The following is a 42,284-nucleotide window of genomic DNA, read 5'->3' as shown; positions in this document are numbered from 1 at the left end:
GGGCCAGATGGACCGCTGGAACATCGTCGTCGGCCTCAACTACCTGCCTGCCGCAACCGAAGAAGCGATCGTCGGCGCGAAAAGCGAGGGCGCCGATCCCAAGCTGGTTGCCGACATGGTCAAGGTTGCCGAACTGACCCGTCAGGGCTTCATCAATGGCGACATTTCCACTGTGATGAGCCCGCGGACGGTCATCACCTGGGCGCAGAACACGGCGATCTTCAAGGACGTCGGCTTCGCCTTCCGCCTGTCGTTTCTCAACAAGTGCGACGAGGAGGAGCGGGCGCTCGTTGCCGAATACTATCAGCGGGTGTTCGGCGAAGACCTGCCGGAAAGCATCGTGGCCAACGCATAGCCCTTCTAAATGCTGTGTTAATGCGATAGCACAGTAAGGGATGAACGTGTTCGACAGTTTCCGCAAACGCGATCCCCACACGATGGGGACGGGGCCGCATCGGGGCTATTACTCGCTCGACGATCGGTTCGATGAAGCGGACTTCTACGACGAATGGGAGGCCCGCCAGCTTGGTGGCGAACCGCGTTCTGAAGGGTTGGAGCGACCCCCGACCCGCTGGTGGCGGCGTTCGTTCTGGCTGGGCCGCCGGCGTCGCTGGTGGGCCGCCCGCATCGTTGCCGCGGTGCTGGCGCTGCTGCTGCTTCTCGTCGCCTGGCTGGCGATAACCGCGCCGCTCAACAAGTCTCTGCGTCCGATCGCGCCGCCCCAGATCACCTTGCTGGCATCGAACGGCACTCCGATCGCGCGCAACGGCGCCGTGACGGACGAGCCGGTGAGGGTGGCCGATTTGCCGCCGCACGTGATTGAGGCCTTCCTGGCGATCGAGGACCGGAGGTTCTATTCCCACTGGGGGATCGATCCGCGGGGCATCGCCCGCGCCGCCTTCACCGGCACCGGCGGCGGCAGCACGATTACCCAGCAGCTGGCGAAGTTCACCTTCCTGACGCCCGAACGCAGCCTGACGCGCAAGGCCCGCGAGGCCTTGATCGCGTTCTGGCTGGAAGGATGGCTGACCAAGGACGAAATCCTCGAACGCTACCTCTCGAACGCCTATTTCGGCGATAACGTCTACGGACTGCGCGCCGCCAGCATGCATTATTTCTACCGCAAGCCCGAAAACCTGCGCCCTGCCCAGGCGGCAATGCTGGCAGGCTTGCTGCAAGCCCCTTCGGCCTATGCGCCGACCCGGCACTACGAACGCGCGGTACGCCGCATGCGGCTGGTCGTGCAGGCGATGGTGGATGCCGGCTATGTGACCGAGGCGGAGGCCCGGGCGATGCGTCCCCCCGATCTCGACGTGCGCCTGAAGAGCGATCTTCCGACCGGCACCTATTTCGCCGATTGGGCGTTGCCCCAGGCCCGGGCGTTGACCGAAACGGGATATGCGCGCCAGACGCTGACCACGACCCTCGATGCGCGGTTGCAGGAGATCGCCCGCCGGGTGACGAACCGCGCGCCGCTCGGCAAGGCACAGGTCGCGCTGGTGGCGATGCGACGCAATGGCGAGGTGGTGGCGATGATCGGGGGGAAGGACTACGCCACCTCGCCGTTCAACCGCGCCACCCAGGCGCGCCGCCAGCCGGGATCGACCTTCAAGACCTTCGTCTATCTCGCTGCCCTGCGCGAAGGCTGGGAGCCGGATGACCGGATCGCCAATACCGAGATCACGCAGGGCGGCTATCGCCCCCGGAATGCGCGGGGCGTCTATTCCGACAGCCTGACGCTGAGGCAGGCCTTCGCCCAGTCGAGCAATGTCGCCGCCGTGCGCCTGCTGGGTGAGGTGGGCAGCGAAAACGTGATCGAGACAGCGCAGGATTTCGGCATCAGTGCGGCGATGACCAAGGGCGACCCGAGCCTGGCCCTCGGCACGTCGACGATGACGCTGCTCGAACTGACCGCGGCTTATGCCGGCGTCGCGGCAAACAGCTTTCCCGTCGAACCGCGCGGCTTCGTTCGGCCGGAGGCGTCCTGGTGGGAGCGGCTGACGGACGGCACATCGTCCCTTTCACGCTCGACGCACGGGGAGATGCTGGAAATGCTCCGCGCGGCGATCAACGACGGGACGGGACGCGCGGCGATGCTGAGCCAGCCGAATTTCGGCAAGACCGGGACGACGCAGGACAATCGCGATGCGTTGTTCGTGGGCTTTGCCGGCGATCTGGTCGTCGGCGTCTGGATCGGCAACGACGACAACTCTCCGCTGCCGGGCGGCATGTCCGGCGGCGGGCTTCCGGCGCGGATCTGGCGGGATTTCATGACGCAGGCGCTTGGCGTATCGGCGGCGCCGACCCGCCAGCCTCCGCGCAGCCAGCCCGACCCGGGCGGCCCGGTCGAACCGCTCGACCTGCCGGACGGGGCGGACATTCCGCTGGGCGACGGCGAATCGCGTCTGCGCATTCGCGATGGCGAGGCGGTCCTCTCGACCGCGATCGACGGGGTGCCGATCGACGTGCGGGTGGATGGAGAGGGTGTCTCGATCGACGAACAGGCGATCGAGGATGCCCGCCGCCGTGCCGAAGATCGTCAGCTGGAACTCGAACGGCAGTACGAAGAGGCGTGGCGACAGCGCGAAGGCGTTCCGGGTCCGGATTAGCCGGGAGGCTGCTTCTCCTCTGCCATCAGCACGTTCATGATCGCCGTGGCGATCGGGCGGGCCGGGTCGTCCTGCCATGCTTCGACGGTGATGTTCGCGCTGCGCCGGCCGAGCTTGGTAATCCGCCCGCTGGCGTAGCTGACCTGGTTCTTGCCCGCGGCCAGATACTGGACCGTGATGTTGATCGGCTTGAGCATCGCGCGTCGCCCGGCGCGATCGAGTTCCGCGCGCAGCACGCCATATCCGGCCGTTTCCAGCAGGCCGCCCGTCGCGCCGCCGTGGTAGTACTGTGGCCTGCCCTCGACGATCTCCGCGAACTCGACACTGTAGACGAGCGTGCCGTCGTCCCAGCGATTGAGCCGGATGCCCAGCGAGCGGGCATAGGGGGTCAGGACATGGTCGGCATTCAGGTCAGGCATCGGGCAGGCTCCGCGGGTCTTCGCCGATGTTCATGAAGACGCCCTGGATATGCGCCACCGGATCGGCGGCATCGCCATCGTGCGCCAGCCCGCGGACGAAGGCGGCACTGCGCGTAACGCGATAGCACTGCGAGCGTCCGAACACGCTGGACCCTTCGCGAGCCGGGCGGACGTAGTCGACCCGCAGATCGAGTGTCGCGATGGCCCGGAACGCATCCATCCGGCGCCAGATCGCCATGCCGCTGGCCATATCCATCAGGCTGAGGATCGGGCCGGAGGCAACGACGTGCTGCCCGTCGTCACCGATCAGGTCCGCCCGCCAGGGAAGCTCGAGTTCGACCCAGTCGGCGCCGTGGTCGGCGTATTTCAGCCCCAGCCAGCCAGGGTGGCCGCGGCTGCACAAAAACGGCGTTGCCGTCGCCGGATCGAATAACTGCTCGCTCATGCTGCCGCCAGTAGCGGGGTCGTCGTGCGGCTGACAATGGCGGGCGTGCCTTTGGGTCAGCGGGTAAGGGCGTCGATCGCCCCTTGCAGGATGACCGCCGCGGCATGGGCGTCGATCCGCTCGGCACGCTTGGCCCGGCTCATTCCCTGATCGATCAGCGAGGTCTCTGCGCTCACCGTCGACCAGCGCTCGTCCCACAGCAGGACCGGCAGGGACAGCCGCTCGGCAAGGTTGCGGGCATAGGCGCGGCTCGCCTGCGCGCGCGGACCTTCGCTGCCATCCATATTGCGCGGCAGTCCGATGACGATGCCGACCGCCCGGCGTGCCGTAACGAGTTCGCCGAGCGCCGCCGCATCGCGGGCGAACTTCCCCCGGGTCAGCGTGGTCCCCGCAGTGGCGAAACGCCAGCCTGCGTCGCAGGTGGCAAGGCCGATCGTCCGGGTGCCGAGGTCGACACCAACCAACACCCCGCCCTCCGGCAGGCGGTCGGCGAAGGTCAGCGCGCTTTCGGTTACGAGGCCCGCGAAGTCCATGCCGCCACTCGCTGCGCCACGTCGTCCTGAAGGTTCTGCCAGAACAGCGGGATGTCGTAGACGTGGTAATTTCCCCCCGGGAGGACCCCCTGGCTGAAGGCTGGCGGCTGACCGATCAGCAGCAGCCCCCGCGGGTCGCAGCGCGCCGGAATGAGCCCGGGGACGAGTTCGCCGGAGGTGAGATCGTCGCTCGGCATCAGGGTGCCGCGATTGGCGCTGGCCGGGGCGCTGCCGCCGCTGGTTCCGGTGAGCGGGTTGATGCACAGGATCGGCCCGTCGCCCCGCGGCTGACCGTCATAGCCGGGCGTCTTGCGATAGCGTTCCAGGATCAGTGACGGATCGCCGTCATCGGCAAAGCTGCTCCATGATACGATGCAGCCGGGCTGGCCCGGCGTCGCACAGGCGGGGAGGGGGAGGGCCGGCAGGTCGTGAGCGATCGAAATCGGCCAGCCGATCGCATAGACCCCCGCGATCCGCGAGGCGGGAATGCTGCTGTCGACCTTGTCTTGCAGCAATTGCAGGACATGAAGCGCGCCCTGGCTGTGCCCGGCAAGCACGATCGGCTTGTCGGCCGGAACCTTGGCCAGGAAGTACTCGAAGGCCTGAACGATATCGGCATAGGCAGCATCGATCGCGCGCCCGGCTTCGGGCTGTGCAGTCAGGAAGGCGCCTGCCGCCGCCTGGCGGTAGCGCGGCGCCCAGATCTCGTCCGCGCGGTTGAAGGGGGTGGCCAGCCCGCGCAGAAACAGGCGGGCACGTTGATCGGTTTCGGCATCGCCGAGGGGCGCGTTCCAGTCGCCCCCGGCACGGATGTAGCTGGTCGGCGGCACGAAGAACACGGCGAAGGACGGCACCGGCAGGCGGCCTTGCTGCCCGGCTCCGACTGTTTGGGCTGCCTGTCCGGGCAGGGCATCTTCGCTCGCAAGTGTCGGCGATGCGAGAGGCGGTTGGTAGCGCGCCGGATCGGCCGTGCCGATGCCGGGGCGCGAATACCACATCGCGGGATCCTGATAGGCATTATCGGCCAGCGGCGCCTGCTCGACGAATTCGCCGCGCGGTACGAAGGCGATCCTGGTCGCCTCGTTGGACCAGATGGCAAGCGCGAAGGCGCCGGCAATCACCAGGATGATGATGCCCGCGACGAGATAGAGAAACTTACGCGCCATGCCTGATCCCGACCGCGTCTTTCCCGCTCGCATCGTCCTCGACCGTGCGTGCCCGCCGTTCGAGTGCGACCTTGATCATCGCCAGCAGCGGGTCGGCGAACAGCAGGCCGACGATGCCGAACAGGATGCCCATCACCAGCTGCGCCGCAAGCACGAGTGCGGGGGCGAGATCGACCGTGGTCTTGGCGATCATCGGAATGACCACGTAGCCGTCGAAATTCTGGACCAGGAGGTAGACCACGATGGTGAAGATGCCCATCTCGACCCCGCCGGAAAAGCCCACCAGCACCATCAGCAGACCCGATACGATCGCGCCGAGGTTGGGGATGAAAGCGAGCAACCCTGTCAGGATGGCGAGCAGGGCGGCCATCGGCACCGGATCGATGCCGAATGGCAGGCCCCCGAAGCGCAGGAGAACATAGGTCAGCAGGCCTTCGAGCACCATGCCGGCGAGCCGTCCGGCCATCAGCCGCCGCATGGTTCGCGCCATTTCCGCGAGCGTCTCGTAAAGGCCCTCGCGCTTGCGTGAGGGCATCATCCAGGCGACACCGCGCTCGTATAGCTTGGGATCGACGGCAACATAGATACCGATCACGACAATCAGGATCAGGGTCGCAACTCCGCCGGCGATGCCGGAAAGCGCGGCGGTGAAGGTGGACAGCCCCGAACCGATGCTGCTGACGTAGTTCTGCAGCTGCGAGTATCTCACATCGAAGCCCTGTTGTCGCGCCCAGTCGAGGGTCTCGTCCAGCTGTTGCTCGATCAGGGTCGGAAACCGCGCAGCTTCCTGCGAGATGGTCGTCCCGGCGAAATAGCCGAGCCAGACGAAGAACAGCAGCGCGAACAACAGCACCAGCGTCACCCGCCAGCCCCGTCCGATGGGCAGCACGCGGCCAAGCAGGCGCGCCCCGCCGTCGATCATCGAGGCAAAGACCAGCGCCCCGAAGACCACCAGCAAGGGCTGCGCGATATAGACCAGCAGGACCGCCAGACCCACCACCGCGGTCCATACGAATGCCCGGCGGGCCTCGTTGCGGATGCGGGGATCCTCGATATGAGAAGGGCTGCGGCCCAGTTCGGCTGTTTCTTCCGCGTTCGGTTCCTCGGCCATGACTACCCCCTTCGTGCTGATACGGCGTCTAGGCCCCCGGCTGCGGCTCTAGCTTTGCGGGTCTTAACGTGCTCCACGCCCTTGCACCGCGCAGGCTGGTGAACCATGTCACCGGGTTGAGCGTCGTCGAACCGTCGAGCGAGAAGGTGATGAATTCGGCCCGCCCGCCAATGTTCTCGAGCGGAACCGGCCCCAGCAAACCGCGCGGGTCCAGCGTCTCGCGACTGTCGGCCGAATGGTCGCGGTTGTCACCCATAACGAAGACGCTGCCTTCCGGCACGACCTGCTCGGGCACATCATCGAGCGACTGCGCGATGTGATCGATGATCAGATAGGTGGCGCCGTTTGGCAGGGTTTCGCGATAGACCGGCACCCGGCAGACCGGATTGCCCGCCGCATCGCTGGCGAGAAAGGTCGGTTCGTTAAAGCCAAGGCAGGTCGAGTTGCCGTCGATCGGCAGGTCGAGCGGCGGCTCGGCCCGTTGCGGCACGGGATCGCCGTTGATGACGATCTGTCCGTTACGAACCGCAATCCTGTCCCCCGGCAAGGCGACCACGCGCTTGATGTAATCCTCGTCGCGCTGCGGATGCACCGGCACGACGATATCGCCATATTCCGGCGTGCGCCCGCCCACCCGCCAATCGTCCCGCGGGGCAAGGTGGAAGCTGATCGAAGACCAGTTCCAGCCATAGGGATACTTGCTCACCACCAGCCGATCCCCTTCCATCAGGTTGGGAAGCATCGATTCCGATGGAATGTAGAACGGTTTGGCGATGAAGCTGTGAAAGGCAAACACCGCCAGCAGCATCAGCGCCAGCCCCTTCAGTTCGGCCAGCCAGTCGGTCCGCTCGCGTCGCCTGTTGCTGCGCGAGGCGCCCCTGTCGCGGCGCAGGGAAAGGGCGGTGGACTTCATTGGCGATGCGCCTCGATGATGACGAAGGCCTGCGCCCATGGATGATCGTCGGTGAGGGTCAGATGAATATGCGCCGCGTGACCCTCCGGCAGCAATTCGGCCAGACGCGCCGCGGCGCCCCCCGTCAGCGCCAGGGTCGGCGCGCCCGACGCGGCATTGACGACGCCGATGTCCTTCATGAACACGCCGCGCCTGAACCCGGTGCCGACCGCCTTGGAGAAGGCCTCCTTGGCGGCGAAGCGCTTGGCATAGGTGCCGGCCATGGTAAAGGGGCGGCGCTGTGCCTTGGCGCGCTCGATATCGGTGAACACCCGCTCCTCGAACCGCGCCCCGAACCGGTCGAGCGAGTTCTGGATCCGTTCGATGTTGCACAGGTCCGAGCCAAGGCCGATGATCACGTGGCTCTCGCAAACAAGGTGACAACCAGGGCCATCATCATCCAGTGGAGCATGACCTGCGATTTGACCAGCGGATGATCGATCGCGCCGCCGGCAAAGCGGGCGGCACCGATATAGAAGCCGATCTGGATCAGCGGCCATCCGATACCGAAGGCAAGGAACGTCTGCCGGCCGATGGCGAACCCGGCCAGGAGCAGGCTGGCGAGGAACGGTATCGCCGCCGCCAGTGCCCACCGACGCTCGGCACGGGTCAGTTCGCGCGCGCTCATCGTGCGGCGTCCATCAGTTCGCGCATGTGGCGAACCGCCTCTTCCAGCCCGACGAACACAGCCTCGCCCACGAGGTAATGGCCGATGTTGAGTTCGGCGATCTGGGGGATGGCGGCGATCGGCTGGACGTTGTCGTAGGTAAGGCCGTGCCCTGCATGAGGTTCGATGCCGTTTTTCGCCGCCAGCGCCGCCATGTCGGCGATCCGCCGCAGTTCGCGTGCGGTCCGCTCGTGATCCTCGCCCAGCGCGGCATGCGCGTATTCGCCGGTGTGGAATTCCACCACCGGAACCCCAAGGCGAAGCGCCGCCTCGAGCTGACGCTCCTGCGCCTCGATAAACAGCGACACGCGGATGCCCGCCTCGCCCAATCGCCCCACCAGAGGGGCCAGCGTGTTATGCAATCCCGCCGCATCGAGGCCGCCCTCGGTGGTCCGTTCCTCGCGCCGTTCGGGAACGATGCAGGCGGCATGAGGCCGGTGGGCGAGGGCGATGGAAAGCATTTCCTCGGTTGCCGCCATCTCCAGATTGAGCGGCAGGTCGGTCGCCTCCTGTATCCGGCGCAGGTCCGCATCCCGGATATGGCGGCGATCTTCGCGCAGATGCGCGGTAATGCCGTCGCCGCCGACCCGGGCAACGATCTCCGCCGCCCTGACCGGATCGGGATGATCGCCGCCCCGCGCATTGCGGATCGTCGCCACGTGATCGATATTGACGCCGAGGCGCAGGGGCCGGGTCACGCGGCGCGGCTTCCCGGCTTGGTCACCGGTAGCGCGGCCAGCTCGGGCGGAATTTCGTCCTCGGCATAGGTCGGGAAGGACAGGGTGATGAGCGGATAGAACGGCACGCCGAGCTCTGCGTGTCCTTCCGACCGGTCAACCAGCGCACATTCCGCGATCACCTCGCCCCCTTCGCGTGCGACCGCCGCGATCGCCTCGCGGCTGGAAAGACCGGTCGTCACCACGTCCTCGACCATCAGGACCCTGGCGCCGGGTTCGATGCGGAAGCCGCGCCGCAGGTGAAAGGTGCCTTCCGGTCGTTCGAGAAATATCGCGTCTTTATCGAGCGCGCGGCCCATCTCGTGCCCGATGATAATCCCGCCCATCGCAGGGCTGACCACCAGATCGATGCCCGCCCTGATATCTGCCGGAAGCGTGGCCGCCAGCGCCTCGGCCAGAGCGGCCGCGCGCCGGGCGTTCATCAACACCCGCGCGCACTGCAGATAATGCCCGCTGCGCCGTCCGCTCGACAGGCGGAAATGCCCTTCGAGCAGGGCTTCGCTGGCCCGGAATGCGGCGAGAATTTCGTCCCTGGTCATGGTTCGTCGCTCAAAGCGACAAACCCGCGCACACGCAAGAGCAAAGGCGGATGACAAATTTGTGGTGTCACCGCTTGAGCCGTGCGATATCGGTGCCTATAGGGCATCCATCCGACCCCTCGCGACAGGGCATGCATTCGGTGGCGCTCACAGGCGCGGCTGCGCATGGTCGCCCGGCAAAGACTGGCGAAAAGAGTTTCGACGACGATGAAGATCTTCCGTTCCTTCAAAGGGCTTGATCGAATTGCTGCCACGCTGACCGCGGCAGTGTTGCTGCCGCTCGCTGCGCCGGTCGCCTTGGCCCAGGCCGTTCCTGCGGCCACCCCGGCGCCGACTGCGTCCCCCAGTTCGCCCGCGCCCGAACTGGTGGCCCCGGCGCCGGCGATCACTCCGCCCGCCGAACAGGCGACGGTTGACGCGGCCGCGACTGCCGACGTGGCCGATCCCGATGCGGTCGCCGCAGGCAGCGCCGCCTATACGCCGATGAAACCCACGGCCGGCAAGGGCCAGCCGATCCCCGGCGGCTGGAATGTCCAGGACCAGTTCAACGAGACCGGACGGTTCGCCAGCGGCCTTCATACCGGCCTCATCTGGGTGATGATCGGCATCTGCGTCCTCGTCCTGGCGCTGCTCTTGTACGTCGTTCTGCGCTTCAACAAGCGGGCCAATCCGGTGCCGTCCAAGACCAGCCACAACACGATGGTCGAAGTGATCTGGACGGTGGTGCCGGCACTGATCCTTCTGGGGATCGCGGTGCCCTCGATCTCGCTTATCGCCAAGCAGTACAGGGCGCCCCCGGCAGATGCGATCACGATCAAGGCGACCGGGTATCAGTGGTACTGGGGCTACTCCTATCCCGACAACGGGGATTTCGAGATCGTCTCGAACATGCTCGACGAGCAGGAAGCCGAAGCGGCGGGCGAGCCGCATCAGCTGGCGGTGGACAACCGCATGGTCGTGCCCGTCGGCGTGCCGATCCGCTTGCAGACGACCGCGGCCGACGTGATCCATTCCTTCGCCGTGCCCAGCCTGTGGTTCAAGCTCGACGCGGTCCCCGGCCGCCTCAACGAGCGCATGATCCAGATCGACGAGCCCGGCGTCTATTACGGCCAGTGTTCCGAACTGTGCGGTGCGCGCCATGCCTATATGCCCATCGCGGTCGAGGCTTTGCCGCTCGATCAGTATAATGCCTGGGTGCTGGCACAGGGCGGCACGATTGCCGGCGCCGAGGCCGAAGAGGCGCCCGCCGCGCCGAGCGTGGCCCCGCTGCAGGAACCGGAGAGCGCCGTTCCGGGCGCCGCCGGTGCGGGTGCTCCCCCGGCCGATGCCGTGCCGACGACCTGAACAATCGATATCCGTTCCTGAAGACACAAGCTTCAAGCGCAAGAGAACCCGAAGATGGCCACTACTGCCGATGCCTTCCAGGCCCACACCGATGACCACGCGCACAGCCATGCCGATCACAAGCCCGGCTTCTTTGCGCGCTGGTTCATGTCGACCAACCACAAGGACATCGGCACGCTTTATCTGATCTTCGCGATCTTCGCGGGGATCATCGGCGGGGCGATCTCCGGCATCATGCGCGCCGAACTCGCCGAGCCGGGCATCCAGATCCTCGATTCGGTCTATCCGCTTATCGGGGTCGGTCCGGGGGCGATCGACGAGGCGTTGCATCACTGGAACGTGCTGATCACCGCGCATGGCCTGATCATGGTGTTCTTCATGGTCATGCCGGCGATGATCGGCGGTTTCGGCAACTGGTTTGTTCCGCTGATGATCGGCGCGCCCGACATGGCGTTCCCGCGGATGAACAACATCTCGTTCTGGCTTACCTTCGTCGGGTTCTGCAGCCTCATGTTCTCGCTTTTTGTGCCCGGAGGTACGGGAATGGGTGCGGGAACCGGGTGGACCGTCTATGCGCCACTCTCGACCAGCGGCTCCACCGGCCCGGCGGTCGACTTTGCCATTTTCGCGCTGCACCTGTCCGGTGCGGGTTCGATCCTGGGCGCGACGAACTTCATCACCACCATCTTCAACATGCGCGCGCCGGGCATGACCCTGCACAAGATGCCGCTGTTCGTTTGGTCGATGCTGGTCACCGCGTTCCTGCTGTTGCTGGCGCTCCCCGTGCTGGCCGCCGCAATAACCATGCTGCTGACCGATCGCAATTTCGGCACGACCTTCTTCGATCCTGCCGGCGGCGGCGATCCCGTGCTGTACCAGCACCTGTTCTGGTTCTTCGGCCACCCCGAGGTGTACATCATGATCCTGCCGGGCTTCGGCATGATCAGCCAGATCGTGGCGACCTTCAGCCGCAAGCCGGTGTTCGGTTACCTGGGCATGGCTTATGCCATGGTGGCGATTGGCGTCGTCGGCTTCATCGTATGGGCGCACCACATGTACACCGTGGGCCTCGACGTTAACACGAAGATGTATTTCACCGCCGCGACGATGATCATCGCCGTGCCGACCGGGGTGAAGATCTTCAGCTGGATCGCCACCATGTGGGGCGGTTCGATCGAGTTCCGCAGCCCGATGGTTTGGGCGCTGGGCTTCATCTTCCTGTTCACGGTTGGCGGCGTTACCGGCGTGTATCTTGCCAATGGCGGGGTCGACGACGTGGTGCACGATACGTACTTCGTGGTCGCCCACTTCCATTACGTGCTGTCGATGGGCGCGGTGTTCTCGCTGTTCGCCGGGTTCTATTTCTGGTTCCCGAAGATGAGCGGACGGATGCATTCCGAACTGCTCGCCCATATCCACTTCTGGGGCTTCTTCATCGGCGTGAACATGATCTTCTTCCCCCAGCATTTCCTGGGCTGGCAGGGCATGCCGCGCCGTTATCCCGACTATGCGGAAGCCTATACCTACTGGAACCAGATCAGTTCGTACGGCTACCATGTCATGGCGCTGTCGATGATCCCGTTCTTCGTGAACATCGGCTATGCCCTGTTCGCCGGCAAGAAGGCGGCGCCCAACTACTGGGGCGAAGGTGCGACGACTCTCGAATGGACCTTGCCAAGCCCGCCGCCCTATCACCAGTTCGAGACGCTGCCGGTGATCGAGGAGCATCACACCTATCACGATCACCTGCCCCGCGATCCCCAGGCGGAGCCGCGCGAGGCGCACTGATCACCTTCGCCAGGTGTGAATCAACAAGGAACGGCCGGCGCCTCTTCAAGGGACGCCGGCCGTTCGTCTTTGCCAAGGACTGGCCCGATGCCTGAAATGCGCATGATCGAGACCGGCGAGGCGAAGCTGCGCTGCGCGATCGAGGGCACCGGACCTCTCGTCATCCTGGTCCACGGCTTTCCCGAAAGCTGGTATTCCTGGCGCCATCAACTGGGGCCCCTGGCTGAAGCCGGGTTCACCGCCTGCGCAATCGACGTGCGGGGTTACGGCGGTTCGGACAAGCCGCCGGAGATTGCGGACTATGCGATGGAACGGATCGTCGGCGATCTGAGCGGTCTTGCCGAGGTCTTGCAGCCCGACCGGCCCGCGACCCTCGTCGGCCATGACTGGGGGGCCCCCATCGTCTGGAACAGCGCGCTGACGCAGCCGGACCGTTTCCATGCCGTCGCCGGCCTTTCGGTGCCGTTCGCCGGTGTGCCCCAGAGGCCTTTCACCGAGGTTTTTCGCCAGCATTTCACCGAGCGGGGCAAGTTCTTCTACCAGGAGTATTTCCAGCAGCCCGAAATAGCGGAAGCGGAGGCCGAGGCCGATCCGCGCGGTTTCGTCGAGCGGATGATGTACGCGATCAGCGGGGACGTGCCGCCGGGCAATTATTTCGACAAGCCGCTTGGTGCGCGCTTTCTCGACGGACTTCCCGATCCCCGTCCGCTCGAGTGGTTGACGCCGGCCGATCTCGATTTCTACGAAAGCGAGTTCCGGCAATCGGGTTTTCGCGGACCGCTCAACCGGTATCGCAACCACGAGGCCGATTTTGCCTGGTTGCAGCGGTGGCGTGGGCAACGGATCGAGCAGCCCTGCCTGTTCATCGGCGGCACGCGCGATCCCGCCACGTTCCTGTTCGGCGCAGTGACCGATCCCATCGCGATGATGCGCCAATACGCGCCACGGGTCGAAGGACATCTGCTCGAGGGTTGCGGGCACTGGACCCAGCAGGAACGCCCGGCCGAGGTCAATCGCCTGCTGCTCGACTGGCTCTCGCGCCTCTGACCCTTTATTCCGCGCCGCTGCCGCCCTATAACGATAACCGATCTCGCATGACCCAGGCCGCCCCCTCCACCACCCGCCTCCCTGCGGACTGGCGCGATTTTTTCGCGCTGACCAAGCCGCGGGTGATGACGCTGGTGATTTTCACGGGTCTGTGCGGCCTGCTTGCAGCACCCGGGCCAATCCATCCGGTCATCGGATTCACGGCCATCCTGTGCATCGCCCTTGGCGCGGGCGGGGCGGCGGCGTTGAACCAGTGGTGGGAAGCCGAGATCGACAGCGGGATGAAACGCACCGCCGCGCGGCCACTGCCCGCGGGGCGCATGCGCCGTGACGATGCGCGTGATTTCGGCCTGCTGCTGGCGGGCGCCTCGGTGGTGATCATGGGGGTCGCGGTCAACTGGCTGGCGGCAGCGATCCTGTTCGCATCGATCGTATATTACGCCGTCGTCTACACCATCTGGCTGAAGCCGCGCACGCCGCAAAATATCGTCATCGGCGGCGGGGCGGGGGCGTTCCCGCCGGTAATCGGATGGGTCGCGGTGACCGGCGATATCACGGTGATGCCGGTGCTGTTGTTCGCCATCATCTTCCTGTGGACGCCGCCGCATTTCTGGGCCCTCGCGCTGTTCGTGCAATCGGATTACGCCAAGGTCGGCATACCCATGCTCCCCGTGGTGCGGGGCGAGGTGACGACGCGCCGGCACATCCTTGCTTATGCCATCGTCCTCTCGCCCGTCGCGCTGGCCCCGTTCCTGCTTGGTCTCGCCGGTGCGATCTACGGGATCGCGGCGCTGGTCCTGTCGCTTTTGTTCATCGCCGCATCGCTGCCGGTCGGGTTGCGGCGCACGGTGCAAGGAGACGGCATGGCGCCCGAAAAGCGCCTGTTCGGCTTCAGCATCGTCTATCTTTTTGCGCTGTTCGGTGCGCTGGTCGTCGACCGTGCGCTCGCCTACAATGGAGTTATTGCATGACGCCCGAGGAAGACGCCGAGTATCGCCGCCGGCAGAAGAGCCGCAACCTGGTGGTCGGCGCTATCCTGCTGTTCCTGGTCGCCCTGTTCTATGCGATCACGATCGTGCGGATGGGGTAGGGCCATGACTTCGCTCTCGCTCGAACGGCGCAAGCATCGCACGGCGTTTTACGCCCTGCTGGCTGCTGCCGGGATGCTCGGGCTCGGATACGCCTCGGTTCCGCTCTACCGGCTGTTCTGCCAGGTGACGGGGTTCGGCGGGACGACCCAGCGGGCCACCGAAACCGATGCCGCGATTGCCGAACGGCTCGGCCAATCGGCGGGGTCGCCGACAATCTCGATCCGCTTCGATGGCAGTGTCGCCCCCGACGTGCCGTGGCAGTTCAAGCCCGAGCAGGTGACCGATACCGTCACCGTGGGACAGCGTGACATGGCGATCTACGTCGCCCGCAACATGTCCGACGAACCGGTAACCGGCACCGCCACCTTCAATGTCGAGCCCGAACAGGCCGGCGCCTACTTCAGCAAGGTGCAGTGCTTCTGCTTTACCGAACAGAGGCTCGAGCCCGGACAGGAAGTGCGCATGCCGGTGCTGTATTACGTCGATCCCAGGGCGCTCGACGATCCCAACATGGACGGGGTCGAACAGATCACCCTTTCCTATACCTTCCACCGCACGAAGGAATCGGCGGAGTAGGGTCTGGACCCGTGACGACGGCGGCGATAAGGGCAGCCAAGGCAAGCTACAGGACGCGAGTATAATGGCCGGCAACGTCAATCACGAATATCACATTCTCGAACCCGACATCTGGCCGCTGATCGGATCGCTCTCTGCGCTCGTGATGACCACCGGTCTGGTGTTCTACATGCACGAGATGAACGGCGGCCACCTGATCCTCGGCCTCGGCATCGCCGGTCTGATCGCGACCTTCTTCAGCTGGTTCTCGAACATCGTGAAGGAAGCGCAGCGCGGCGATCATACGCCGGTGGTCCAGCTGCACATGCGCTACGGCATGATCCTGTTCATCGCGTCGGAAGTGATGTTCTTCGTCGGCTGGTTCTGGAGCTGGTTCGATTTCGCCCTTTTCCCGAGCGAGCTTTCCGAGGTCATCGGCGGCCAGTGGCCCCCGGCCGCGATCGAGGCGGTGATCAACCCGTTCTCGCTGCCGCTGCTCAATACCCTGATCCTGCTGTGTTCGGGGACGACCGTCACCTGGGCGCACCATTCGCTGATCCATGGCGATCGCGACGGGCTGAAGAAGGGCCTGTGGCTCACCGTCATCCTGGGCGTGATCTTCACTGCGGTGCAGGCGTACGAATACCTGCACGCGCCGTTCCCCTTCGGCCAGAATACCTATGGCTCGGCGTTCTACATGGCCACCGGGTTCCACGGTTTCCATGTGCTTATCGGCACGATCTTCCTGATCGTCTGCCTCGTGCGCGTCTACAAGGGCCACTTCACCCCGCGCCAGCATTTCGGTTTCGAAGCGGCGGCATGGTACTGGCATTTCGTCGACGTGGTGTGGCTGTTCCTGTTCGTGGCGGTGTATGTCTGGGGCGGCTGGGGCGCCGAAATGCATTGATGAGCAGGGTTTTACCCGGTTCGCGAAAGGGGCAGTCCGGCAGTGCCGCGACTGCCCCTTTCGCGTGGGGGCGCATTTGATGCGACTGCCGCTGCTGCCCACCGCCGTGGTCGCCGCCGCGGTCGCCGTCATGCTGGCGCTGGGGTTCTGGCAGCTGGCTCGCAAGGGCGAGAAGGAGGCGATGATCGCGCGCTATGCCGCTGCGCAGGATCTGGCGGCCGAGGTGCCTTTTCCCAGGACGGCGGCGGACGTCAGCGGTACGCTCTATCGCAAAAGCCAAATCGAATGCCGCGACATCGTTGCCCGGCGGACCACTGCCGGCAACGGTGCCGATGGGGGCACGGGGCTGGCCCAGATCGTCACGTGCCGCACACCGGAGGGAGGCACGGCAGAAATCGCGCTCGGCCTGTCGCGCTCGCCCGAGCCGGTCGACTGGAGCGGCGGCATGGTCACCGGATATCTCGGCGCGGCGGGCGAGGGAGTGCGGCTCGTCGCCAGTCCGCCGGTGGCAGGCCTTGCGCCGCTCGCGCGGCCGGACCCGCGGGATCTGCCCAACAATCACCTCGCCTATGCAGTGCAGTGGTTCCTGTTCGCACTGACGGCTGCGATCATCTACGCGCTGGCGCTACGCCGGCGCGCACAGGACCGTGCGATCCTCTAGCGCGCTTGCCCCCGCGGGACCGCGCGGCTAACCCCCGGCTCCGATGCGGTACGTTTCCACTCGCGGCAACGCGCCAACGCTGAATTTCGCCGAGGTGACGCTTACCGGCCTGGCAAGCGACGGCGGGCTTTACGTGCCCGAAAGCTGGCCCCGTTTCTCTCCTTCGGAAATCACCGCGCTGCGGGGATTGCCCTACGCCGAGCTCGCCGCACGGGTGATGCAGCCTTTCGTCGGCGACAGCATCGCCCCGTCGCGCCTCAACGAACTCACGCACCAGGCTTACGCACGTTTCGCCCACGGAGCCGTCACCCCCCTGGTCCAGCTGGACGAGCGATTGTGGCTGCTCGAGCTGTTCCACGGGCCGACGCTGGCGTTCAAGGACATTGCGCTGCAATTGCTCGGCCTGTTGTTCGAGGAGTTCCTCGACCGGGACGAGGGCACCTTGACCATCGTCGGCGCCACCAGCGGGGATACCGGCAGCGCGGCGATCGATGCCGTTGCCGGGCGCGACAACGTCGAGATATTCATGCTTCACCCCGCCGGTCGCATCAGCGACGTCCAGCGGGTGCAGATGACGACCGTGCTGGCGCCCAACGTCCACAATATCGCCATCGAGGGCAGCTTTGACGATGCCCAGGCGATGGTAAAGCGCCTGTTCGCCGACCCTGAGGTAACGGGCCGGCACCGGCTGGGCGCCGTCAATTCGATCAACTGGGCGCGGCTGGCGGCGCAGGTGGTGTATTACTTCTCCGCTGCGCTGCAGCTGGGATCGCCTGACCGGCCGGTGGCCTTCGCCGTGCCAACCGGCAATTTCGGGGACGTTTTCGCCGGCTATGTCGCGGCACAAATGGGGCTGCCGATCGAAACGCTCGTCGTTGCCACGAACGTCAACGATATCCTTCACCGCGCCTTGTCGAGCGGGGAGTATGCGCAGGGCAGCGTCACGCCGACTGCCAGCCCGAGCATGGATATTCAGGTCAGCTCCAATTTCGAACGCCTGCTGTTCGACGTCGGCGGCCGCGACGGCGCGGCCCTTGGCGAGCAGATGGCGCGGTTCGAGGCCGAACGCCGGATGGAGCTCAGCCCCCGGCAGCGCAGCGGCACGGCCGAGCGGTTGGTCAGCGTGCGCGCCGATGCCGACGAAACAAGCCTCGCCATTCGCCGCGCCTACGAGCAGTCGGGCATGCTGGTCGATCCGCATACCGCAGTGGCGCTTCACGCGGCGCGGCAGGTGCCGACCCGTGCGGGCACGCCGATGGTCGCGCTGGCAACCGCTCACCCGGCGAAATTTCGCGATCCGGTGGAGCGCGCGACCGGCATCCGCCCGTCCTTGCCGCCTCGTGTGGGCGACCTCTTCGCGCGCGAGGAACGCTGCGTCCGCCTACCCGGCGATTACGAGGCGGTGCGCGACCATATTCTGGCCCACGCCGGCTGATGGCTGAACTGGTTCGCAATCCCGTGCTGATGGTGGGCGAGGGCTGGGACGGCTTTCGCCTGCTGGACAGTGGTGGCGGGCGCAAGTTCGAGCAGTACGGTCCGCACCGGGTGATCCGGCCCGAGGGGCAGGCCCTCTGGTCCCCCCGCCTCGCCGAATGGGATGCCGATGGCGAGTTCATTCCCGGCAGCGACGAGGACGGCGGCGGACGCTGGCATCTCGGCCCCGCCATCCCGCTCGAGGGCTGGCCACTGCAATGGAAAGATGGCATCCGCTTTACCGCCGAATGCACCCCGTTCCGCCACCTCGGTTTCTTTCCCGACATGGCGCCGGTGTGGGACTGGATGGCCGAACAGCTTGGCCCGGCCGAGGAAGCGGAACTGCTCAATCTGTTCGGCTATACGGGTGTGGGCACCCTGGCGCTCAGTCGGTACGGGCGGGTGACCCATGTCGATGCGAGCAAAAAGTCAGTGGCGCAGGCCCGCGCCAACGCGGCGCTTTCCGGATTGGAGGAGCGCCCGATCCGCTGGCTGACCGACGATGCCGTCAAGTTCACCGCGCGCGAGGTGCGCCGCGAGCGTCGCTATGACGGGATCATCCTCGATCCGCCCAAGTTCGGCCGCGGTCCAAAGGGCGAAACCTGGCGGATCGAGGACGGGCTGGCCCCGCTGGTCGCCGATTGCCGCCGCCTGCTCGACAGGGACAGCCGCTTTCTGTTCCTCACGGTCTATGCCGTGCGCATGAGCAGCCTCGCGCTTGCCGGATTGCTGGACGAGATCTTCGCTGATCTTCCCGGGCGGATCGAATACGGCGACCTTGCTGTTGCCGAGGCGGGAGCCGGGGGGCGGCTGCTTCCCACCGCGATCTTCGCGCGCTGGTCAAACCCCGGCTAAAGGCTGCCGATGCCCGATTCGCTTATCCTCGAGGTCGCCGATTTCGAACACGACGTCCTGACCGGGATCTATTCCGAAGAGACCGGCAAGCCGCAGCCGCTGCGATTCACGGTCTCGGCGCGGATGAAACCACTTCACCGCTACGATCCGGATACCTCGCTCGACCACTCCAAGAACTACATGGACCTCAAATTCGCCGCCTCGGGCGCGTTGCCGCCGGGTGTCCACTTCAAGCTTATCGAAGCGGTTGCCGACCATATCTGCGAAACGCTGTTCCTGCAGGACCGGCGGGTGGAGGCGGTGACGGTGAGGATCGTCAAGCTGGCCATCGCCGAGGCGGGGGAGAAGATCGGCATCACCCTGCACCGCGAGAGGCGCGAATGATCCGAGTGGAGATACCCGCGCTGCCCGCCGACCCTCTCGGCGCGGCAGCGGCGTTCCATCGCGACTGGCTGAGCGACATCGAGCATCGTCTTGCCAGCGGGACGGACGTGATGGTCCTGCTGCCGCCGGCCGATTATTCCCACCATCAGTGGCGGCTTGCCGCGATCGCGGGGCTGGCGCGCAAGCATGCGCCTTCGCGGGCCAACATGGTTGCCGGCGAACCGGGGACGGCGGCGGTCATCTCGACCGAGCGCTATCTCGCCGCTGCCCCGGGGGTGACCGGGCAGTATCTCGAGACCTGACATGACGACAGCGCGCTTCGTCTTTCTCGGCCGGCTGCACGATCTGGCCGGCTGTGCCGAGGCCAGCATCGATCTGCCGGGCGAAACGACCTGGCCGGGCCTTCAGGATATCCTTGCCGCCCGGTTCGGCAAAGACCTCGCCGCCGCCGTGGCCGAACCGCGCACGAGCGTGGCGGTGCACGGGATCGTACAGCCCCACCGCGAATCGATCGTTATCCGTCCCGGCGACGAGATCGCTTTCCTCCCTCCGGTGAGCGGCGGGTAGCATGCCGATCGGTACCCCGCTGGATGTGCGGCTGGCCGATTTCAGCCTGCACGTTGCCGATGCTGTCGCGTCGTTCGAGGGGGCCTACCCGGCTGCTGGCGCAATCGTGACCTTTCTGGGCAAGGTGCGCCCCGAGGGCGATGTCCGCGCGCTCGAACTGACCCATTACGAGCCGCTGACCCTTTCGGGGATGCAGCAACTGGCGACAGATGCGGCCGCGCGCTTTCAGCTTGACGGGGTGCTGGTGTGGCACCGGATCGGCCGGATGGAGCCCGGCGACCCGATCGTCCTTGTCGCGGCGGCCGCGCGGCACCGGAGGGCGGCGTTCGAGGGCGCTGACTTCCTGATGGACCATCTCAAGTCCGCCGCGTGGCTATGGAAACGCGAGCTGCGCGGCGACGGGTGGCACTGGATCGAGCCCCGCCCGGCCGACCATTCGGATCGCGCGCGCTGGCTGTCTCCTTAACGGCGGCGCAGTTCGGCCAGCACGGCGTCTTCCTCGGCGACCCATCCGATCACCTGCTCCCGCGCAGCCACCAGTGATGGCGATTGCGCGGCCTGCACCGTCTGGCTGACGTAGATCGCATCGAGATCGCCCAAGGGTATCGCCGTCTGGCTACGCGCCGCCTCGAGTTCGGCCAAGGCGACCTGAGCGCTCGCCCAGGCGTCGCTCGCGGTAGTTGCCGCGCCGGGCGCCGCGACCCTGGGGCGGGCATCCGGGACCAGCGCAAGGAATGCGTCATGCGCGCGCCGGGCCGAGGCAACGAGGCTGGTGACGGTCGTATCGAGGCCGCCGGCAAGATCGACTTCGACCGCAGGAACATCGATCCGGCGCGGTTCCGCCGCCGCAAAGGTGCCGCTTGCCCGCTCCGCATCCCGGATAGCCAGGGATGGATAGTTCGCCGATGATCCGGCGCAGGCGGATAATGCGAGGGAAGCTGCTACCGGCAGGGTCAGGCGAAGGGTCTGGCGCATCGGCGCGCCATAGCATGCCCCGCCCGGTGCGCCACAGCCCGTGCGAAAAAACCCCAAGAGCCGCCGTTGACTTGGCCCCGGTGATCGCTTAACGGCACCCTTCTTTCCGGGCCTCGCCTTCGGGCGGGCTGACGGATGCGCCGTGGTTTCGCAAGGACGCGGCAAAGCTTTTTAGTTGAGAGATACCACCATGTTCGCAGTAGTGCGTACGGGCGGCAAGCAATACCGGGTTGCCGCCGGAGACAAGATCGCAGTCGAAAAGCTCGCCGGTGCGGCGGGCGACACCATCACGCTTGGCGATGTGTTGATCGCTGGCGAAGGCGATCGGCTCGAAGCGGCAGGGTCGGTGACCGTCTCGGCCGAGATCATCGCCCAGGCGAAGAGCGAAAAGGTCGTCGTCTTCAAGAAGCGGCGCCGGCACAATTATCGCCGCAAGAACGGCCATCGCCAGCAGATGACGCTCCTGCGCATCACCGCGGTGGGCGACGATCGCGGCGAACAGCGTGCTGCTGCTGCCGAAGGAAAGACCCCCGCTACCAAGGCGACGGGTGCGGACACGGCGGTTGCCGATGCACCGGTTACCGTTGCGCAGGCCCCGGCCGAATCGCAGGCCGCGCCGGTCAAGGCGACCAAGAAGGCCACGCCGGTAAAGGATACGAGCGAGGAAAAGGCATCGCCCAAGGCCCGCAAGGCCGCCCCCAAGAAGGATGGCGCCGCCGCGGCCAAGGCCGATGACAAGACCGTCACCGAAACGAAGGTTGACGATGCGGCCAATACGGCCGACGAACAGAAGTAAGGAGCGCGGACGATGGCACATAAGAAAGCAGGCGGTTCGTCGCGTAACGGTCGCGATTCGGCAGGCCGCCGTCTCGGCGTCAAGAAGTTCGGCAGCGAAGCCGTGATTGCGGGCAACATTATCGTGCGCCAGCGCGGGACCAAGTTTTATCCGGGCACCAATGTCGGGATGGGCAAGGATCACACGCTGTTCGCGCTTACCAACGGCCAGGTCCGTTTCCACGAAGGCAAACTTGGTCGCAAGTACGTCTCGGTGGACATGCTAGCCGAGGCAGCCGAATAACCGGACGATCCGATGACGGGATCGTCCAAGCGGGACGGTCCCAGCCGGGCTAACGATCCGGCAGACGAAGAGGGAGATGGGGCCGACCCGTCTCCCTCTTGTCGTTTCTCCCTCTTCATCGCAGCGGCGAAAAACCTTCGTCATCACGCAAATGTCACGCAGCCGGATTAGGACCCCGGAGCGTCGGCCGAAGGGGAGAAAAGTGATGTTCCACAAGACGCAGCGCCTGTTGTTGAGGCCGTCCTGGATCGAGGATGCGCCTGCCATCGCGGCAGGTATCGGGGAGCAGGCGATCGTCCGCAACCTCGCCACCGCGCCGTGGCCCTACGGCCTTGCCGATGCCGAGCGATTCGCCGGTCGGCCGCAGGACCCGCGTCTGCCTCACTTCCTCATTCATCTGCCCGGCGAAGGAGTGATCGGCAGCGTCGGCTTCGGACAGGACGATAGCGAGGTCGAGATTGGCTACTGGATAGCGCGCGCCTGGTGGGGCCGCGGCTTCGCCACCGAGGCGGCCCGTGCGCTGGTCGCGCTCGCACCTATCCTGGGGCACCGGCGACTGGTCGCGGGGCATTTTCTCGACAATCCCGCCTCGGGCAAGGTGCTGCGCAAGGCAGGGTTCCGGCCCACCGGGCGGCGCCTGCGGCGGCATAGCGCCGCACGGGGCACGCATGCGGAACTGGCCGAGTACGAATTGCCGCTGGTATGCAGCCACGGGCCTGCGGAGCTGCCACAGGCGGCCTGAGCGTCCCTTCGCACGTGCTCCGCATGGCTTTGCGGGCGCGTGCGGATCGGCTACCGCGCCGCCTATGGCGACCCGCAAGAGACTGAGCCCCGAAGAATCGCGTCATGCAGCGCTCGAGGCCGCGCGTGTCTTGCTGATCGAGGCGGGCCCCCAGGCCGTAACGCTGAAGGCGGTATCGGCCCGCATCGGCAAGACCCACGCCAACCTGCTTCACCATTTCGGATCCGCCGCGGGGCTGCAAAAGGCGCTCGCCGGCTATCTGACCGAGAATGTCTGCAACGCCATTGCCGATGCGGTTCGCGCCACCAAGGCGGGAAGCGGCAGCCCGCGAAAGGTGGTCGACCTTGCCTTCGATGCCTTCGACCGCGAGGGTGCCGGCGCGCTCGCCAGCTGGATGATCCTGACCGGCAATGAGGACGCGCTGGCTCCGATCGTCGAGACGATCCACGATCTGGTGGACGAGATCGCGCCGGGTGAGGCAGACCATGCCGGCAATCCGCTGCGTGTGCACGAGGAAACACTGGCGCTGGTGCTGATGGCGATGGGCGACGCGTTGATCGGTTCCGCGCTGACACGCTCGCTCGGACTGCCGGAAACCGCCGCGCGGGAACGGGCGGAGCGGATGCTGCTCAGCTCGCTCGATCCGGCTGGGTAAGCGCCTTCTGCAGCCAGGGGGGCGCGGTCGCCACGTCGATCTGCTCGACCCGCAAGTGATCGACCGCAAGGCCGAGTTCGGGATAGGCGGCCTTGCGCCGGCCCTCGTCAGACGCGCTCAGCGGGACCACCACCAGCCGGCGATTGACCTTCTGCCGCCAGTTCATCCGTGCCGTATTCTCCTGCCCGACATAGCATCCCTTGGTAAAGCTGACCCCGCCGAGTTCCGCGGCATTCGTCTCCAGCCACAGGATGTCCCCCGTCTCGCCCTGACCCTCCGGTACCCCGAGGGCGAGGCGGTGAGCGAGATAGGCGGCATCGGCCTGGTGCGCATCGTCAGCAGCCGGTGCGAGCCAGCGCCAGCCAAGTTCCGGCAGGCGGGGATCGGGACTGGCCCCGGCAACGTCCTGCGTTTGCCAGTGCACCGCCAATCGCGGTTCGGGCACGATCGCGATGCGCCGCCGCAACCGATACAGCGATAGCCGCCGGATCAGCGCATCGGCCGCCGCCGCCTCGGAATCGATGAGGAGCGATCCGTCATCACCGCCGGACCAGACGATGAAATCGAACAGGGTCTTGCCCTGTGGGCTCAACAGCCCGGCATAGACGGGCAGGGGGCCTGTCACGTCGTTGGTCACCAGGCCTTGCAGAAATCCAGCGACATCCTCGCCCGGTTCTTCAGGTGCGAGGCGGACGAGGGCGCGGGCGGCAAGGCGGCTTGCTGTCATGACGTCCAAGCTCGGGTGGCGCAGCCCGAACGTCAAGGGATTGGCGCGGGGGCGGGCCTCGCGCTATGCGGCCACTCGATGACACGCCTGACGATCCGCCGCCCCGATGACTGGCACGTGCACCTGCGCGATGGGGAGACGTTGCGCGCGGTCGTGCCCTACACCGCCCGCCAATTCGCGCGCGCGATCGTCATGCCGAACCTGTCGCCCCCGGTGACGACGACCGCGCTTGCCGCCGCGTACCGATCGCGCATCCTGGCGGCAGTGCCGCAAGGGATGCGATTCACGCCCCTGATGACGCTGTACCTGACCGATCACACCGATCCGGGCGATCTTGCAGCCGGGTTCGCCGACGGGGTGTTGACCGCGGCCAAGCTGTATCCGGCCGGCGCTACCACCAACAGCGCGCATGGCGTGACCGATATTGCCCGCATCATGCCGGTGCTCGAGCGGATGGCGGAACTCGGCATGCCGCTGTGCGTCCACGGCGAAGTGACCTCCGCCGAAATCGACATCTTCGACCGCGAGGCCGTGTTCATCGAGCGCATGCTCGAACCCCTTACCCGCCGCCTGCCCGACCTGCGCATCGTCTTCGAGCACATCACCACGCGAGAGGCGGCACAGTTCGTCGACGCCGCGGGCGAGGGGGTCGCGGCCACGATCACCCCGCAGCACCTGCACATCAATCGCAACGCGATGCTTGCCGGGGGCATTCGCCCGCACATGTATTGCCTGCCGGTGGCGAAGCGTGAGGTTCATCGACTGGCGCTGCGCAAGGCGGCAACCTCAGGGTTGGCGAAGTATTTCCTCGGGACCGACAGCGCTCCGCATCCTCGCGATGCCAAGGAAAGCGGATGCGGCTGCGCCGGGATCTTCAACGCCCCCCATGCGCTCGAAAGCTATCTCGCCGTGTTCGAGGAAGAAGGCGCGCTTGATCGGTTCGAGGCCTTCGCCTCGCTCAACGGCCCCGCTTTCTACCGTTTGCCCGTCAACGAGGAAACGGTGACGCTTGAAAGGGGCGGGGTGCAGGTGCCCGGCGAACTGGATGGCGGGGGCGCGCCGATTGTCCCGTTCCAAGCCGGGGAGGAACTCAGCTGGCGGTTGATCGCCGCCGGCTGACCAGATCCCACACGAACAGCGCCGCCGCCGCCCAGATACAGGCGAAGCATGCTGCCTGCACGGGTTGGAGCGGCTCCCGGAACACCGTCAGCCCGAGGATGAAGACGATGCTGGGCGCCAGGAACTGCACGAAGCCAAGCGTCGAATAGGGCATCCGCCGCGCGGCGACGGCGAACATCAGCAAGGGGATCGCGGTCAGGAACCCGCCCAGCACGATCGCCAGGCTGAGAGCGGGGGAAACCATGAAGGACGAGCCCGCGGCAGTGCCGGCGTAATGATAGGTTACGGCAATGGACGGGACCAGCAATAGCGCGGATTCCAGCGTCAGCCCGGGCAGCGAACCGACCGGCACCTGCTTGCGAACAAGTCCGTAGGCGCCGAAGGACAAGGCCAGCGTCAGGCTGATCCACAGCGTCGTCAGGGCCCCGCCCGCGAGCAGCGAGACGCCCACGGCCGCGACTGCCACAGCCACCCATTGCAGCCGGCTCAGCCGTTCGCCGAGGAAGACCGTGCCAAGCAGGACGTTGACCAGCGGGTTGATGTAATAGCCGAGGCTCGCGGCGAAGATGTTGCCCTGCTGGATGGCCCAGACATAGACTACCCAGTTGACGGCGATCAGCATGGCGCTGACCGCCAGCCAGCCGAGCGCACGCGGATTGCGCAGGGCTTGCGCCACGTCCGCTCCCTGCTTGCGCACCGCCACGATGACGAGGCAGATCGGCAAGGTCCAGACGATCCGCCAGGCGACGAATTCGAAGGCGGGGACTTCCCGCACCAGCAGCAGGTAGAGCGGCAGGAACCCCCAGATCAGGTAGGCGCCAAACGCCGCCGCTAGGCCGCTGCGTGAATCGGTTGTTTGGGGGTCGGACATGAAGCGGCGCGCAGTAGGCCTGGTGCCTCATGCCGGCAAGGCATTCGGTGCGCCGATGCCCTCAAAGTCCCAGAACTTTCCCTGACAATCGAGTTGCGGCTGGTTCAGTTTTCTTTGTCTAAAGCTGAATGCCTGAGATGCAGCGCTTATCTGACGACCAGCTCGACGCCGCGCCCACCCGCGGTTGACAGCGCGATCCTCCCGGATCGTGAGGCGCCGTCCTCCCCACACGGGGCAGGACGGCGCCTGTTCGCCAATCAGCTGTCGCGCACGCCTACGCCGAGGCTGGCGCGGGGTTGTTCCATTTCGGTGCTGGCGACCGGATAGGCGCAATAGTCGGCCGCATAATAGGCGGCCGGGCGATGGTTTCCCGACAGTCCGACGCCGCCGAAGGGGGCGGCTGACGAGGCCCCGTTGGTCGGCCGGTTCCAGTTGACGATGCCGGCCCGCGCTTCGTTCCAGAACAGTTCGAAGTCTTGCGGGCCACCCCCGATCAACGATGCGGCGAGGCCATAACGGGTGTTGTTCGCCTCCATGATCGCCTCGTTGAAATCGGCGACGCGGATGACTTGGAGCAGTGGACCGAACAATTCGATATCGGGGCGCTCGTCCATCTCGGTCGCGTCGATAAGGGCGGGGGTGAGGAACGGCAGGTTCTCGTGCGGGCGCTTCATATGCAGGATCGGCTTGCCGCCACGGCTCATCAGCGCGACAAAGCTTTCCGAGAGGAGGTCGGCCGTCTGGTTGTCGATCACCGGACCCATATAGGGCTGGGGGTCGGCGAAGGGCTGGTCCACGATCAGTCGTTCAGCGAGCTTCTTCACTGCCGGCACGATCCGGTCGTACATCGAATCCACCACAACCAGCCGCCGGGCGGCACTGCATCGCTGGCCAGCGGTGGTAAAGGCGGACTGGATGATGGTGACGGCAGCATCGTCGATCTTGGGCGTGTCGATGACGACGATGGGGTTGTTGCCCCCCATCTCCAGCGCCACGATCTTGCCCGGATCGGCGGCCAGCTTGCGATTGATGGCGATACCGGCACGCGCGGATCCGGTGAACAGCACGCCGTTGACCATCCAGTGCTCGACCAGCGCCTTGCCTTCCTCGGGCCCGCCATGCAGGCATTGGATGACATTTTCCGGCATCCCGGCCTTGTGGAAACAGCGGACCAGAAACTCGCCTACCGCGGGGGTCTTCTCGCTCGGCTTGAAGATGACGACATTACCGGCGATCAGGGCCGGTACGATATGGCCGTTGGGCAGGTGCGCGGGGAAGTTGTAGGGGCCGAGCACCGCCATCACCCCGTGCGGCTTGTGGCGCAGGGCCGCCGTCCCCTGCAGCGCACTGTTGAGCTTCTTCTGTCCGGTGCGGTCGGCATAGGCACTGATCGAGATTTCGACCTTGCCGATCACCGCCTCGACTTCGGTGCGCGCTTCCCACAAGGGCTTGCCGGTTTCGCGCGCGATCAGTTCGGCGAAGGGCTCGGCCTGCTTGCGCACCTGATTGGCAAATCGCCGCACCAGTTCGATGCGCTGGCCGAGCGGTTGCTGAGCCCAGCCGCGTTTCGCATCCACCGCCCGTTCGACCGCCTCTTCGACATTGCCGGCATGGCCCCGCCACACTTCGTTGCCGGTAGCGGGTTCGAACGAGACGAGTTCGGATTGCGACACGTTAACCTGGCCCCTTGCTGGCGATCTGTCGGTAGGACTGCATTCCCCCTCCGGGGGCGAGGGCGCTGTGTGCCCTATTGAACGGCGCGTCAACCGGACGGAGAGTGGCCGGACGGCACGGGCGCCGGTCCATGTGCCTCGCCCATCCGCCGGATTGCGGCGATCTTGCGTGTCAGCGGATCCCAATCGTCGTGCTCGGCAATCGGTTGCCACAGGCTTTCGACCTCCTCGATCACCATCGTTTGCGGGCGTTCGTCGCTCCAGTAGGCATGGCTGCTGTCGGCCCGATCGCGATCGGCGAGAAGGGCCGCAATTTCAGCGGGCGCATCCCGGCCGCCGCGATGCGCGTGGAAGAAGCGGTCCGGCGGATCCTCGCTGCGGGTCAGCAATCGCTCGGAGGCCGCGACAAGTTCGGCGTCAGCCTCCGGCCCTTTCGTCGCGACACCCAGACGCCAGCACCATCTGCGCCCGAGAGCGGCGGTATACAGCGGACCGAACCGTTCCAGTGCCGCGATCAGCGGCGGCGCGTCGGCCAGCAAGCGCAGGGCAAGCGCGAGCTGGGCACAATTCCAGTGCAGCGCTTCCGGCTGGCGGCCAAAGGCATAGAGACCCGCATGGTCGAAGTAGGCCGCGGTGAACCCCGGCTGCCACCGCGGCAAGAAGCGCCACGGCCCGTAATCGAAACTTTCGCCGCTGATGTTCATGTTGTCGGTATTGAGAACGCCGTGGACGAAGCCGGCGACCATCCAGCTCGCTGCAAGATCGGCCAGCCGTTCGACCACCAGATGCATCAACCGCACCGCCGGCTGCTCGCGCGCCGGCGCGTCGTCCGGGGGCGGCGGACCGGGAAACCGGGTAAGGCAATAATCGACCAGCGCGTCCATCTCATCGCGCTGGTCCAGCGCCAGCAGCCGCTGAAATGTGCCGATGCGGATATGTCCGTGGCTGAGCCGGGTGAGAACGGCGGAACGGGTGGGCGAGGGTTCGTCCCCCCGCCACAGAGCCTCGCCCGTCTCGACGACGGAAAACGTCTTCGATGTGTAGACACCCAGCGCCTCGAGCATTTCGGTCGCGAGGATTTCGCGCACGGCACCTTTCAAGGTCAGACGGCCATCGCCGGCACGGCTCCACGGAGTCTGGCCCGATCCCTTGGTGCCAAGGTCGAGCAGCCGGCCGGCGCCGTCCCGCATCTGCGCGAACAGGAAGCCGCGGCCGTCGCCGATTTCGGGATTGTAGACCCGGAACTGATGGCCGTGATAGCGCAGCGCAAGCGGCCGGAGCAAATTATCGGGCAAGGGTTCGAACCGCCCGAAATGCGCTTGCCATCTTTCGTCGGTCAGATCGCTCAGACCCACCGCCGCCGCCCAGCGATCGTTGCGAAAGCGCACTCGCGTTTCGGGAAACCGCGCCGCGTCGACCGGGTCGCCCAGCCATTCGGCCAGCGCCGTAATCGGCGTTTCGGGCTGATAGGACGAGGGCGCAGGGGCAATCGGCATTGCACCGGGATGGGGCGGTGAGCGGCGGCATGCAAGTCGCGGCTCGAAATTCCTCGCGGCCTTCGCTACCGAGCGGGAATGGATAACCCTTACAAGGACGCCCGCTGGACCAGCGCGGACGGGCTAGAGCTGTATTTCCGCGACTATCGGGGCACCGCCGAGGCCGCGTCCCGTCCGCCGGTCATCTGCCTCCACGGCCTCACCCGCAACAGCCGCGATTTCGAATTGCTGGCGCCGCATATTGCGCAGCAGGGGTGGCGGGTGATCGTCCCCGAAATGCGCGGGCGGGGCCATAGCGCCTATGCCGAAGACAGTTCCAGCTATGCGGTTCCGACCTATATCGCCGATCTGGCTGCGCTGCTGGAGCAGGAAGGCATCGATCGCTTCGTTTCCATCGGCACCTCGATGGGCGGATTGATGACGATGGCGATGGCGCAGGCATGGCCCGGGCGGATCGCCGGTGCGTTGCTCAACGATATCGGCCCGATCGTGCAGGCCGACGGCCTTACGCATATCCGTGGCTATCTGGGGCAGGGGCGCAGTTTCTCGACCTGGATGCACGCTGCCCGTGCGCTGGAAGAAACGCACGGCGCGGCCCACCCGGGCTATGCCACCGAAGACTGGATCGGCTTGGCCAAGCGCACGATGACGCTGTGCAACAACGGGCGCATCGCCTTCGATTACGACATGAAGATCGCCGAACCGATCATGGCCGCCGACGAGAACGCGGTGCCGCCCGACCTGTGGCCGGCGTTCGATGCGCTGGCTGCTGTGCCGCTGTTGCTGGTCCGCGGTGCCCTGTCGGGCCTCCTCAGCGAAGAGACCTTTGCCGAGATGCAGGCCCGCGCACCGGGCGCCGATGCAGTGACCGTGCCGGGCGTCGGCCATGCCCCGACGCTTGACGAGCCCGAAGCCCGCGCCGCCATCGACGCGCTGCTCGCCCGCGTCGGATGAACACCCGGAAGACCGGCGCCGCGCCGCATGTGCTCCATGTCTATTCGGGGCTCGGTCCGGCGGGCGAGGTGCGGCGCCTGCCCGATATCGTGCGCGGCTTCGGTTCCCGATTGCGCCATTCGGTGGTGCTCGCCGAGGATGGCGCCGACATCGGACCGCGCGACTTCGGCAAAGGCATAGATCTCGACCTGTCGCCGGCATTCCCGTCGCTCGAAGGCCGGCCGCTGCCCGGTCGGCTTGCGCGGATCGCCCGGGCGATGCAGCCCTACGATCTGGTGCTGTCGTACAACTATGGCGCGCTCGACGCGGCGATGGCGGCAACGCTGTTCAAGGATGCGTTCGGCCTCCCCCCGCTGATCCATTTCGAGGACGACCTCGGTGACGAAAGCTTCGACCGCCTGCGCCGTTCGCGCACCTGGTATCGCCGCATCGCGCTGGGCAAGACGGCAGGGCTGGTCGTCCCGCTCGAACGGCTGGAAGAAATCGCGCTGATCGATTGGCAGCAGCCGCTGGGGCGGGTGAAACATATCCCGTTTCCGATCGATACCAAATTGCAGGCGATGAAGACCAAGCCCGATGCCCTCAGGCTGATCAAGCGCCCTGGTGAACGCTGGATTGGTGCGGTCGCAGACTTCGATCGCACTGACAGCCTCCCGGCCCTCGTGCGGGCCTTTGCCGCGATTGCCGACCCTGCCTGGCAGCTGGTCATCCTGGGCGAAGGCGCGGCGCGCCAGGCCATCGAGGCGGAAGCCGATCGGCTTCAGATCAACGACCGGGTGCATCTTCCCGGCCCGGGGCGCGATCCGGACCGGGCGATCGGTCTGTTCGACATCTTCGCCCAGACCTCGGACGAGATTCCGGTGCCGCTCGCTCTGACAAAGGCGATGGCCGCCGGGATGCCGGTGGCGGCCATGCGCACCCCCGGCATCGCCAAAACCCTCGCCCCGGACAACGACGAACTGCTGGGCGCACCCGGCAACGAGGACGAGCTGGCCGCCATGTTGTGCAAGCTCGCCGCGGACAAGGCACTGCGCGAACGGCTGGGCGATGCCAACCGCCGCCAGGCGATCGAACAGTTCGACCCGGAGCGGATTACCTCGACCCTTGCCCGCCTGTTCGCCAGCGCGATGCGGCGCGAGATCTGATCATGCCCGGTTTAAGCGAAGGTTCACCCGCCGGGGGACAGGCATCCGGCCACGGCTGCGCGGCCATTGCCCTTGCCGCGCGGCCTGCCTAAAGACGCGCCGCATACGCAACCGACACGATGGGAGCCCGCCCGCAGTGGCCCGCACACCGACACCTGCCCTGACCTCCGACGAAAAGCGCGCCCGGGCAGACGCGGCGCAGCAGAACGCGCTGTTGCAGGAAGTCGACGACGCGGTCCGCCGGAGCGATCTCGACAGTTTCATCGCCCGTTACGGCAAGCCGCTGCTCGCCTTGCTGGTCGTCCTGCTGCTGGCCTTCGCGGCCTACCTGTTCTGGCAGCATCGCCAGAACGTCGCGCGCGAGAAGGATGCCGAGGTCCTGATTACCGCGCTCGACCAGATCCAGGCCGGCAATCTGCCAGCCGCGGATCAGCGGCTGACCGCGCTTTCCGCCGAAGATAACACCGCCACGGGGGCGGCCGCCCGCTTGCTGCGCGGCGGGCTTGCCGCAGAGCGCGGCGACGCCGCCGGGGCGGCCCGCCTGTTCGCCGAGGTTGCGAGTGACGCTGGCGCACCGCAGGCGCTGCGCGATGTCGCCCGCATCCGCGAGGTGGCCACCCGCTATGACAGCATGAAACCGGCCGACGTCATCGCCGCGCTCAAGCCCCTGGCCGTGCCGGGCCGGCCATATTTCGCCGGTGCCGGCGAACTGGTCGCCCATGCCTATCTTGCGCAGGGGCAGCGGGCCGAGGCGGGAACCCTGTTCGCGCAGATCGCCAAGGATCCCGACACGCCGCAGAGTGCGCGCTCGCGAATGCTCAACATGGCGGGCATCCTTGGTGTCGATGCGGTCGATGACGTGCGCGAGGTACTCGAAGCGCAGGGCGTGCAGCCCGCGCCGCAAACAGACGGGGCCGCCGCCGCGTCGCCCGAAACGGAATGAGATCAGCCCGATGACCGAGACGACCATCCGCCCCGCCTTGCGGTTCATGCTGACCAGTGCGCTCGCGCTCGGTCTTTCGGCCTGCGCCGGAGGACTGTTCGGCGGCGGCGACAAGAAGACCACGCCGACCATCGGGGAACGCGAGCCGATCCTCTCGCGCATCGAAAGCGGCGCGAAGGTCGATCCCGCCCTTGCCGGTGTCGCGGTGACATTGCCGGCGGCCCAGCCGAACCCCAGCTGGGCGCAGACCGGCGGCACTGCCAGCAAGAGCTATGGCCATCCCGCCCTGGCCCAGAACCCCGCGCGGGCGTTCAGCGTCAATGTTGCCGGCAGCAGCAAGCAGCGGCGGCTGGCGGCGGCACCCGTGGTGGGCGGTGGGCGGCTATATGTCGTCGGGACCGATGGCCGGGTAAGCGCCTTCGACGCGGCGACCGGCGCATCGGTCTGGGCCTATCAGGCCGATCTTTCCGAAGATCTGCGCCCCTCGGCCTTCGGTGGCGGCGTCAGCTATGACGGCGGCACGCTGTATGGCACCGACGGGGTCGGCAACGTCTATGCCCTCAATGCCGAAACCGGTGCGCAATTGTGGAAAGTGAAACCCGCCGGCCCCTTGCGCGGTGCACCGACGATCGCGTTCGACAACGTCTTTGTGATGACGCAGGACAATCAGCTATTCGCGCTCAACGCCGCGAATGGCGAGGTCAACTGGCAGGAATCCGGCTCGACCACGCAGGCCGGGGTATTCGGGGTCGCGGCGCCGGCGGCCGGGCAGGGCACCGTGGTTGCCGGTTATACCTCGGGCGAGCTGGTCGCCTATCGCTACGAGAATGGGCGTAACCTGTGGGCCGATGCGCTGGCACAGACCTCGATCTCGACCCAGGTCGGCACGCTCAACGATATCGACGCCGATCCGATCATCGATAACGGCCGGGTCTATGCGCTGGGGCAGGGTGGACGCATGGCCGCCTACGAGCTCCTGAGCGGACAGCGCATCTGGGAACTGAGCCTGGCCGGCATTTCGACCCCGGCGGTCGCCGGCAACTGGATCTTCGTGCTGACCGATGACGGCCGCCTGCTGGCAATCGCGCGCGAGACCGGAAAGGTTCGCTGGCTGACCCAGTTGCCGCAATATCGCAATGCCGAGGACAAGAAGGGCGCGATCTACTGGCGCGGTCCGGTGCTTGCGGGGGGGCAGCTGTGGCTGGTGAACTCGCTGGGGCAGGTTTACCGGGTAGGGACCGAAGAGGGCTCGGCGAGCCTGTTCACCACGCTCGATCAGCCGATCAGCCTCGCGCCGGTTGTGGCCGACAATACGCTGTATGTGATGGATGATTCGGGCCGGATAACCGCCTTTCGCTAAGGCGGCCGGGGCCAGTCAGAAGGCGTCCCGGTAAACCTGGGCGATATCGCCCTGCCATTCGCCGGCATAGCGGTCGAGCAGGACCTGTGCCGGCGGCCTGCCCGAAGCGACGATCTCGTCGAGGGTCTCGAGAAAGCCGGTCTCGTTATCGCCGCTCGCATTGAGGCGGTTTCGCGCCGTCAGCCCGGCGCGCGCGATGGCCATGACCTCGCGCGCAAACTCGCCCAGACTCCGGCCGTCCGGCACGCGCGCATCGAGCGCGTGGCGGGGGACAGAACTACGTAGCGTCTCGCGTTCCTCCATCGACCAGTCCTTGACCAGATCCCAGGCCGCATCGAGCGCCTGCTGATCATAAAGCAGCCCGACCCAGAACGCTGGTAAGGCACAGATCCGACTCCACGGCCCGCCGTCCGCACCGCGCATCTCGAGAAAGCTTTTCAGGCGCACCTCGGGGAAGGCGGTCGACAGATGATCCCACCAGTCGCTCTGCCGCGGTCGTTCGCCAGGCAGCACCGCCAGCCGTCCGTCCAGAAAATCGCGAAAGCTGAGGCCGGCAGCGTCGATATACCGCCCGTCGCGGAACACGAAGTACATCGGCACGTCGAGGATGTAGTCCGCCCATCGCTGATACCCGAAGCCGTCCTCGAAGACGAACGGCAGCATTCCAGTGCGCTGGGGGTCGGTATCGCTCCAGATATGGCTTCGAAACGAGAGGAAACCGTTGGGTTGCCCTTCGGTGAAGGGCGAATTGGCAAACAGCGCCGTCGCCAGTGGCTGGAGCGCGAGGCCCACGCGGAACTTGCGCACCATGTCGGCTTCGCTCGAATAGTCGAGGTTGACCTGGATCGTGCAGGTCCGCAGCATCATGTCCAGCCCCAGGCTTCCCACCCGCGGCATGTGATGACGCATGATTTCATAGCGGCCCTTGGGCATCACGGGCAGTTCGTCCCGGCGCTTGTCGGGCCACATGCCGAGACCGAGAAAGCCGAGACCCAGCCTCTCGCCCACCGCTTTGACCTGCGCCAGATGGCGCCCGGTTTCGGCGCAGGTCTGGTGCAGGTTCTCGAGCGGCGCGCCGGAAAGCTCTAGCTGGCCGGCGGGTTCGAGACTGACGGTGCCGTCCGCCCCGCGCATCGCGATGACCTTGCCGCCTTCCTCGACCGGGCTCCACCCGAACTCCTGCAATCCCAGCAGCAGGTCGCGGATCCCGCCGGGCTCGTCATAGGTCGGCGCGCGGTGATCGGCGGTACGGAAGACCAGCTTTTCGTGTTCGGTCCCGATGCGCCACGCCGCCTCCGGCTTCTCCCCGAGGGCCATCGGCGCAATCAGCTGGTCGAAGCTGTCGATAACCGGATCGTCGGCGGTGGAGGTTTCGCGGGTGCTCATTGCGGCCGCGTTAGGAAAGCGCTCGCGCGGTGGAAAGCGAATTGTTCACGCCCCGCCGCCCCAGTCGCCGGCCAGTCCCATCCACAGCGCGATCGCCGCGATCGCCGCGGTTTCGCCGCGCAGAATGCGCGGCCCGAGCGAGATCGGCTGCGCGCAGGGATGGGAGCGGATCGCCATGCGCTCCGCTTCGTCGAACCCCCCTTCCGGCCCGGTCAACAGCCCCGCCGGAGTGACGCGCGCCGCGGCGAAAGATGGACCGGCGGGGGTGCCCCCCTGTTCATCGGCAAAGAACAGCGTGCGCGACGCCGGCCAGTCCGCCAGCAACCGGTCCAGCGGGACGACCGCTTCGAGCCGGGGCAGCGCGGTGCGCGCGCATTGTTCCGCCGCCTCGGTCACGATGGTTCGTGCGCGTTCGGGATTGAGGCTGTCGGCCACGCAGCGGCGCGTCACCACCGGTGCGATCCGGGCGACGCCAAGCTCGGTCGCCTTTTCGAGAACCAGATCGAACCGGTCCTTCTTGAGCAAGGCGGGGCACAGCCACAGGTCCGGCACCGCTTCGCGCGGGCGCAGATGCTCGGCCGGTTCGAGCAGGAGGTCTCGTTTGCCGGCCTCGACGACGAGCGCGGACCATTCGCCCGTCTGATCGTCGCACAGGATGACGGGAGAGGACGGCCCGACCCGCATGACGCGCAGCAGGTAATGCGCCTGGTTGCCCTCGATCCGGATCGGGGTGCCTGGCTCGATCCGATCGCTGACGAACAGGCGCGGCGCGCTGCGCGGCGGCCAGGCGGGGGTGGCGGGCATGGCTTTCCTGATGGCCGGGCTCCGACTAGGAAGCAAGCCCATGACCAGACCCGCCCGTTCCTCCGCCGATATCGGCGACGGCATCGTCCCCGACAGCGAGCACCGCGGGCTCGTCGCGCTGCTGCCGCCGCGCCTGCGCGACCTGGCGCTGCTGGCACGGTTCGATCGCCCGATCGGTTGGTGGCTGTTGTTCTGGCCCTGCGTCTGGGGCGTTTGGCTGACGGGGGCGGGGTGGCAGTGGGCGCTGCTCGGCCTGATGCTCGCCGGCAGCATCGCCATGCGCGGCGCGGGCTGCGTCTATAACGATATCGTCGATGCCCGGCTCGACCGGCAGGTCGCGCGCACCGCCAGCCGCCCGGTGGCGAGCGGGCGGGTGTCGAAGACACTTGCCTGGGCCTGGCTGGGCGCGCTGTCGCTGGTGGGGCTGGCGGTGCTTCTGCAGCTGCGCCTCCTGGCGCAGATGGTGGCGGTGGGCAGTCTGCTAGCGGTTGCCGCCTATCCGTTCATGAAGCGCATCACCTGGTGGCCGCAGGCGTGGCTCGGGCTGGTCTTCAGCTGGGGCCTGCTGGTGGGCTGGACGCAGCTGCGCGCCGATAACTGGGATGCGCTGGCAGCCATGTATCTGGGCAGCGCGCTGTGGGTGGTGGGGTATGACACCATCTACGCGATGCAGGACCGTGAAGACGATGCCCTGGTCGGCATCCGCTCGTCCGCCTTGCGATTGGGCCGGCAGGTGCGATCCGGTGTCGCGCTGTTCTACACCGGCGCTGTAGGGCTGTGGGCGCTTGCCTTCTGGCTGTACCGCGAGGATTGGGTGGCCCTCGTCGCCCTGATGCCCGCCGCCTGGCATCTCGCCTGGCAGGTCACCACACTGGACGAGCGCGATCCGGCCAATCCTCTCGCCCGGTTCCGCGCCAACCGCTGGACCGGGCTGCTGGTAGCTGCAGCTTGCTTCGTCGTCGGCAACGCCTGAGCGCGCCGCGTCAGGCTTTCTCCTTTGCGAACGCACCGCTTCGTGGCTAAGGGGCTGGCACATCCTTCGAGCCCGGATCCCGCATTCCCATGACCTTGCCCACGATGAACCGCGTCCTGTTGAAATTGTCGGGCGAGGTGCTGATGGGTGACCAGCCGTTCGGAATCGATCCTGCCTTCGTCACCGAACTGGCCAAGGAAGTGAAGACCGCGAAGGACACGGGGCTGCAGATCTGCCTCGTCATCGGCGGGGGCAACATCTTCCGCGGTATTTCCGGCGCGGCGCAGGGGATGGACCGGGCGCAGGCGGATTACATGGGCATGCTGGCAACGGTAAAGAACGCCCTCGCCATGCAGAGCGCGCTCGAACAGATCGGGGTGCCCACGCGGGTCCAGTCGGCGATCCAGATGGACCAGGTGTGCGAACCGGTCATTCGCAGGCGCGCCGAACGGCACCTTGAAAAGGGGCGGATCGTGATCTTCGCCGCGGGTGTGGGCGCACCCTATTTCACGACCGATACCGGCGCGGCCCTGCGCGCGGCCGAGATGCGCTGCGATGCGCTGCTCAAGGGCACCAGCGTCGACGGGGTCTACGACAGCGATCCCAAGCACAATCCGCAGGCCCGGCGCTTCGACACCGTCACCTACGACCGCGTGCTGGCCGACAATCTCAAGGTGATGGATGCAACCGCGGTCGCCCTGTGCCGCGACAACGACATTCCGATCGTCGTGTTCTCGATCCGCGAGAAGGGCAACCTTGCCCGCGTGCTTTCGGGCCAGGGGACGCAGACGATCGTTACCCGTTCAGGCGAATAGGAAAGAGGAAAGCCCGTCATGGCTAAATACGACAAGGCCGATATCGAGCGCCGGATGAAGGGCGCGGTCGAAAGCCTGCGAGGCGATCTTGCCGGCCTGCGCACCGGCCGTGCGAACACCAGCCTGCTCGACCCGGTGGTGGTGGAAGTCTATGGCGCGATGATGCCGCTCTCGCAGGTCGCCACCGTGTCCGCCCCCGAACCGCGCATGCTGAGCGTGCAGGTCTGGGACAAGGCGAATGTGACCGCGGTCGAAAAGGGGATCGCCAAGTCGAACCTTGGCCTCAACCCGATGATCGACGGTCAGAACGTGCGGCTGCCGATCCCCGATCTCACGCAGGAGCGCCGCAAGGATCTGGCCAAGCTTGCCGGCGAATACGGCGAGAAGGGCAAGATCGCCATCCGCAACGTCCGGCGTGACGGGATGGAGGCGTTGAAGGACGACGAGAAGAAAAAGGAAATTTCCGAGGACGAGCGCAAGCGTTCCGAAGATGCGGTGCAGAAGCTGACCGATAGCCACATTGCCGAAATCGACGAGGTCGTGGCCAAGAAGATTCAGGAAATCACCACCCAGTGACGCGGGGGGCCGGTCTTGCCGGGTGCAGCCCGGAGGCGAATTCCGCGTCGGCCCTTGCGACCGGCGGCCTTGCCCGCCGGAATGGCGATGCCGGATTTGCGCCTTGGAAGGTACGCGGATGAGCGCCGCCCGCCATGTTGCCATCATCATGGACGGCAATGGCCGCTGGGCCAAGCGCCGGCACCTTCCGCGCGCGATGGGGCATCGCAAGGGCGTCGAGGCGGTGCGGGCGCTGGTCCGGGCGTTGAAGACGATCGAGCTCGAATGCCTCACGCTCTACGCGTTCAGTTCGGAAAACTGGAAACGACCCGAGGACGAGGTCGACGACCTGATGGATCTGATGCGCCGGTTCATCAAATCGGACCTGCCCGAGTTCATCGAGCATGACGTCCGGCTGAAGATTATCGGCAACTGGCAGGCGCTTGCGCCCGATATCGTCGAAATGCTCGAAGACGCGCTGCGCCAGACGGAAAACGGCACGCGAACCCTTGCGGTGGCGTTGAATTACGGCGCGCAGGCCGAGATCGTCGAGGCGGCACGCAAGGCGGCGGCAGCTGGCGAAATCACGGAACGTTCGCTCGCCGCTCACCTCTACACGGCCGATCTGCCCCCGCTCGACCTGCTGATCCGGACCAGCGGCGAAGTGCGCCTGTCGAACTTCCTTCTGTGGCAATCGGCCTATGCCGAGATGCTGTTCACCGATGTTCTGTGGCCCGATTTCACCCCGGCCCATCTGCTGGACGCCCTTGAGCATTTTGCGGTCAGGGAACGGCGCTTTGGCGGACGCTAACGGCCTTGCACCCGATCGGCGGCGTGACCGCCTGAAGCGGCGGGCGCGGCGAGTCATGCGTGTACCGCTGTCCGTGCGCACGTCCGACCTGCCGGTCCGCGTCGCATCGGCAGCGGTCATGCTGGTGGTCGCCGGGGCGGCGCTGTGGGCGGGCGGAGTCTGGCTCGACCTGTTCGTGGGTTCTGTCGCCCTCGCTTGCCTGGCGGAGTTCGTGCGGCTGGTCTGGCGCGCGGCGCGCACCGCGGCATGGCGCGCAGCGGGAACGGCGTTTGCTGCGCTATACATCGGGCTGGCCGCGTGGTCGCTGGCAGAGCTTCCGGTCGGCGTTGTCCTGGGCGTCTTTGCGGTCGTGGTCGCGACCGACAGTGGGGCCTATTTCAGCGGGCGGACGATCGGGGGGCCGCGGATCGCGCCATCGATCAGTCCATCCAAGACCTGGGCCGGGCTTGGCGGCGGAATGCTTGCGGCTGGTCTGGTCTCGTTCGCGTTCTTCTATTCCAATGTGGGGGACCGGGCCTTTTCTATAATGGGGCTGGTTGCCCTCGTCGCCGGAGCAGGGCTCGCCATCCTCGCTCAGATGGGTGACTTTTTCGAAAGCTGGCTCAAGCGGCGCGCGAAGATGAAGGACAGCTCCAACCTCATCCCCGGCCATGGCGGCGTCTTTGATCGGGTGGACGGTCTCATCCCGGTCAGCATCGCGGCGGCCCTGTTGTGGTTCAAGGTGCACCCATGAGCCGCACGATCACCATTCTCGGCGCGACGGGTTCGGTCGGTGCATCGACGCTCGATCTGGTTCGCCGCAATCGCGAGCAATGGCAGGTCGGCGCGCTCACCGCGCACTCGCGGGCCGGGGAGCTGGCCTCGCTTGCCCGCGAATTCGGCGCGCGGCTCGCCGTCATCGCGGACGAGACGCAATTCCCCGCCTTGAAGGAAGCGCTCGCCGGAAGCGGGGTGGAGGCTGCCGCCGGCCGGGAGGCCCTGTGCGAGGCGGCGGCGCGTCCGGCGGACCTCGTCATGGCAGCGATCGTCGGATGCGCGGGGCTGGCGCCGGTCATGGCGGCGATCGAGCAGGGTCGCACCGTCGCGCTCGCCAACAAGGAGGCGCTGGTCTCCGCTGGCGAGGTGATGACCGCCGCGGTCGAGCGGCATGGGGCACGCCTGCTCCCGGTCGACAGCGAGCACAACGCGATCTTCCAGTGCCTGCAGGGCGGGCGGCTGGACGAGGTGCGATCCATCACGCTGACCGCGAGCGGCGGCCCGTTGCGGACGTGGACGCCCGCGCAGCTCGATGCTGCCACTCCGGCCGAGGCCATCGCGCATCCCAACTGGGACATGGGCGCCAAGATCAGCGTCGACAGTGCGACCATGTTCAACAAGGGCCTCGAGCTGATCGAGGCGCATCACCTGTTCCCGATTCCGCTCGAACGGATCCGCATTCTCGTCCACCCGCAAAGCGTCATCCATTCGATGGTCGAATACCGCGACGGCTCGACGCTGGCGCAGCTCGGGCCGAGCGATATGCGCGTGCCCATCGCCTCGTGCCTCGCCTGGCCCGAACGGATGGAAACCCCGATGCCTCCGCTCGATCTTGCCGCTGTAGGCGAACTGACCTTTTTCGAGCCGGACGAGGCACGCTTTCCCGCTACCGCCCTTGCGCGGCAGGCCGCGGAGGCGGGCGGGGCAGCGCCGGCGGTGCTCAACGCCGCGAATGAGATCGCGGTCGAAGCGTTTCTCGCCGGCAAGATAGCGTTCAGCCGGATCGCCCTATCGGTGCGGAGCGTTCTGGAAGCGGGCAACCTTCCGCCGGCCCCCCGCACGCTCGACGATGTGCTGATGATCGACGAAGCGGCGCGGGCGATGGCGCGCGAACGGCTGGAGGTACGCTGAACTTGGACGGATCGATCCCTTTCTGGATGTACATTCTCGGCTTCCCACTGTTGCTGGGGCCGCTGGTCACCTTGCATGAGCTTGGCCATTATCTCGTCGGGCGCTGGTTCGGGGTTCATGCCGAAGCCTTCTCGGTCGGCTTCGGCAAGGAACTGGCCGGTTTCACCGATCGCCGCGGTACCCGCTGGAAACTCAGCGCGCTCCCGCTTGGCGGCTATGTCCAGTTCAAGGGCGACATGAATCCCGCCAGCATTCCCGACCGCGCGGCGATCGCGCGGACCCCGCCCGCGGAACGGGCAGGCAATTTCCACCATGCCGCCTTGTGGAAACGGGCGCTCATCGTCTTCGCCGGGCCGGCGACCAATATCCTGGTTACCCTGGGCATCTTCGCCGCCTTTTTCATGACCTATGGTGCGCCCGGCACCGCCGATCCGGCCCAGTCCAATGTCGTCACCGGATTTGCCGAGAACTCGGCCGCACAGACCGCGGGCCTGCGCGAGGGTGACAGGATCGTTGCGATCGACGGCGAGCCGACACCCCGGTTCCAGGATATCCAGGACCGCGTCCTGATGTATCCCGAACGCCGCATCGTCCTTTCGATCGAACGCGAGGGCGAGGCCTTGCGCGTTCCCGTCACCATCGGGGCCAGTGTCGAGAGTGATCGTTTTGGCAACAGTTCGCGTGTCGGGCGGCTCGGCGTCACGTCCTCGCAGATGTCGTTCACCCCGGTCGGCCCGCTCGAAGCGGCGCGGCTGGCGGTCGATCAGTCGGCTGCGCTGGTGAAGATGCTGGTGACCGGGATCGGACAGATCTTCACCGGCGAACGGTCCGTCCAGGAACTCGGCGGGCCGATCAAGATCGCCAAGTTTTCGGGCGAGCAGCTCAGCATGGGGCCGTTGGCGTTCATCAACTTTGCGGCGCTGATCTCGCTTAACTTGGCATTCATCAACCTCCTGCCAATTCCCGCGCTCGACGGTGGGCATCTGGCGTTTTACGCGGCCGAAGCGGTCCGCCGCAAACCGCTCGACGCCCGCAGCACCGAGATCGCCTACCGGGCCGGGGTCGCCGTAGTCCTGGCGTTGATGGTATTCGTGACGGTGAACGATCTGGTGACGCTGCCCGTCTTCGGCAGCTGATCGTGGGGCTTGGCGGCGTGGACCGGGGTGGCCGCGTCGCTTGATTGGGCGGCCCGCTTGGTGCAGGGGGCGGGCGGACTGCCACAGGAGCAGTCGCCGCCGCGTCCCCGAGGCCGGCCGGTGTGTGGATTCAAGTGGACGGGAACCTCCTTGTCGATGACTCGATTTGCGACTGCCGCTAAGGCCGCTGATACTTCCATGGCGCGCCTGACGACGGCCCTGCTGACGGGGACCGCGCTGGCGTGTCTTGCCACGCCCGCGCTGGCGCAAAGCGTGCCGGATACCGGTGCGCAGCCTGCCCCGCAGTCGTCGCCCGCCGGGGCGCCGGT

The 42,284-nt window shown here is 66.4% G+C and carries 49 protein-coding genes; 32 read left to right on the top strand and 17 right to left on the bottom strand.

The window, feature by feature from the left end; all coding sequences use genetic code 11:
• Both ACHFFA_RS02875 and ACHFFA_RS02870 read left to right on the top strand, forming a co-directional pair.
• Positions 1-355, top strand: a 355-nt coding sequence (locus ACHFFA_RS02875; RefSeq protein ID WP_394269334.1) for a CbbQ/NirQ/NorQ C-terminal domain-containing protein, incomplete at its 5' end; no start/stop codon positions are given.
• A 40-nt stretch (positions 356-395) separates the two neighbouring features.
• Positions 396-2,609, top strand: a complete 2,214-nt coding sequence (locus ACHFFA_RS02870) for a transglycosylase domain-containing protein (RefSeq protein WP_394269333.1) — start codon at positions 396-398, stop codon at positions 2,607-2,609.
• On the opposite strand, the gene ACHFFA_RS02865 is transcribed toward ACHFFA_RS02870, so the two are convergent.
• The 10 genes from ACHFFA_RS02865 to pyrE are packed head-to-tail and all read right to left on the bottom strand — an operon-like array spanning position 2,606 to position 9,178.
• Entirely contained in the window at positions 2,606-3,028 is a 423-nt protein-coding gene (locus ACHFFA_RS02865; protein WP_394269332.1) for a PaaI family thioesterase, read from the bottom strand. The genes ACHFFA_RS02870 and ACHFFA_RS02865 overlap by 4 nt on opposite strands.
• The gene (locus tag ACHFFA_RS02860) at positions 3,021-3,473 is read right to left on the bottom strand and encodes a PaaI family thioesterase (protein ID WP_394269331.1); all 453 of its coding nucleotides are present in this window, start codon (positions 3,471-3,473) and stop codon (positions 3,021-3,023) included. The genes ACHFFA_RS02865 and ACHFFA_RS02860 overlap by 8 nt, the downstream gene beginning before the upstream one ends.
• A 56-nt stretch (positions 3,474-3,529) precedes the next feature.
• The gene (ruvX, locus tag ACHFFA_RS02855) at positions 3,530-4,006 is read right to left on the bottom strand and encodes a Holliday junction resolvase RuvX (protein ID WP_394269330.1); all 477 of its coding nucleotides are present in this window, start codon (positions 4,004-4,006) and stop codon (positions 3,530-3,532) included.
• Complete coding sequence (locus tag ACHFFA_RS02850) at positions 3,985-5,172, bottom strand: DUF3089 domain-containing protein (RefSeq protein WP_394269329.1); 1,188 nt, start codon at positions 5,170-5,172, stop codon at positions 3,985-3,987. The genes ruvX and ACHFFA_RS02850 overlap by 22 nt, the downstream gene beginning before the upstream one ends.
• Positions 5,162-6,283, bottom strand: coding sequence for an AI-2E family transporter (locus ACHFFA_RS02845; protein ID WP_394269328.1), 1,122 nt, complete (start codon positions 6,281-6,283; stop codon positions 5,162-5,164). Before ACHFFA_RS02845 ends, ACHFFA_RS02850 begins: the two co-directional genes overlap by 11 nt.
• A 28-nt stretch (positions 6,284-6,311) precedes the next feature.
• Entirely contained in the window at positions 6,312-7,196 is an 885-nt protein-coding gene (gene lepB / locus ACHFFA_RS02840) for a signal peptidase I (RefSeq protein ID WP_394269327.1), read from the bottom strand.
• Positions 7,193-7,594: a holo-ACP synthase gene (gene acpS / locus ACHFFA_RS02835; RefSeq protein ID WP_394269326.1), complete on the bottom strand. Its 402-nt coding sequence runs from the start codon at positions 7,592-7,594 to the stop codon at positions 7,193-7,195. The genes lepB and acpS overlap by 4 nt, the downstream gene beginning before the upstream one ends.
• Positions 7,591-7,863 carry a pyridoxal phosphate biosynthetic protein gene (locus tag ACHFFA_RS02830; RefSeq protein WP_394269325.1) on the bottom strand — a complete coding sequence of 91 codons (273 nt, stop codon included), beginning with the start codon at positions 7,861-7,863 and terminating at the stop codon, positions 7,591-7,593. The genes acpS and ACHFFA_RS02830 overlap by 4 nt, the downstream gene beginning before the upstream one ends.
• On the bottom strand, positions 7,860-8,600 hold the full coding sequence (locus ACHFFA_RS02825) for a pyridoxine 5'-phosphate synthase (RefSeq protein WP_394269324.1): 741 nt from the start codon (positions 8,598-8,600) through the stop codon (positions 7,860-7,862). Before ACHFFA_RS02825 ends, ACHFFA_RS02830 begins: the two co-directional genes overlap by 4 nt.
• Positions 8,597-9,178 (bottom strand): orotate phosphoribosyltransferase, encoded by a 582-nt coding sequence (gene pyrE, locus ACHFFA_RS02820; RefSeq protein WP_394269323.1) that lies wholly within the window; start codon positions 9,176-9,178, stop codon positions 8,597-8,599. The genes ACHFFA_RS02825 and pyrE overlap by 4 nt, the downstream gene beginning before the upstream one ends.
• 207 nt (positions 9,179-9,385) lie before the next feature.
• On the opposite strand from pyrE, the gene coxB reads away from it, so the two are divergent.
• From coxB to ACHFFA_RS02750, 14 genes are all read left to right on the top strand, one after another.
• Positions 9,386-10,522 (top strand): cytochrome c oxidase subunit II, encoded by a 1,137-nt coding sequence (gene coxB, locus ACHFFA_RS02815; RefSeq protein WP_394269322.1) that lies wholly within the window; start codon positions 9,386-9,388, stop codon positions 10,520-10,522.
• Positions 10,523-10,576: 54 nt separating this feature from the next.
• Entirely contained in the window at positions 10,577-12,310 is a 1,734-nt protein-coding gene (gene ctaD / locus ACHFFA_RS02810) for a cytochrome c oxidase subunit I (protein ID WP_394269321.1), read from the top strand.
• An 87-nt stretch (positions 12,311-12,397) separates the two neighbouring features.
• Entirely contained in the window at positions 12,398-13,357 is a 960-nt protein-coding gene (locus tag ACHFFA_RS02805; RefSeq protein WP_394269320.1) for an alpha/beta fold hydrolase, read from the top strand.
• 47 nt (positions 13,358-13,404) lie between these two features.
• Positions 13,405-14,328 carry a heme o synthase gene (locus tag ACHFFA_RS02800; RefSeq protein ID WP_394269319.1) on the top strand — a complete coding sequence of 308 codons (924 nt, stop codon included), beginning with the start codon at positions 13,405-13,407 and terminating at the stop codon, positions 14,326-14,328.
• Positions 14,325-14,447 carry a hypothetical protein gene (locus ACHFFA_RS02795; protein WP_394269318.1) on the top strand — a complete coding sequence of 41 codons (123 nt, stop codon included), beginning with the start codon at positions 14,325-14,327 and terminating at the stop codon, positions 14,445-14,447. Before ACHFFA_RS02800 ends, ACHFFA_RS02795 begins: the two co-directional genes overlap by 4 nt.
• A gap of 4 nt (positions 14,448-14,451) precedes the next feature.
• Positions 14,452-15,024 carry a cytochrome c oxidase assembly protein gene (locus tag ACHFFA_RS02790; RefSeq protein ID WP_394269317.1) on the top strand — a complete coding sequence of 191 codons (573 nt, stop codon included), beginning with the start codon at positions 14,452-14,454 and terminating at the stop codon, positions 15,022-15,024.
• Positions 15,025-15,088: 64 nt separating this feature from the next.
• Entirely contained in the window at positions 15,089-15,910 is an 822-nt protein-coding gene (locus tag ACHFFA_RS02785) for a cytochrome c oxidase subunit 3 (protein ID WP_394269316.1), read from the top strand.
• Positions 15,911-15,989: 79 nt separating this feature from the next.
• Entirely contained in the window at positions 15,990-16,571 is a 582-nt protein-coding gene (locus ACHFFA_RS02780; protein ID WP_394269315.1) for an SURF1 family protein, read from the top strand.
• Positions 16,572-16,614: 43 nt separating this feature from the next.
• Positions 16,615-18,006 (top strand): threonine synthase, encoded by a 1,392-nt coding sequence (gene thrC / locus ACHFFA_RS02775; protein ID WP_394269314.1) that lies wholly within the window; start codon positions 16,615-16,617, stop codon positions 18,004-18,006.
• The gene (locus ACHFFA_RS02770) at positions 18,006-18,899 is read left to right on the top strand and encodes a class I SAM-dependent methyltransferase (protein WP_394269313.1); all 894 of its coding nucleotides are present in this window, start codon (positions 18,006-18,008) and stop codon (positions 18,897-18,899) included. The genes thrC and ACHFFA_RS02770 overlap by 1 nt, the downstream gene beginning before the upstream one ends.
• A 9-nt stretch (positions 18,900-18,908) precedes the next feature.
• Positions 18,909-19,283 carry a dihydroneopterin aldolase gene (locus ACHFFA_RS02765; RefSeq protein ID WP_394269312.1) on the top strand — a complete coding sequence of 125 codons (375 nt, stop codon included), beginning with the start codon at positions 18,909-18,911 and terminating at the stop codon, positions 19,281-19,283.
• Positions 19,280-19,585, top strand: coding sequence for a Rossmann fold domain-containing protein (locus ACHFFA_RS02760; protein WP_394269311.1), 306 nt, complete (start codon positions 19,280-19,282; stop codon positions 19,583-19,585). Before ACHFFA_RS02765 ends, ACHFFA_RS02760 begins: the two co-directional genes overlap by 4 nt.
• Before the next feature lies 1 nt (position 19,586).
• Positions 19,587-19,850 (top strand): MoaD/ThiS family protein, encoded by a 264-nt coding sequence (locus tag ACHFFA_RS02755; RefSeq protein WP_394269310.1) that lies wholly within the window; start codon positions 19,587-19,589, stop codon positions 19,848-19,850.
• A gap of 1 nt (position 19,851) precedes the next feature.
• Complete coding sequence (locus tag ACHFFA_RS02750; protein WP_394269309.1) at positions 19,852-20,316, top strand: molybdenum cofactor biosynthesis protein MoaE; 465 nt, start codon at positions 19,852-19,854, stop codon at positions 20,314-20,316.
• Here ACHFFA_RS02750 and ACHFFA_RS02745 read toward each other — a convergent pair.
• Complete coding sequence (locus ACHFFA_RS02745) at positions 20,313-20,825, bottom strand: hypothetical protein (RefSeq protein WP_394269308.1); 513 nt, start codon at positions 20,823-20,825, stop codon at positions 20,313-20,315. The two genes, ACHFFA_RS02750 and ACHFFA_RS02745, sit on opposite strands and share 4 nt — an antisense overlap.
• Before the next feature lie 175 nt (positions 20,826-21,000).
• Here ACHFFA_RS02745 and rplU point away from each other — a divergent pair, with 175 nt between their 5' ends.
• From rplU to ACHFFA_RS02725, 4 genes are all read left to right on the top strand, one after another.
• Positions 21,001-21,621, top strand: coding sequence for a 50S ribosomal protein L21 (gene rplU, locus ACHFFA_RS02740; RefSeq protein WP_394269307.1), 621 nt, complete (start codon positions 21,001-21,003; stop codon positions 21,619-21,621).
• Positions 21,622-21,633: 12 nt separating this feature from the next.
• Positions 21,634-21,903: a 50S ribosomal protein L27 gene (gene rpmA, locus ACHFFA_RS02735; protein ID WP_394269306.1), complete on the top strand. Its 270-nt coding sequence runs from the start codon at positions 21,634-21,636 to the stop codon at positions 21,901-21,903.
• A 205-nt stretch (positions 21,904-22,108) separates the two neighbouring features.
• Positions 22,109-22,645, top strand: coding sequence for a GNAT family N-acetyltransferase (locus ACHFFA_RS02730; RefSeq protein ID WP_394269305.1), 537 nt, complete (start codon positions 22,109-22,111; stop codon positions 22,643-22,645).
• A 64-nt stretch (positions 22,646-22,709) separates the two neighbouring features.
• Positions 22,710-23,300: a TetR/AcrR family transcriptional regulator gene (locus ACHFFA_RS02725; protein WP_394269304.1), complete on the top strand. Its 591-nt coding sequence runs from the start codon at positions 22,710-22,712 to the stop codon at positions 23,298-23,300.
• Here ACHFFA_RS02725 and ACHFFA_RS02720 read toward each other — a convergent pair.
• Positions 23,275-24,027, bottom strand: coding sequence for a YgfZ/GcvT domain-containing protein (locus tag ACHFFA_RS02720; RefSeq protein WP_394269303.1), 753 nt, complete (start codon positions 24,025-24,027; stop codon positions 23,275-23,277). The two genes, ACHFFA_RS02725 and ACHFFA_RS02720, sit on opposite strands and share 26 nt — an antisense overlap.
• A 78-nt stretch (positions 24,028-24,105) precedes the next feature.
• Between ACHFFA_RS02720 and pyrC the strand changes: the two genes are divergently transcribed.
• Complete coding sequence (gene pyrC / locus ACHFFA_RS02715; RefSeq protein WP_394269302.1) at positions 24,106-25,146, top strand: dihydroorotase; 1,041 nt, start codon at positions 24,106-24,108, stop codon at positions 25,144-25,146.
• Here the strand turns inward: pyrC and rarD are convergent.
• The 3 genes from rarD to ACHFFA_RS02700 form a co-directional block, all read right to left on the bottom strand.
• Positions 25,118-26,017, bottom strand: a complete 900-nt coding sequence (rarD, locus tag ACHFFA_RS02710; RefSeq protein ID WP_394269301.1) for an EamA family transporter RarD — start codon at positions 26,015-26,017, stop codon at positions 25,118-25,120. The genes pyrC and rarD overlap by 29 nt on opposite strands.
• Before the next feature lie 257 nt (positions 26,018-26,274).
• A complete protein-coding gene (astD, locus tag ACHFFA_RS02705; protein WP_394269300.1) occupies positions 26,275-27,690 on the bottom strand; it encodes a succinylglutamate-semialdehyde dehydrogenase in 1,416 nt (471 codons plus the stop codon).
• An 89-nt stretch (positions 27,691-27,779) separates the two neighbouring features.
• Complete coding sequence (locus ACHFFA_RS02700; RefSeq protein ID WP_394269299.1) at positions 27,780-29,186, bottom strand: protein adenylyltransferase SelO family protein; 1,407 nt, start codon at positions 29,184-29,186, stop codon at positions 27,780-27,782.
• Positions 29,187-29,264: 78 nt separating this feature from the next.
• Between ACHFFA_RS02700 and ACHFFA_RS02695 the strand changes: the two genes are divergently transcribed.
• The 4 genes from ACHFFA_RS02695 (at position 29,265) to ACHFFA_RS02680 (ending at position 33,588) form a co-directional block, all read left to right on the top strand.
• On the top strand, positions 29,265-30,140 hold the full coding sequence (locus tag ACHFFA_RS02695; RefSeq protein ID WP_394269298.1) for an alpha/beta fold hydrolase: 876 nt from the start codon (positions 29,265-29,267) through the stop codon (positions 30,138-30,140).
• On the top strand, positions 30,137-31,285 hold the full coding sequence (locus ACHFFA_RS02690; protein WP_394269297.1) for a glycosyltransferase family 4 protein: 1,149 nt from the start codon (positions 30,137-30,139) through the stop codon (positions 31,283-31,285). Before ACHFFA_RS02695 ends, ACHFFA_RS02690 begins: the two co-directional genes overlap by 4 nt.
• 136 nt (positions 31,286-31,421) lie before the next feature.
• Positions 31,422-32,228 carry a tetratricopeptide repeat protein gene (locus ACHFFA_RS02685; protein ID WP_394269296.1) on the top strand — a complete coding sequence of 269 codons (807 nt, stop codon included), beginning with the start codon at positions 31,422-31,424 and terminating at the stop codon, positions 32,226-32,228.
• A 10-nt stretch (positions 32,229-32,238) separates the two neighbouring features.
• The gene (locus ACHFFA_RS02680; RefSeq protein ID WP_394269295.1) at positions 32,239-33,588 is read left to right on the top strand and encodes a PQQ-binding-like beta-propeller repeat protein; all 1,350 of its coding nucleotides are present in this window, start codon (positions 32,239-32,241) and stop codon (positions 33,586-33,588) included.
• Between the two features lie 15 nt (positions 33,589-33,603).
• Here the strand turns inward: ACHFFA_RS02680 and ACHFFA_RS02675 are convergent, their stop codons facing one another.
• Both ACHFFA_RS02675 and ACHFFA_RS02670 read right to left on the bottom strand, forming a co-directional pair.
• Entirely contained in the window at positions 33,604-34,974 is a 1,371-nt protein-coding gene (locus tag ACHFFA_RS02675; RefSeq protein ID WP_394269294.1) for a glutamate--cysteine ligase, read from the bottom strand.
• Positions 34,975-35,019: 45 nt separating this feature from the next.
• On the bottom strand, positions 35,020-35,778 hold the full coding sequence (locus ACHFFA_RS02670) for a 16S rRNA (uracil(1498)-N(3))-methyltransferase (protein WP_394269293.1): 759 nt from the start codon (positions 35,776-35,778) through the stop codon (positions 35,020-35,022).
• A 40-nt stretch (positions 35,779-35,818) separates the two neighbouring features.
• Between ACHFFA_RS02670 and ubiA the strand changes: the two genes are divergently transcribed.
• From ubiA to rseP, 7 genes are all read left to right on the top strand, one after another.
• The gene (gene ubiA, locus ACHFFA_RS02665; RefSeq protein ID WP_394269292.1) at positions 35,819-36,751 is read left to right on the top strand and encodes a 4-hydroxybenzoate octaprenyltransferase; all 933 of its coding nucleotides are present in this window, start codon (positions 35,819-35,821) and stop codon (positions 36,749-36,751) included.
• A gap of 89 nt (positions 36,752-36,840) precedes the next feature.
• The gene (gene pyrH, locus ACHFFA_RS02660) at positions 36,841-37,566 is read left to right on the top strand and encodes a UMP kinase (protein ID WP_394269291.1); all 726 of its coding nucleotides are present in this window, start codon (positions 36,841-36,843) and stop codon (positions 37,564-37,566) included.
• Positions 37,567-37,584: 18 nt separating this feature from the next.
• On the top strand, positions 37,585-38,142 hold the full coding sequence (gene frr, locus ACHFFA_RS02655) for a ribosome recycling factor (protein WP_394269290.1): 558 nt from the start codon (positions 37,585-37,587) through the stop codon (positions 38,140-38,142).
• 118 nt (positions 38,143-38,260) lie between these two features.
• Positions 38,261-38,932: a polyprenyl diphosphate synthase gene (gene uppS / locus ACHFFA_RS02650; RefSeq protein ID WP_394269289.1), complete on the top strand. Its 672-nt coding sequence runs from the start codon at positions 38,261-38,263 to the stop codon at positions 38,930-38,932.
• 55 nt (positions 38,933-38,987) lie between these two features.
• Positions 38,988-39,665, top strand: coding sequence for a phosphatidate cytidylyltransferase (locus ACHFFA_RS02645; RefSeq protein ID WP_394269288.1), 678 nt, complete (start codon positions 38,988-38,990; stop codon positions 39,663-39,665).
• On the top strand, positions 39,662-40,819 hold the full coding sequence (locus tag ACHFFA_RS02640; protein ID WP_394269287.1) for a 1-deoxy-D-xylulose-5-phosphate reductoisomerase: 1,158 nt from the start codon (positions 39,662-39,664) through the stop codon (positions 40,817-40,819). The genes ACHFFA_RS02645 and ACHFFA_RS02640 overlap by 4 nt, the downstream gene beginning before the upstream one ends.
• Before the next feature lie 26 nt (positions 40,820-40,845).
• Complete coding sequence (rseP, locus tag ACHFFA_RS02635; protein ID WP_394269335.1) at positions 40,846-41,955, top strand: RIP metalloprotease RseP; 1,110 nt, start codon at positions 40,846-40,848, stop codon at positions 41,953-41,955.
• The last annotated feature ends 329 nt before the right edge of the window (positions 41,956-42,284 follow it).

This window comes from Qipengyuania sp. (assembly GCF_043423005.1).
GTDB lineage: Bacteria > Pseudomonadota > Alphaproteobacteria > Sphingomonadales > Sphingomonadaceae > Qipengyuania.
Note: the sequence above shows the minus strand (reverse complement) of the source record. Positions and strands in the feature narration are given on the sequence as shown.

Bases quoted from the DNA above. Each gene is read 5' to 3' on its own strand.
- ACHFFA_RS02755 (WP_394269310.1), top strand. From the start codon at position 19,587: ATGACGACAGCGCGCTTCGTCTTTCTCGGCCGGCTGCACGATCTGGCC.
- ACHFFA_RS02640 (WP_394269287.1), top strand. From the start codon at position 39,662: ATGAGCCGCACGATCACCATTCTCGGCGCGACGGGTTCGGTCGGTGCA.
- ACHFFA_RS02700 (WP_394269299.1), bottom strand. From the start codon at position 29,186: ATGCCGATTGCCCCTGCGCCCTCGTCCTATCAGCCCGAAACGCCGATT.
- ACHFFA_RS02790 (WP_394269317.1), top strand. From the start codon at position 14,452: ATGACTTCGCTCTCGCTCGAACGGCGCAAGCATCGCACGGCGTTTTAC.
- ruvX (WP_394269330.1), bottom strand. From the start codon at position 4,006: ATGGACTTCGCGGGCCTCGTAACCGAAAGCGCGCTGACCTTCGCCGAC.
- coxB (WP_394269322.1), top strand. From the start codon at position 9,386: ATGAAGATCTTCCGTTCCTTCAAAGGGCTTGATCGAATTGCTGCCACG.
- frr (WP_394269290.1), top strand. From the start codon at position 37,585: ATGGCTAAATACGACAAGGCCGATATCGAGCGCCGGATGAAGGGCGCG.
- ACHFFA_RS02795 (WP_394269318.1), top strand. From the start codon at position 14,325: ATGACGCCCGAGGAAGACGCCGAGTATCGCCGCCGGCAGAAGAGCCGC.
- ctaD (WP_394269321.1), top strand. From the start codon at position 10,577: ATGGCCACTACTGCCGATGCCTTCCAGGCCCACACCGATGACCACGCG.
- ACHFFA_RS02695 (WP_394269298.1), top strand. From the start codon at position 29,265: ATGGATAACCCTTACAAGGACGCCCGCTGGACCAGCGCGGACGGGCTA.
- thrC (WP_394269314.1), top strand. From the start codon at position 16,615: ATGCGGTACGTTTCCACTCGCGGCAACGCGCCAACGCTGAATTTCGCC.
- lepB (WP_394269327.1), bottom strand. From the start codon at position 7,196: ATGAAGTCCACCGCCCTTTCCCTGCGCCGCGACAGGGGCGCCTCGCGC.
- rarD (WP_394269301.1), bottom strand. From the start codon at position 26,017: ATGTCCGACCCCCAAACAACCGATTCACGCAGCGGCCTAGCGGCGGCG.
- pyrH (WP_394269291.1), top strand. From the start codon at position 36,841: ATGACCTTGCCCACGATGAACCGCGTCCTGTTGAAATTGTCGGGCGAG.
- ACHFFA_RS02800 (WP_394269319.1), top strand. From the start codon at position 13,405: ATGACCCAGGCCGCCCCCTCCACCACCCGCCTCCCTGCGGACTGGCGC.
- ACHFFA_RS02720 (WP_394269303.1), bottom strand. From the start codon at position 24,027: ATGACAGCAAGCCGCCTTGCCGCCCGCGCCCTCGTCCGCCTCGCACCT.
- ACHFFA_RS02765 (WP_394269312.1), top strand. From the start codon at position 18,909: ATGCCCGATTCGCTTATCCTCGAGGTCGCCGATTTCGAACACGACGTC.
- ACHFFA_RS02675 (WP_394269294.1), bottom strand. From the start codon at position 34,974: ATGAGCACCCGCGAAACCTCCACCGCCGACGATCCGGTTATCGACAGC.
- ACHFFA_RS02865 (WP_394269332.1), bottom strand. From the start codon at position 3,028: ATGCCTGACCTGAATGCCGACCATGTCCTGACCCCCTATGCCCGCTCG.
- ACHFFA_RS02805 (WP_394269320.1), top strand. From the start codon at position 12,398: ATGCCTGAAATGCGCATGATCGAGACCGGCGAGGCGAAGCTGCGCTGC.
- ACHFFA_RS02670 (WP_394269293.1), bottom strand. From the start codon at position 35,778: ATGCCCGCCACCCCCGCCTGGCCGCCGCGCAGCGCGCCGCGCCTGTTC.
- ACHFFA_RS02745 (WP_394269308.1), bottom strand. From the start codon at position 20,825: ATGCGCCAGACCCTTCGCCTGACCCTGCCGGTAGCAGCTTCCCTCGCA.
- ACHFFA_RS02850 (WP_394269329.1), bottom strand. From the start codon at position 5,172: ATGGCGCGTAAGTTTCTCTATCTCGTCGCGGGCATCATCATCCTGGTG.
- ACHFFA_RS02860 (WP_394269331.1), bottom strand. From the start codon at position 3,473: ATGAGCGAGCAGTTATTCGATCCGGCGACGGCAACGCCGTTTTTGTGC.
- ACHFFA_RS02785 (WP_394269316.1), top strand. From the start codon at position 15,089: ATGGCCGGCAACGTCAATCACGAATATCACATTCTCGAACCCGACATC.
- uppS (WP_394269289.1), top strand. From the start codon at position 38,261: ATGAGCGCCGCCCGCCATGTTGCCATCATCATGGACGGCAATGGCCGC.
- ACHFFA_RS02645 (WP_394269288.1), top strand. From the start codon at position 38,988: ATGCGTGTACCGCTGTCCGTGCGCACGTCCGACCTGCCGGTCCGCGTC.
- ACHFFA_RS02760 (WP_394269311.1), top strand. From the start codon at position 19,280: ATGATCCGAGTGGAGATACCCGCGCTGCCCGCCGACCCTCTCGGCGCG.
- ubiA (WP_394269292.1), top strand. From the start codon at position 35,819: ATGACCAGACCCGCCCGTTCCTCCGCCGATATCGGCGACGGCATCGTC.
- ACHFFA_RS02690 (WP_394269297.1), top strand. From the start codon at position 30,137: ATGAACACCCGGAAGACCGGCGCCGCGCCGCATGTGCTCCATGTCTAT.
- ACHFFA_RS02830 (WP_394269325.1), bottom strand. From the start codon at position 7,863: ATGAGCGCGCGCGAACTGACCCGTGCCGAGCGTCGGTGGGCACTGGCG.
- rseP (WP_394269335.1), top strand. From the start codon at position 40,846: ATGTACATTCTCGGCTTCCCACTGTTGCTGGGGCCGCTGGTCACCTTG.
- rpmA (WP_394269306.1), top strand. From the start codon at position 21,634: ATGGCACATAAGAAAGCAGGCGGTTCGTCGCGTAACGGTCGCGATTCG.
- ACHFFA_RS02680 (WP_394269295.1), top strand. From the start codon at position 32,239: ATGACCGAGACGACCATCCGCCCCGCCTTGCGGTTCATGCTGACCAGT.
- ACHFFA_RS02750 (WP_394269309.1), top strand. From the start codon at position 19,852: ATGCCGATCGGTACCCCGCTGGATGTGCGGCTGGCCGATTTCAGCCTG.
- ACHFFA_RS02730 (WP_394269305.1), top strand. From the start codon at position 22,109: ATGTTCCACAAGACGCAGCGCCTGTTGTTGAGGCCGTCCTGGATCGAG.
- ACHFFA_RS02845 (WP_394269328.1), bottom strand. From the start codon at position 6,283: ATGGCCGAGGAACCGAACGCGGAAGAAACAGCCGAACTGGGCCGCAGC.
- ACHFFA_RS02725 (WP_394269304.1), top strand. From the start codon at position 22,710: ATGGCGACCCGCAAGAGACTGAGCCCCGAAGAATCGCGTCATGCAGCG.
- ACHFFA_RS02770 (WP_394269313.1), top strand. From the start codon at position 18,006: ATGGCTGAACTGGTTCGCAATCCCGTGCTGATGGTGGGCGAGGGCTGG.
- ACHFFA_RS02870 (WP_394269333.1), top strand. From the start codon at position 396: ATGAACGTGTTCGACAGTTTCCGCAAACGCGATCCCCACACGATGGGG.
- ACHFFA_RS02780 (WP_394269315.1), top strand. From the start codon at position 15,990: ATGCGACTGCCGCTGCTGCCCACCGCCGTGGTCGCCGCCGCGGTCGCC.
- pyrC (WP_394269302.1), top strand. From the start codon at position 24,106: ATGACACGCCTGACGATCCGCCGCCCCGATGACTGGCACGTGCACCTG.
- pyrE (WP_394269323.1), bottom strand. From the start codon at position 9,178: ATGACCAGGGACGAAATTCTCGCCGCATTCCGGGCCAGCGAAGCCCTG.